The organism is Pseudomonas sp. BNK-45 (assembly GCF_047456255.1).
Taxonomy (GTDB): Bacteria; Pseudomonadota; Gammaproteobacteria; order Pseudomonadales; family Pseudomonadaceae; genus Aquipseudomonas.
In genome coordinates this window covers 3,072,844-3,127,689 of the sequence record NZ_CP179909.1, presented here as the reverse complement: position 1 = coordinate 3,127,689, position 54,846 = coordinate 3,072,844, and the positions used below count along the sequence as shown (strand labels likewise).

The following is a 54,846-nucleotide window of genomic DNA, read 5'->3' as shown; positions in this document are numbered from 1 at the left end:
GGCCTTCTGGAACTGCTCCTCGCTCGGGCGCACCCCGGTATACAGCACGAACTGCTCCAGGGCCTGGATGGCAATCACCTCCAGCCCGGTGATCACCTGCTTGCCCTCGGCCCGGGCCCGCAGGATCAGCGGCGTCTCCGGCGGCACCGCCACCACGTCGAACACCGTGTCCGCCGCCGCTATCGCCTCGGCGTCGAACGCCAGTTGCTGGGCTTCCTCGCCACCGCTCATGCCGATCGGGGTCACGTTGATCAGCATCTGCGGCCGCAGGCTGCCCAACTCGGCCTGCCACTCATAGCCCAGGGAATGGGCCAGCGCGCGCCCGGCCACTTCATTGCGAGCGACGATCACCCCCCGGGCGTAACCGCCATCGCGCAAGGCACTGGCCACGGCCTTGGCCATGCCGCCGCTGCCGCGCAGGGCGAAGGTCGACTCCCGGGACACGGCGTGTTCGGCCAGCAGGCGGGCCACGGCAATGTAATCGGTGTTGTAAGCCTTCAGATGGCCATTGGTATTGACGATGGTGTTGATCGAGGCGATGGCCCGGGCCGAGGCATCCAGTTCATCCACCAGGGCGATGCAATCTTCCTTGAACGGCATGGACACACCGCAGCCGCGAATCCCCAGCGCGCGAATCCCCCGGACCGCGCCGGGCAGGTCCTGGCTGCTGAAGGCCTTGTAATAGAAGTTGAGCCCCAACTGCTCATACAGGTGATTGTGAAAGCGCAGGCCGAAATTCCCCGGACGCCCGGACAGCGACATGCACAACTGGGTGTCTTTGTTGGGGTTCATTTGCATGTTCATCTCCTTGCTGGGCACTTTCGGATAGACGGGATTGGTCAGCCAAGCCCTTGTGCCCGATCATATCGCCGCGGGTTCACAGGCCTCTTCAGCGCCCAGGGATGACGGTAAAGAGGCCGGTACAGACCTTACACAATATTTACTCAGCGGCTGTGCAGATTTTGCAAAAACCGCTGTCTTAGAAGTATCCCCGCGTCAGTTCTTGAGTCTGGTGCAGACCATGAACGCGGAGGTTGAACCGAGGAACAACCATGATTTCCAAAATCCCCAAGATAGCCTTGCTCATTGGCGCACTCGCTGTCGCAGGCCAGGCGTCCGCCCACGGCGGTGGCTGGGCCGGACCCGCCGCATTGGGTGCTGTTGTCGGCGCAGCCGTAGTGGGTTCGGTGATCGCCAACCAGGATCGTCCGGTCTATGTGCAGCAGGCGCCGGTGTATGTCCAACCGCAGCCGGTGTACGCCGCGCCACCACCGCCGGTCTACTACCAGCCGGCACCGGTCTATGTGCAGCAGCCGGTCTACTACCGCCCGGCGCCGGTGTACTACGGTCCGCCCCGCGGCTACTACGGCCACCCTCATTACTACTACGGCCCGGGTCCCGGCCGCTGGTAACGCGCCACTGAAACAGCCACAGGCCCCGCCCATCCAGCGGGGCTTGTTGCATTTTGCCATCACCCAAATGTCTGAATAGTTCAGCATCATGTCGCGACTGGAACAGTATTTGCCTGAAAATCCGGCAATAGTGTGCCAATCCCGACGACGCCTCGAGCGACATGGGACTGTCACGCGTGTGTCATTCAGGGACTGCAAGATCGACCGGGTCCGCTCGCCCCACGCCTGTCATAGCAGCCCTGTCACAACAGGCCCATAACAACAAGGACGAAACCCATGCCCACGCAAAACCCGCACCGCGTCGAAGGCCTCTGCACCTCCAGCCGGGTGTACGACGCCCTGACCGAACTCAAGCATCTGGAAGGCCATCGCAGCGCCAAGTTCCTTTCGCTGCTGACCCAGAACCTGGTGCGCAAGGGCCTGCTCAACGAGCAGGAAGTGCTGCACATGCTCGATCAAGTGGTGGACTGAACCGCCCACGCCGGTAGCACCGGTAGCAATGCCCAGCAGCGCAATAGGTGATGTTTCGTAGCACCGGGCCGTCCAGCGCTAGGGCAACTGCACCCGCGGCCGGGTTTCGACGAACAGCGCCCAGCTGGACATGAACAATGCGGCGATCAACGGCCCGATGACAAAACCGTTGAGGCCGAAGATCGCCAGCCCGCCCAGGGTCGAGATCAGGATCAGATAATCCGGCATCCGCGTATCCTTGCCCACCAGGATCGGGCGCAGCAGGTTGTCCACCAGACCGATCACCAGCACCCCGAACAGCACCAGCACCACCCCTTGCCAGATCGCGCCGCTGATCAGGAAATACGCCGCCACCGGCCCCCAGACAATCCCCGCCCCCACCGCCGGCAACAGCGACAGAAAGGCCATCAGCACCGCCCAGAGCAAGGCGCTGGGAATGTCGAGAAACCAGAAGATCAGCCCGCCCAGGGCGCCCTGAGTCACCGCCACCAGCACATTGCCCTTGACCGTGGCCCGCACCACCCGATTGAACTTCAATTGCAGTCGGCGCTTCTGGTGCTCGGCCAGGGGCACGGCGCTGCGGATCTTGCGCACCAGCTCGGCGCCATCGCGCAGAAAGAAAAACAGCAGGTAGAGCATGATGAAAAAACTCACCACGAACTCGAAGGTGCCCTGGCCGAAGCTGAAGGCCTGGGTCGCCAGGTACTGACTGCCCTGCATCGCGCCCTTGACCGCCTTGTCCTGCAAGCCCTTGAGCTCGCCCAGGCCCACGCGGTCCAGCACGTGCTGCAGGTACGGCGGCAGGCCGTGCTTGAACTGGGCCAGGTAGCCGGCGATATCCAGCTGGCCGCTTTCGATCTTCTGGTACAGCTCGGCACCTTCCTGAACCAGCAGCACGCCAGTGACGATCACCGGCAGGATGGCGATCAGCAGGCAGATCAACAGCGTGCACAGGGCCGTGAGATTGCGCGGCCAGCCGAACTTCAGTTGCAGGCGGCGCTGCAGGGGAGCGAAGACGATGCCGAGAATCACCGCCCAGAACAGCGCCCCGTAGAACGGCAGCAGAATCCAGATGAACGCCACCGTCACCAGGGCCAGCAACAGCAGCAGGCTTTTGTTTTGCAGGTTGTTTTGATTCATGTCCGGTCCCGGTCGGTCAACGCTCGATTGCGGCGTCCTGAGGGTTAGTCCGCAAGCGCGTTGCCGAGTGCGTTTTTTTCTGCGCCAGACATAGACCCAGATCAATAAATGCCCCGGCGCGCTGGCTTACCCTCGCGACCTTTTGCGACCGACAAGCCCCATGACGCTCCTCGCCAAACCCGAACTCCTGGCCCCCGCCGGCACCCTGAAGAACATGCGCTACGCCTTCGCCTACGGCGCCGATGCGGTGTACGCCGGCCAGCCGCGCTACAGCCTGCGGGTGCGCAACAACGAATTCGACCACGCCAACCTGGCCCTCGGCATTCGCGAGGCCCAGGCCCAGGGCAAGCGTTTCTACGTGGTGGTCAACATCGCCCCGCACAATGCCAAGCTCAAGACCTTCCTCAAGGACCTGCAACCGGTCATCGACATGGCGCCGGATGCGCTGATCATGTCCGACCCGGGCCTGATCATGCTGGTGCGCCGGCACTTCCCGCACATGCCGATCCACCTCTCGGTGCAGGCCAACACGGTGAACTGGGCCAGCGTCGAGTTCTGGCAACAGCAGGGGCTGACCCGGATCATCCTGTCCCGGGAGCTGTCCCTGGAAGAGATCGAGGAGATCCGCCAGCAAGTGCCGGCCATGGAGCTGGAAGTCTTCGTCCACGGCGCCCTGTGCATGGCCTACTCCGGGCGCTGCCTGCTGTCGGGCTACATGAACAAGCGCGACGCCAACCAGGGCACCTGCACCAACGCCTGCCGCTGGAAATACAAGGCCGAGCAAGCCACCGAGAACGACCTGGGGGAAATCGTCCAGACCTTCCAGCCGGAACCGACCCTGGGCCTGGGTGCACCCACCGAGCAGGTGTTCCTGCTGCAGGAAGCCAACCGCCCGGACGAGCTGATGCCGGCCTTCGAGGACGAGCACGGCACCTACATCATGAACGCCAAGGACCTGCGGGCGGTGCAGCACGTCGAGCGCCTGACCCGCATGGGCGTGCACTCCCTGAAGATCGAAGGCCGGACCAAGTCGCACTTCTACTGCGCGCGCACCACCCAGGTATACCGCCGGGCCATCGACGACGCCGTGGCCGGGCGCGAGTTCGACCGCAGCCTGATGAACGACCTGGAATCCCTGGCCCAGCGCGGCTACACCGAAGGCTTCCTGCGCCGCCATGTGCACGACGAGTACCAGAACTACCAGAACGGCAGCTCGGTGTCGGAGCGCCAGCAGTTCGTCGGCGAACTCACAGGCGAGCGCCGCGACCGCCTGGCCGAAGTCAAGGTCAAGAACCGATTCACGGTGGGCGATCACATGGAACTGATGACCCCCAAGGGCAACTTCCACTTCGACCTGCACGAATTGCAGAACGCCAAGGGCGAAGCCATCGAAGTCGCCCCGGGCGATGGCCACACGGTGTACCTGCCGATCCCGGATCAAGTGGACCTGCAGTTCGCCCTGCTGATGCGCGACATCAGCGCCTGACACGGCGCAATGACCACCTGTCGTAGCCACGACTGCGCCTGAGTGCGCAGCGGTCGCGCTGCTTGGCCCGCCAGGCCAGGCCCTTGGGGCCTTTTCCGGGCCTTGCGGGCTCGCTAGCGGCTACGGCAGGGCCCCTCAGATCCGGAACTGCCCCACCAACCGACCCAGGCGCTGGCCCAGGTCCGCCAGGCTGCGGGAGGTCTGGGCCCCGCGCTGGGTTTCATCGGCTACGCTGTCCACCGCCACGGCGATCTGGTGCACGCTGCGGTTGATCTCCTCGGCCACCGCGGTCTGCTCCTCGGCGGCGCTGGCAATCTGCGCGTTCATCGAATTGATGGTGCCAATCAGCTGGGCCATGGTGTCCAGCGAAGCCCCGGCCTCGTTGGCCTTGACCGAGGTGCCGTCACCGGCGTCGCTGGAGCGGCGCATGGCGTCCACCGCCACCCGGGTGCCCTGCTGCAGACGGTCGATCATGCCCTGGATTTCCTGGGTGCTCTGCTGGGTACGGCTGGCCAGGGCCCGGACTTCGTCGGCGACCACGGCAAAACCGCGCCCGGCCTCCCCGGCCCGGGCCGCTTCGATGGCGGCGTTGAGCGCCAGCAGGTTGGTCTGTTCGGCAATCGAGCGGATCACGTCCAGCACGCTGACAATCGACGACACGTCCTGCTGCAGGCTGTCCAGGGAGGTGCCGCTGTTGCGGATATCGCTGACCAGGGAATGGATCTGCTGGATGCTGCCGTCCACCACGCGCTTGGCCGCCTGGCCTTCTTCATCGGTCTGCTGCGCCGCCACCGCCGCGCCCTGGGCACTGCGCGCCACTTCCTGGGCCGCAGAAGACATTTCATTGATCGCCGTGGCCACCTGATCGGTCTCGTGGCGCTGGCGCTCCATGGCCTGCTCGGAGCGGTGCGCCTGGTCCGACACCTGGGTCACCAGCTCGGTGAGCTGTCCGGTCATTTCGGTGATCTGCCGCACCAGGCCGTGGATCTTGTCAACAAAGCGGTTGAACGAACCGGCCAGCTCGCCCAACTCGTCCTGACTGGTGATCGCCAGGCGGCGGGTCAGGTCGCCTTCGCCGGCGGCGATGTCATCCAGGTTGGCCTTCATCAGGTTCAGCGGCCGCAGCATGGTGTTGGCCACCAGCAGCCCCAGGGCCGCGATCACCAGCAGCACCACCGCGGCAATCCCGAGAATGCTCAGGACCATGCCTTCCATGCGCTGGTTGACGCTGCTCTCCACCGCTGCCACCTGGGCGTCGATGCCATCGAGGTTGACCGAGGTGCCCAGCACCATGTCCCACTTGGGCAGGTACTCGGTGTAGCCCAGCTTGGGCACCAGCACATCGCTGCCCGGCTGGGTCGAGCTGTATTGCACGTAGTGACTGCCGTCCTTGCCCACGCGTACCAATTCGCGGTTGACGTAGACCCCATTGGGGTCGCGGTTGTCCTTGAAGCTCTTGCCCACGCCGTCCGCGCTATTGCCCTTGAACAGGCGCACGGTCTCGGAGTCGTAGCCGAAGAAGTAGCCGTCCTTGCCGTAACTGATGTTCGACAGCAGCTTGACCACCTCGGCCCGAGCCGCCTGATCCCCGGGGGCTGCCGCGTCGTACAGCGGCTTGACCGTGTTCAGGGCCACTTCGACATAGCTCTGCAGCGTGGCCTTGGCCTCGCCCAGCAGGCGCTGACGGGTTTCCTCAACTTCTTTCTGGGCCTGCTGACGCAGCATGAATACCGTGCTCAGGCTGATCACCAGCGCAAACAACAGTACCGGGAGGACTGCCAGGGACAGGACTTTGGCCTTCAGGCTCAAGCGCATAGGGGGGCTCACTCTGGTTTTTTATTGGCGTGATAACCGCGTTAGCGGCACGCCCGTCCAAAAGTTGAGCCTGAACCCGCAGGCGCCGGCCTGTCGGCGAAGAGGCCCTTGAGCCCTGCACCGACCTTGCCGACGCCCACACCGCCCCGTTCCCGGGAGAGGCAGGTGGTCAGAGAACCATGGCGGCCACCCAGCCGAAGGCCAGCAACGGCAGGTTGTAGTGCAGGAAGGTCGGGACCACGGTGTCCCAGATATGGTGGTGCTGGCCATCGATGTTCAGGCCCGAGGTCGGCCCCAGGGTCGAGTCCGAGGCCGGCGAGCCCGCATCCCCCAGCGCCCCGGCGGTGCCCACGATGCAGACGATCGCCAGCGGGCTGAAGCCCAGCTGCACGCACAGCGGCACGAAGATCGCCGCGAGGATCGGCACCGTGGAAAACGACGAGCCGATGCCCATGGTCACCAGCAGCCCCACCAGCAGCATCAGCAAGGCGCCCACGCCCTTGCTGTGGCCGATCCACGCCGCCGAGGCCTGGACCAGGGAATTGACCTCGCCGGTGGCCTTCATCACTTCGGCAAAGCCCGAGGCGGCGATCATGATGAAGCCGATCATGGCCATCATCTTCATGCCTTCGGTGAACAGCTCGTCAGTCTCGCGCCAGCGCACGATGCCCGACGCCGAGAAAATCAGAAACCCGCACAAAGCACCGATAATCATCGAGTCCAGCAGCAACTGGATCACGAAGGCAGCGACAATCGCCAGGCCCGCCACCAGCAGGGTTCGCGGGTTGTACTGCACCGCCACCTGCTCGACCTTCTCGATCCGGTCCAGGTCATACACGCGCTTCTTGCGGTAGCTGACAAAGGCCAGCAGCAAGCCACAGAGCATGCCCAGGGCCGGAATGCCCATGGCGTGAGTGACATTCACCTGACTGATGTCCACCCCGCTGCGGGCCACGTTGGCCAGGAGGATCTCGTTGAGGAAGATGTTGCCGAAGCCCACCGGCAGGAACATGTAGGGGGTGATCAGGCCGAAGGTGATGACGCAGGCGATCAGCCGCCGGTCCAGTTGCAGCTTGGTCAGCACATACAGCAGCGGCGGCACCAGCAGCGGAATGAAGGCAATGTGGATCGGCAGGATGTTCTGCGAGGCAATCGCCACCACCCACAGCAGGCCGATCAGCAGCCATTTGACCTGGCCGCCGCCCTGGGCATCCTGGCGATCCACCAGCACCAGGATCTTGTCCGCCAGGGCGTGGGCCAGGCCGGACTTGGCAATGGCCACGGCGAACGCGCCGAGCAAGGCGTAGGACAAGGCCACGGTGGCACCGCCGCCCAGTCCGCTGTTGAACGCCTTGAGCGTGGCCTCGATACCCAGGCCGCCGGTCAGGCCGCCCACCAGCGCGCCAACGATCAGGGCGATCACTACGTGCACGCGGGACAGGCTGAGCACCAACATCACGCCAACCGCGGCAATTACTGCGTTAATCATCGTTACCTCATTACTGCACCAGCAAAAATGGCGCAAAAGCCTGTGACCGACCGGAAGGCAGCGGGCTGCCGACATCGAAATGAAAGAGGTTCAAGGGTCTGTTGCCATTTGGTGACGAGCCGCGTTGCTGGGCCAAACGGAGCGAGGCAAGGCGCGGGATGCCGCTAATGGTGCTCCCTTGGCAAATCCCGCAACGCAGCCTCGCGCCGTTTGGCACGCAACCCGAAGGGACGGGGCCCACTTGGCACAGGGCTGTGTTGCTCGGAGCTTATTTGGAACAACCAAACCGCGCTCCTCGCGCCTTGCCCTGTGCCAAGTGGGCTGCCGTCGCGGCCTGTCACCCAATGGCAACAGACCCTAAGGGGCGCGCACTTTGCAGCAGCAGGCCCGGCTTGTCAAAACCCGGCTCCTGTCGAGCCCCATGCCAGCGAAGCCCCCAAGCCCGACCCCCTCCCCGTGGCGAGGGAGCTTGCTCGCGCTGGGCGGCGCAGCAGCCCCAGAGCTTCGCGGCTAATTTCGAACAAGCGTTTAAAGAACGCCGTTCGTCGGCCGTTACAGTGCGATGTCTCAGATATTTATCGAATAAAGGACGTCTCCATGTCGCTCAGACAACTTTCCATCCAATGGAAGATCACCCTGCTGGCCGGACTCTGCCTGTTGGGCATCGTCTCGCTGTTGGTGGGGCTTTCGCTGTATCGCATGGAGCACAGCTCCGAGCTGGTAAAGACCTCGAGCATGGAGATGCTCAACGAAGCCGCCCAGGCGCGGATCGAGGCTCAGGGTGAAGTCCAGGCGCTGGGCATTCGCCAGCAATTCATGGACGCCTACCAGTACGGCCACGGCTTCTCGCGCCAGGTGCTGTTCCTGCGCGAACAGGCCGAGAAGCGCTTTCTCGACGCCTTCGACCTGCGCGAGGACCTGACCCGCCAGGTCAAGTCGGCGCTGCAGGCCAACCCCGACCTGCTGGGCCTGTCCCTGGTGTTCGAAGCCAACGCCCTGGATGGCAAGGACGAATTGTTCAGCGGCCAGAGCGAACTGGGCAGCAACGAAAAGGGCCGCTTCGCCCTGTACTGGTCCCAGCCCACCCCGGGCAAGCTGACCGCCATGTCGCTGCCGGAAAGCGACATGAGCGACACCCGCACCGGCCCCAGCGGCCAGCCGGCCAATGCCTGGTTCACCTGCCCGCGCAGCACCCTCAAGCCCTGCGTGATCGAACCCTACTTCTATGACATCGACGGCCAGAAGGTGCTGATGACCAGCATCGTCTTCCCGCTGCTGGTCAACGGCAAAGTCATCGCCTCGCTGTCGGTGGACATCAACCTCAACAGCCTGCAGGCCATCAGCCGCAACGCCAGCCAGAAGCTCTACGCCGGCCAGACCAGCGTCAGCATCCTCAGCCCGGTGGGCCTGCTGGCCGGCTACAGCCCGGACGCCAGCAAACTCAGCCAGCGCCTGGACAGCGTCGACAGCCTCAACGGCGCCGAGCTGATCCGCCAGCTGGCCGGCAGCACCCAGACCCACAGCCTGCACAGCAACCATGAACTCAAGGTGCTCGCCCCCTTCACCCCGATCCCCGGCGGCAAGCCCTGGGGCGTGCTGCTGGACGTACCGGAAAAAGTCCTGGTGGGCCCGGCCGAAACCCTGAAAAGCCAGCTCGATGCCGACAACCGCAGCGGCACCCTGATGGAGCTGGGCCTGGGCCTGCTGGCCGCCGTGGTCGGCCTGCTGCTGGTGTGGCTGATGGCCCGCAGCGTGACCCGGCCGATCCTCGGCGTGGCCCACATGCTCGAAGACATCGCCAGCGGTGAAGGCGACCTGACCCGGCGCCTGGCCTACGACAAGCAGGACGAGCTGGGCCAGCTGGCCGGCTGGTTCAACCGTTTCCTCGACAAGCTGCAGCCGATCATTGCCGAAGTGAAACGCTCGGTGCAGGACGCCCGCGGCACCGCCGACCAGTCATCGGCCATCGCCACCCAGACCAGCGCCGGCATGGAGCAGCAGTATCGCCAGGTGGACCAGGTGGCCACCGCGTCCCACGAAATGAGCGCCACCGCCCAGGACGTCGCCCGCAGCGCGGCCCAGGCGGCCCAGGCGGCGCGGGATGCCGACCAGGCCACGCAACAGGGCCTGACCGTGATCGACCGCACCACCCGCAGCATCGACCAACTGGCCGCCGACATGAGCGCCGCCATGACCCAGGTCGAAGGCCTGGCCGCCAACAGCGAACAGATCGGCACGGTACTGGAAGTGATCCGCTCGATTGCCGAGCAGACCAACCTGCTGGCCCTCAACGCCGCCATCGAAGCGGCCCGGGCCGGGGAAGCCGGGCGCGGCTTCGCGGTGGTGGCCGACGAAGTGCGCAACCTGGCCCAGCGCACCCAGGAGTCGGTGGAGGAAACCCGTCAAGTGATCGAGCAACTGCAAACCGGCACCCGGGACGTGGTGGGGTCGATGAACAACAGCCATCGCCAGGCCCAGGGCAGCGTCGAGCAAGTCGGTCAGGCGGTCACCGCCCTGCGCCAGATCGGCGATGCGGTGACGGTGATCAGCGACATGAACCTGCAGATCGCCAGCGCCGCCGAACAGCAGAGCGCAGTGGCCGAAGAGATCAACAGCAACGTGGCGACCATTCGCGATGTCACCGAGTCGCTGTCGGAACAGGCCAATGAGTCGGCGCGGGTCAGCCAGTCGCTCAACAGCCTGGCCAACCAGCAACAGAGCCTGATGGACCAGTTCCGCGTCTGACCCTGTCCAAAGGCCCTTCGGGCCTTGTCGCAGCCTCGCCATGGCTCGGCAGCGGCTACACCGGCACCAAACCGAATGCTGTAGCCGCTGCCGCAGGCTGCGAACGGCACGCAGGGCCGCCAAGATCCAGAGGCCGCCAGGGTTCGACAGTCGAGCGCCAGGCAAGACCCTTCGGGCCTTGTCGCAGCCTCGCCATGGCTCGGCAGCGGCTACACCGGCACCAAACCGAATGCTGTAGCCGCTGCCGCAGGCTGCGAACGGCACGCAGGGCCGCCAAGATCCAGAGGCCGCCAGGGTTCGACAGTCGAGCGCCAGGCAAGGCCCTTCGGGCCTTGTCGCAGCCTCGCCATGGCTCGGCAGCGGCTACACCGACACCAAACCGGAATGCTGTAGCCGCTGCCGCAGGCTGCGAACGGCACGCAGGGCCGCCAAGATCCAGAGGCCGCCAGGGTTCGAAGGTCGAGCGCCAGGCAAGTTCAGCGCTTGGGCAGCTCGACCTCCACCCGCAAGCCGCCCCACTCGCTGTCCCCCAGGCTCAGGCGGCCGCCGCAGGCGTCGACGATGTCGCGCACAATGCCCAGGCCCAGCCCATGGCCATCGGTCTGTTCATCCAGCCGGGCACCACGACTGAACACCTGCGCCCGCCGTGCTTCGGGAATGCCCGGGCCGTCGTCCTCCACCCGCAGGCAAAAGTCCTGCGACCGCTCCTCGACGCTCAGGCGCACCTGGGCATCGGCCCATTTGCAGGCGTTGTCCAGCAGATTGCCCAACAGCTCCAGCAGGTCTTCCCGGTCCCAGGGCAGGCGCAGCCCCGGTGGCGCCCGATAGCTCAGGTCCAGGTGCTCGCCATGGATCATGTTCAAGGTCGCCAGCAAGCCCGGCAGTTCGGCATCGCATTCGAACAGCACCCCGGGCAAGGCATCCCCCGCCAACCGCGCGCGGTTGAGTTCACGATTGAGGCGCTGCTGCACTTGCTGCAATTGCTCCAGCAGCACCTTGCGCAGCTCAGGGTGGCCATCGAGCTTGGGCCCCGACGCCAGGCTCAGGAGCACTGCCAGCGGTGTTTTCAGGGCGTGGCCAAGGTTGCCCAGGGCATTGCGCGAGCGGTTCAGGCTGTCTTCGGTGTGGGCCAGCAAATGGTTGATCTGCGCCACCAAAGGCTCCAGTTCCAGCGGCACCCGGGCATCGAGCTGCGAACGCTGGCCCTGCTGCAACTGGGCGATCTGCTCGCGGGCGGTTTCCAGGGGACGCAGGGCCCGGCGCACGGTCATGCGCTGCAGCAGCAGGATCAGCAGCAACCCCGCCAGCCCCAGGCCAAGACCGACCTGACGCATGCGCTGGAAGCTCTCGCGCACCGGGGTGTAGTCCTGGGCCACGCTGATGGAAATGGACTGGCCCAGACGCTTGTAGTCGCTGCGCAACACCAGCAGTTGCTGGCCCTCGGGCCCCAGTTGCAGGTCGCTTTGCAGGCCGGCGCGCGCAAGCTGCGGCAGTTCCTGGTCCCACAGGGAGCGGGAACGCCAGTGCACGTCGGCAAAATCGATACGAAAGTAATGCCCGGAAAAGGGCCGCTGATAAGCCGGCGACAGGCGCCGCTCGTCCAGCTGCAAGCCTTGCGGACCGCGCACCAGGGCCAGCAGCAGGCTCTCGCTGTCTTCCCGCAGCCCGGCCTCCAGGTAACGCTGCAGGCCCACTTCAAACAGCCAGAGGCTGGTCTGGGCCAGTACCAGGCCGACCACCAGCATCACCGTGATCAGCCCCAGGCTCAGGCGCCGCTGGATCGACCTCACGAAGCCGTCCCGCCGAACAGGTAGCCCTGGCCGCGACGGGTTTCGATCACCTCGCGGCCGAGCTTGCGCCGCAGGTGGTTGACGTGGACTTCAAGCACATTGGAGTCGCGCTCGGTTTCACCGTCATACAGGTGTTCGGCCAGGTGGCTTTTGGACAGGATCTGCTGCGGGTGCAGCATGAAATAGCGCAGCAGGCGGAACTCGGCGGCGGTCAGCAGCACGTCCTGGCCATCGCGGACCACGCACTGGCGGCCTTCATCCAGTTGCAGCCCGGCGGCCTGCAGGGTCTGCTGATTGGCCTGGCCGTGGGAACGGCGCAGCAAGGCCTGGACCCGCAGGTGCAGCTCCTCGGGATGAAAGGGCTTGCTCAGGTAATCGTCGGCACCGGCCTTGAGCCCCTCGATGCGCTCGGCCCAGGAGCCACGGGCGGTGAGCACCAGCACCGGGGTCGCCAGCCCGTCCGCGCGCCACTGGCGCAATACCTCCAGGCCCGGCACCCCGGGCAGGCCGAGGTCGAGAATGATCAGGTCGTAGGGTTCGCTGGCACCCTGATACAGCGCGTCGCGGCCATCGGCCAGCCAGTCCACGGCGTAGCCCTGCAGCTTCAGGCCTTCGAGCAGTTCATCGGCCAGGGATACATGATCTTCCACCACAAGCAGGCGCATCAGTCGTCTTCCTCATCTTTCAACAGGCGCCCGGTGGCGGCGTCCAGGTCCAGCTCGCGGACCACGCCGTCCACGGTCAAGAGCTCGACTTCATAAATGTACACATCGTGTTTTTCTTCAAGTTCAGCTTCCAGCAGCTTGGCCCCGGGGTAGCGGTCCAGGGCCTGCTTGAGCAACTGCTCCAGGGGCAGGATCACCCCCTGCTGGCGCAGGCGCAGGGCTTCGTCCTGGTCCAGGTCGCGGGCCATGGCCAGGGAGCAGAACAGCAGCGCCAGGGCGGCACAGCTGCCGGCGATGCGCAGAGTCCGGTTCATTAAGTGTCCTGATGATCCTTGAGTACCTGGCCGCTCACCGCGTCCAGTTCCAGGTCCCATTCCAGTCCCTGCGGGTCGCGCAGCTCAACCTGGTAGATGTACTTGCCGTACTCTTCCTCAAGCTCGGTTTCGCTGATGCTCGCCCCAGGATGCCGGGACAGGGCCGTGGCATTGAGTTTTTCAAAGGACACAATGGTACCAGCGTCGCGCAGCCGCAGGGCTTCGTCGGGGCCCAGGTCGCGGGCGTGAGCCAGGCTGGCGGTCAGGGCGATCAGGCTGGCGCTGAACAGCGCGGTCAGGGTTTTCATGGCAGTTCTCCAAGGTCGCAGGCCACAAGGCCGATGCCGCAAACGATACCCAAGGCAACTTAATTGAAACTGAATCGCCATCATGGGCCTGACAGAACTTTCACTCGGCCCCCGGCGCCCGAGTTCTCTATACTCGGCGGCTGATTCAAGAGTGAGCCCGGTATGACCGCCATCCATATCAAGTTTCCCGCCCTGACCCTCAAGGCCGGCCCCCGCGCCCTGGCCCGCATTAGCCGCCAAGGCCTGCACGCCGGTGAAGTCGGCACCTTGCCGGGCGCCGCTGGCGGCCCCAAGGCCCTGGGCATTCAGGGCCTGGACCTGGCGCTGTTCGGCGAATGGCTGCCCGCCGCGCCCCGCGAACGCTCGCTGATCGGTGCCTCGGTGGGTTCCTGGCGCTTCGCCAGCGCCTGCCTGCCGGATGCCGCCGAAGGCATCCGCCGCCTGGGCCAGCTGTACAACGCCCAGAGCTTCGCCAAGGGCGTGACCATGGCGCAGATCAGCCAGAGCTCGCAGCGCATGCTCGACGACCTGCTCGATGGCCGCGACGCCTCGATCCTCGACAACCCCCACTACCGGCTCAACATCATGGTGGTCAAAAGCCACGGCCTGCTCGCCGACGACCATCGCGGGCGCCTGGGCCTGGGCCTGTCCTCGGTGATCGCCGACAACCTGCGGGGCCGCGCACGGTTGTCGCGGCACTTCGAACGCCTGGTGCTGCACGACCCGCGCCTGGCCCCGCCGCTGCAGGCACTGGAGGACTTTCCCTCGCGCTTCGTGCCCCTGGATCGCGGCAACCTGCGCCAGGCACTGCTGGCCTCCGGCTCGATCCCCATGGTCATGCAGGGCGTGCGCGAACTGCCCGGGGCCGGCACCGGCACCTTCCGCGACGGCGGCCTGCTGGACTACCACCTGGACCTGCCCTACAGCGGCAGCGACATCGTGCTCTACCCGCACTTCACCGATCGGGTGATCCCCGGCTGGTTCGACAAGACCCTGCCCTGGCGCCGGGCCAGCCCAGAACGCCTGCGCGACGTCCTGCTGCTGGCGCCGTCGAAGGAGTACCTGGCGCGCCTGCCCTACGGCAAGCTGCCGGACCGCAACGACTTCAAGCGCTTCATGGGCGACGACGCCGGCCGGCAAAAATACTGGCGCAGCGCCATGGACGAAAGCCGGCGCCTGGGCGACGAATTCCTCGAACTGGCGGCGCAGAACCGCCTGGGCGAACGCCTGCAAAGCCTCTAGAAACCCGTCGGCGTGGCGGACTGACCCTTTAGTCAGGGTTTTTCCGCAGCCCGGGAGCCAAGCTGATAAACTCGCCGCCTGCCTCAACTCGCCCGCGGGCGACGCCACCTGACAGAGCTGACCGACACTGTGGAAATCTTCAAAGAATTTACCTTCGAATCCGCCCATCGCCTGCCCTTCGTGCCCGAAGGCCACAAGTGCGGCCGCCTGCATGGCCACTCGTTCAAGGTGGCGATCCACCTCAGTGGCGAGGTCGACGCGCACACCGGCTGGATTCGCGACTTCTCGGAAATCAAGGCCATCTTCAAGCCGCTCTACGAGCGCCTGGACCACAACTACCTGAACGACATCCCCGGCCTAGAAAACCCCACCAGCGAAGTCCTGGCCAAGTGGATCTGGAACGAACTCAAGCCGCTGCTGCCGGAGCTTTCGGCGATTCGCATCCACGAAACCTGCACCAGCGGCTGCATCTACCGCGGCGAGTAAGCCGAGCCATCTACAGGTCGCAAGGAAGCTGCCCATGAGCCCACGTATCTACCTCGCCGGTTTCGATGTGTTTCGCAGCGATGCCGTGGCCCATGGCCAATACCTCAAGCAACTGTGCAGCGCCCAGGGCCTGCACGGTCTGTTCCCCCTGGATAACCAGGCCCCGCAGAACCTCTCGCCAGAAGCCACCGCGCAGTGGATCTGCCAGCAGAACCTGGCCATGCTCCGCGCCTGCGACGCCCTGCTGGCCAACCTCAACGACTTTCGCGGCCTGGAGCCGGATTCCGGCACCGCCTTCGAAGTGGGCGCGGCCATCGCCCTGGGCAAGCCGGTGTGGGCCTACTTCAGCGGCCCCGCGACCCTGCGCCAGCAGGTGCCCCACGACGCCCAGGGCCGCGATGCCCAGGGCTTTGCGGTGGAAGACTTCAATCTGCCGCGCAACCTGATGCTGGCCTGCACCTGGAGCGGTCGTAGCACCTGTGTGGAAACAGCCATCCGTGACCTCGGGCACTGGTTGAACGCAGCCCCTGCGGCCCACTGAAGATAACCAGCAGCGTCACTTTCTGCCGAAAACGACCTCGTCGGACAAAAGCCTTGTTTTGCCGCGAAAGCCGATGTTATGTTTCTAACACGAATTACAAAAATGAAACTTCAATAACATTTTCCGCGAACGCCTGGCGAGATGGTCATGGACAAGAACAGTTTCCAAGTCACCCTGGAACAGCAGTTTGCAAGCCTGACGCCCACCGGCAAGCGCATCGCCACCTACCTGCTGGCCAACCTCCAGCAACTGCCCTTCGAGACCGCCGACAGCATCGCCCAGCAAGCCGGCACCACGGGCATATCCGTGGGGCGCTTCCTGCGCTCGCTGGGCTACCGCAACCTGGATGACGTCAAGCAAGGCCTGCGCGGCGATACCCCGGCCTCCTGGCTGATCACCGACCGGCTTGGCGCGTTTCGCAGCGAAGCCCATCAGGACGACGCCCTGGAGCGCTCGATGCATCGCGAGATCGAGGCCATCCAGCATGTCTACGGCCTGGCCCGCAGCCCAGCGTTCGGCGCGATCGTGCGGCAGATCGTCGAGGCCGACGCGGTGTTCATCATCGGTATCCAGTCGACCCGGGGCATCCTCAACGCCTTCCACAGCCACCTGGAATACATCCGGCCCAAGGTCTATTACGTCGACGGCCTGTCGGGCATCTACGCGGAAACCCTGAACTCGGGCTTCGCCAAGCCCTACGCGATCATTTCCGACTTTCGCGCCTACTCCGCCATCACCCAGACCTTCTGCGAAGTGGCCAACGCCAACGCCCTGCCCCTGGCCCTGGTCACCGACCTGCAATGCCCCTGGGCCCGGGACTACCCGCTGGACCTGCTGCAACTGAAAACCGATGTCGGCCAGTTCTGGGATTCCCTGGCGCCGCTGACCTGCCTGTTCAACCTGATGGTGTCCGCGGTGGCCGAGGGCTATGGCGAGCGCCTGGATGAGCGCCTGGCGAAGAACCGAGCGTTGCAGGAAGCCTTCGGCCAGTTCGAGTCCTGACCTTCAAGCCTGTCCCAAGATGGAGTGAGTGAGTGAACAACAGCCCCCTTGTCGAAATCGACGCCCAGCGCCACCAACTGGAAATCGACCTGGTCTACGCCAGCGCCGACAACCTGGCCGGCCAGGTGATCTACCGCAACGCCCGCTGCCTGCTGCACAAGGACGCCGCGGCCTGCCTGTACAAGGCCAGCCAGCTGGCGCGCATGGCCGGCCTGGGCCTGCGCATCTACGACGCCTACCGCCCGGCCTACGCCCAGCAGTTGCTGTGGCAGGCCCTGCCCGACCCGGACTACGTGCGCGACCCGCGCCTGGGCTCACACCACACCCGCGGCGTGGCCGTGGACCTGACCCTGGTGGATGAAAGCGGCCAGGCGCTGGACATGGGCACCGCCTTCGATGCCATGGAGCCCAAGTCGCACCAGTTCTACAGCGACCTGCCGCCCCAGGTGCAGCGCAATCGCCTGCTGCTGCTGGGGATCATGCTCAGCGCCGGCTTCGAAGCGATCCCCACCGAGTGGTGGCACTACGAGCTGCCCAACGCCGAGGACTTCCCCCTGATCCAGGAGCACGACCAGCCCTTCGAACACTGATGTCCCGTTCCCCAACCGGCCACAACAACAGGCAGCTAACTGCCCCAAGCCGGTCGCCCTGCAACACCGCTTCAGCTCCAACTGCCCGGTTATAGCTTTTATAAAAAACCTGACGAACTTCCCAACATCGAATGATCAAGGAAACCGGCATGACCCCCAATCTGCGCAATAACCCTGATGTGCGTCTGTCCACCCGTGTCGCCCTGTCGCTGCTGTGCGCCGCCCTGAGCCTGGGCGCCTGGCAGGCGGCCAGCGCCGCCGCGCCCAAGGACACCCTGATGATCGGCAAGGCCGCCGACCCGCAGACCCTCGACCCGGCCGTGACCATCGACAACAACGACTGGGCCGTGACCTACCCGGCCTACCAGAAGCTGGTGACCTACAAGGTCGAGAACGGCAAGGGCAGCACCGAAGTCCAGGGCGACCTGGCCGAGAGCTGGAGCACCTCCGCCGACAACCTGACCTGGGACTTCAAGCTCAAGCCCGGCAACAAGTTCGACGACGGCAAGCCGGTGGACGCGGCCGCGGTGAAGTTCTCCTTCGAGCGCCTGATGCAGCTCAAGCAAGGCCCGTCCGGGGCCTTCCCGGATGACATGAGCGTGGCCGTGGTCGACCCGCTGACCGTGCGCTTCACCCTGAAGAAGCCTTACGCACCCTTCCTCTACACCCTGGCCCACAACGGCGGCGGCATCATCAACCCGGATGTGGCCAACAAGGGCGAGGACGTCAACGCCTACCTGTCGACCCACACCGCCGGCTCCGGGGCCTTCCGCCTGAGCAACTGGCAGAAGGGCCAGTCGCTGACGCTGGAGCCCAACAGCTATTACGCCGGGCCCAAGCCGAGCCTGAACAAGGTGGTGATCAAGATCATCAGCGAGGCCTCGGTGCGCCGCCTGCAACTGGAACGCGGCGACCTGGACATCATCGAGGACATGCCCGAAGACCAGCTCGGCACCCTGGCCGGCAAGTCCGGGGTGGTGATCCAGACCTTCCCCTCGCTGCGGGTCAACTACCTGTACCTGAACAACCAGCGCGCGCCCCTGAACAACGTCGAGGCGCGCCAGGCATTGGTCCAGGCCATCGACTACAAGGGCATCGTCGACGGCATCCTCAAGGGCCAGGCCAAGCTGATGAACGGGCCGATCCCCGACGGCATGTGGGCCCACGACCCGAGCCTGCCGCTGATGCAGCAGAACCTCGACGGCGCCAAGGCCAGCCTGGCCAAGGTCCCGCAGAAGATCAGCAACCTGACCTACCTGTACTCGGACAAGGACGCCAACTGGGAGTCCATCGGCCTGACCCTGCAAGCAGGCCTGGCGCCCCTGGGCATCAACCTGAAGATGGAGAAGCTGGCCAACGCCACCATGCGTGAACGGGTCGGCAAGGGTGACTACGACGTGGCCATCGGCTCCTGGAGCCCGGACTTCGCCGACCCCTACATGTTCATGAACTTCTGGTTCGACTCCAGCCTGCAGGGCTTGCCGGGCAACCGCTCGTTCTACAGCAACCCGGAAGTCGACGGCCTGATCCGCGAAGCGGCGGCCACCAACGACACCGCCAAACGCATCGAGCTGTACCAGAAGGCGCAGAAGATCGTCCTCAAGGACAACGTCTACGCCTACCTGTATCAGAAGAACTACAGCCTGCCGATGCGTGATTCGGTGAAGGGCTACGTGTTCCATCCGATGCTGGAACAGGTGTTCAACATCGCTGAAATCAGCAAGTAGGACCGCGCCTGCAGTCCCCGTCGCCGGCCCCTGAACCGGGTCGGCGCCGGGTTGCCGTGTCCCCGGCGGGGCGCCGCTGCTGCCCCCGCCGTTCGTCAAGCGTTAACGAGGTTGCCTCATGGCCTTCCTGAATATGTTGCGCAAACGCCTGCTCGGCCTGTTGCTGGTCGTGGTCGGGGTTTCGCTGATTACCTTCACCATCTCGCACCTGATTCCCGGTGACCCGGCGCGGCTGATCGCCGGCGACCGGGCCAGCGATGCCATCGTGCAGAACATCCGCCACCAGTTGGGCCTGGACCTGCCGCTGTACCAGCAGTACGGGCGCTACATGCTCGACCTGCTGCACGGCGACCTGGGCACCTCGATCCGCACCAGCCGCCCGGTGCTGGAAGACCTGCAGAACTTCTTCCCGGCGACCCTGGAGCTGGCCCTGGCCGCCCTGCTGCTGTCGGTGCTGGTGGGCGTGCCGCTGGGGGTGTTGTCGGCGGTCTATCACAACCGCTTTATCGACCAGATAGCCCGCACCCTGGCGGTCACCGGGATTTCCACCCCGGCCTTCTGGCTGGGGCTGGGGCTGATCCTGCTGTTCTACGGCAACCTGGGCTGGCTGCCCGGCAGCGGGCGCCTGGACGAAGGCCTGGAGCCGCCACCGACGATCAGCGGCTTCTACCTGATCGACTCGCTGCTGGCCGGGGACCTCCCGCTGTTTTTCAATGCCCTGCAGCACCTGATCCTGCCGGCGGTGACCCTGGGCTTCGTCAACCTCGGGGTGGTGGCGCGGCAGATCCGCTCGGCGATGCTCGACCAGCTCGGCGAGGACTACATCCGCACCGCTCGGGCCTACGGCCTGTCGCGCTGGGCGGTGATTTTGCGCCACGCCCTGCCCAATGCGCTGATCCCCTCGGTGACGGTGCTCGGCCTGACCCTGGGCGACCTGCTGTACGGCGCGGTGCTGACCGAGACGGTGTTCGCCTGGCCGGGCATGGGCGCCTATGTGGTGAAGTCGATCCAGGCCCTGGATTTTCCGGCGGTGATGGGCTTCGCCATCCTGGTGTCGTTCATTTATGTGCTGCTGAACATGGCGATCGACCTGTTGTACCGGGTGATCGACCCGCGCATTGGCGAGGTAAATTGAGATGTCCGCTCCCTTGAACATTCCCCTGCCGCTGCCCGTGGCCCAGGCCAACGGCTGGCGCGCGCGCCTGGCCTACCTGGGCTACCGCGTGCGGCAAAGCCCGCTGACCATCGCCGGGCTATGCATGACCCTGCTGGTGCTGCTGTGCATGGCCTTCGCTCCCTGGCTGTCGAGCCATGACCCCAACGCCCTGAACCTGGCCGAGCGCCTGGCCGCCCCCAGCGCCAGCCACTGGTTCGGCACCGACGAAGTCGGCCGCGACCTGTTCAGCCGGGTGCTCCACGGCAGCCGCCAGTCGGTGGGCGTAGGCCTGTTCGTGGCCTTCGCCTCGTGCCTGGCCGGGGGCCTGTTGGGCTGCCTGTCGGGGATCATCGGCGGGCGCTTCGACAGCCTGATCATGCGCCTGATGGACATCATGCTCTCGGTGCCGTCGCTGGTGCTGATCATGGCCCTGGCCGCCGCCCTGGGCCCGAGCCTGTTCAACGCCATGCTGGCGATCACCCTGGTGCGCATTCCGTTCTACGTGCGCCTGGCCCGGGGCCAGGCCCTGAGCATCCGCCAGATGGGCTACGTCAAGGCGGCGCAGACCTACGGCGCCGGGCGCTGGCACATCGTCAGCTGGCACGTGGGGCGCAACGCCATGCCGCCGCTGCTGGTGCAACTGAGCCTGGACATCGGCAGCGCCATCCTCATGGCCTCGGCCCTGGGCTTCATTGGCCTGGGGGCGCAGCAGCCCACCGCCGAATGGGGGGCGATGGTGGCCACCGGGCGCAACTTCATCCTCGACAACTGGTGGTACTCGACCTTTCCCGGGCTGGCGATCCTGTTCACCGCCACCGGTTTCAACCTGCTGGGTGACGGCATCCGTGACCTGCTCGACCCACGGCAACAGGGGAAATGACCATGAGCTCATCCGCCGTTCTCAACATCGATAACCTGAGCCTGGAATTCCCCGCCTACCGCAGCAATGTGCAGGCCCTCAACGGCGTGTCGCTGCACGTCAACCCGGGGGAGATCGTCGGCGTGGTCGGCGAGTCCGGCTCGGGCAAGTCGGTGACCGCCATGCTCAGCCTGCGCCTGCTGCCCGAGCGCAGCTACCGCATCACCTCCGGCAGCCTGTCGCTGCTGGGCCGCGACATGCTCGCCACCCCGGAAAAACAGCTGCTGCAGATCCGTGGCCGCGACGCGGCGATGATCTTCCAGGAGCCGATGACCGCCCTCAACCCGACCCGGCGCATCGGCCGGCAGATGCTCGACGTGATCATCCATCACCAGCGCCTGAGCCAGGACCAGGCCCGGGCCAAGGCCATCGCCCTGCTGCGCGACATGCACATCGCCGACCCCGAGCAGGTGCTGCAGGCCTACCCGTTCGAGCTGTCCGGCGGCATGCGCCAGCGGGTGATGATCGCCCTGGCGTTCTCCTGCGACCCGCAACTGCTGATCGCCGACGAACCGACCACCGCCCTGGACGTCACCGTGCAGCGCCAGGTGCTGCTGTTGCTGCGCGAGAAGGCGCGGCAACGGGGCACCGCGATCCTGTTGATCACCCACGACATGGCGGTGGTCTCGCAGTTCTGCGACCGGGTCTACGTGATGTACACCGGCGCCGTGGTCGAGCAAGGCAGCACCGCCCAGGTCATGCTCGATCCGCAGCACCCCTACACCCGCGGCCTGCTCAGCGGCCTGCCGGAGCAAGTGGCCCCCGGCGCGCCACTGCTGACCATTCCCGGGCAGGTGCCGAACCTCGCCCACCTGCCCGCTGGCTGCACCTTCCGCGAGCGCTGCCCGCAGGCCATGGCGATATGTGCCCAACGGCCACCGCTGCATTCGATCAACGCCGGCGAGCAGCGCAAGAGCGCCTGCTGGCTGGCCGCCCCGGAGTCCGCCCAATGACTACCACCGCCTCGCAAACCGGCAACCCGCCGCTGCTGCGCCTCAACGACGTGCAGGTACGCTTCCCCCTGAGCAATGACTGGCTGGGCCGGCCCCGGGCCTTCGCCCACGCGCTGAACGGCATCGACCTGGAACTGCGCCCCGGGGAAACCCTGGGCATCGTCGGCGAATCCGGCTGCGGCAAGAGCACCCTGGCGCAACTGCTGATGGGCCTGGTCAAGCCCAGCAGCGGCGACCTGCGCTGGGCCTACGCCAGCGACCGCGAACGCCACAGCCATGTGCAGATCGTGTTCCAGGACCCGCAATCGTCCCTCGACCCGCGCCTGCCGATCTGGAAGATCATCACCGAGCCGCTGTTCGCCCTGGGCAACACCCCGGCCGCACAGATGCGCGAGATCGCCGCCACGGTGGCGCAGCAGGTGGGCATCCGCAGCGAATACCTGGAGCGCTACCCGCACCAGTTCTCCGGCGGCCAGCGCCAGCGCATCGCCATTGCCCGGGCCCTGGCGTCGAACCCGGACATCATCGTCCTCGACGAACCGACCTCGGCCCTGGACATCTCGGTGCAGGCGCAGATCCTCAACCTGCTGGCGGACCTGCAGCGCAGTCGCGGCCTGACCTTCGTGCTGATCTCGCACAACGTCTCGGTGGTGCGGCACATGGCCGACCGGGTGGCGGTGATGTACCTGGGACAGATCGTCGAACTGGGCAGCGCCGAACAAGTGCTGGAGCGACCGCGCCATCCCTACACCCAACTGCTGCTGGATGCGGTGCCACGCCTCGGCGCGCCCCTGGCGGACAGCCAGGTCTCGGCGCCCACCGAACTGCCGGGCAACCGCAAGCTGCCCAGCGGCTGCTTCTTTCTCGACCGCTGCAGCCGCCGCGGCCCGGGTTGCGAAAAGCCGCAACCGTTGCAGGGCAGCGCGACCCAGCAAGTGCGTTGCCATCGGCAAGACCTCCCGGGGTGATCCACCGGCACCACGCCGCCGGCCACGGCGTGGTGCTTGCTCCCTGCGTGCCAAGGGCTTAAAACAGGCGCCTTCTCTCTGACGCCGCAGGAACCCCACCCATGGAAAGCCACTGGCTGACCCACGCCAAACGCTTGCAAGCCATCGCCTCCACCGGCCTGCACTTCTGCAAGGACGTGCACGACCGCGAGCGCTACCAGGAAGTCGCCGACATCGCCCACGACATGCTCGCGCAACTGGGCAACGTGCCCGTGGAGCGCATCACCGATCTGGTCTCGGACTTTGCCCAGCGCTATTCGACGCCGATGGTCGAAGTGCGCGGCGCGCTGATCGAGGACGGCAAGATCCTCCTGGTGCGCGAGCAGCACGATGGCCTCTGGGCCCTGCCCGGGGGCTATGCCGATGTGGGCCTGTCGGCGGCGCAGAACATCATCAAGGAAATCCACGAGGAGGCCGGGCTCCAGGTCTCGGTGCGCCAGCTGTACGGCCTGCGGCACAAGGCCAAGGGCCCTTACAAGCCGGATCACCGGGACTTCTACAAGCTGTACTTTCTCTGTGAACGGCAAGACGCCGAGGCCCCGGTGGCCGGTAGCGAAACCAGCGACGCGGCGTTCTTCGCCCCGGACCAGTTGCCGCCGCTGTCCCAGGGTCGCACCGTGGAACGGGATATCCAGGAGGCTTTCGACTTCCACGAAGGCCGGCGCAGCGTGGCCCTGTTCGACTGAGCATGACGCGGTCAATGTAAAGCACCCTTGACATGAAAAATCGCCCCACCTAATGTAAAGGACACTTTACTCAAGGAGATCGCCCATGGGCACCAAACGCTATTTCGGGGAATTCAGCCTGGCCTTGCTGGCCTATATCGCCTGTGTGATTTTGAGCAGCCACTGGCTGGCTGACATGAGCCCGGGTCCGGGCAAGATTGCCCTGGCCCTGGTGCCGGTGATCCCCATGGTGGCCATGGCCCTGGCGGTGGTGCGCCAGTTGCGGCGCATGGACGAACTGGCCCGGCGCATCCAGCTCGAAGCCCTGGGACTGTCCTTTGTCTGCACCGCGCTGATCACCTTCAGCTACGGCTTCCTGGAAACCGCCGGCCTGCCCCGGCTCTCGATGTTCTACGTGTGGCCAGTGATGGGCCTGGTCTGGGCCCTGGCCACGGTGGTCGGCTGGCGGCGCTACCGATGAACAACCAACTGCGCGAATTGCGCACCCTCAAAGGCTGGTCCCAGGCCGAGCTGGCCACCCGGCTTGAGGTGTCCCGGCAGACGGTGAATGCCATCGAGACCGGGCGCTACGACCCCAGCCTGCCCCTGGCGTTCAAGATCGCCCGGGCCTTCCAGATGCCTATCGAAAGCATCTTCAACCCCGACCAGGACTGACCCCGGCCACGAGGCAGTGCGCCCGTGCACCATTTTCGCCCCGGCGCGGCCTGCAGCCGGGGCAGGCCCGCAGGCATCGGCTATAACTGCTGGGGCACCCGCTCCGGCGACCCGTTTGGCACGGCGCCTGCAACAGCGAGGCACCACTGCGACCAGGGACAGGCCCATGACCCAGCACGAACCCGGCAATGACTACCCCTTGAGCGAAGTTCCGCAGCACGCCCGCAAGGGCCTGGCCTCCATGGCCATGGTGCTGCTGGGCTTCACCTTCTTCACCGCCACCATGTTCGCCGGCGGCAAGCTGGGGGTGGCGTTCGACTTCACCACCCTGCTGATGGTGATTGTCCTCGGCAACCTGCTGCTGGGGATCTACGCCGCGAGCCTGGGCTACATCGCCTTCAAGAGCGGGCTGAACACGGTGCTGATGGGGCGCTTGTGCTTCGGTGAACGGGGCAGCAAGCTCAGCGATCTGATCCTCGGCCTGACCCAGGTCGGCTGGTACGCCTGGGGCACCGCCACCGCCGCGGTGGTACTGGGCAAGTACTTCCAGCTGGATTCGGGCGCGGTGCTGGGGTTGATGCTGCTGTTCGGCATGGCCTTCTGCGCCACCGCCTACATCGGCTACCGCGGCCTGGAGATCCTGTCGTGGATCGCGGTGCCGGCCATGGGTCTGCTGCTGGTGCTGTCGATGACGGTGGCGACCACCCAGGTCGGCGGCCTCGACGGCCTGCTGGCCCTCACCCCCAGCGCCAGCCTGGACCTGTCCACCGCCCTGACCCTGGTGTTCGGCACCTTTGTCAGCGGCGCCACCCAGGCCACCAACTGGACCCGTTTCTCCCGCTCGGCGCGGGTGGCGGTGAGCGCCAGCCTGATCGGTTTCTGCCTCGGCAATGGCCTGATGGTGCTGATCGGTGCCTACGGCGCCATCGTCTACCAGCAGCCGGACGTGGTCGAAGTCTTGCTGCTGCAGGGCTTTGCCACGGCCGCCATGGCCATGCTGCTGTTGAACATCTGGAGCACCCAGGACAACACCATCTACAACTTCGCCGTGGCCGGCTGCAACCTGCTGCGCACCAACCGGCGCAAGACCGTGACCCTGGTGGGCGCGCTGATCGGCACCCTGCTGGCGATGCTCGGCATGTACGACTTGCTGGTGCCTTATCTGGTGCTGCTGGGCACGGTGATTCCGCCGATTGGCGGGGTGATCATGGCCGACTTCTTCTATCGCTGGCGCGGCCGCTACCCGCGTCTGGCCGACAGCCAGTTGCCGGACTGGAACTGGCCGGGGCTGGCCGCCTACGGCCTGGGCACCCTGGCGGCATTCTGCTCGCCCTGGGTCGCCCCGCTGGTGGGCATCGCCGTCGCCAGCCTGAGCCATGTGCTGTTCAGCGCCTGGCTCGGCGCCCGCTCCAGTGCCGGCGCCGAGGCTCGCAGCTGAACCCGCGCCTTGCTCACTCCAGGCGATCCGGGTCTATCATGGCCCGGTCATGCAACACCCTGTCCCCACCCACCGGCCCTGTCGCGGCCGGTGCAAGGACAGTCCAATGACCGTGGGACAAGGGCCAGTGCCCGGATCTCACGGCGCAACCACTGATTGCCCGACTCGAGGAATTGCCCCGATGCTGATCACCAACGCCCGCCTGCGCCACCGTGAAGGTCTGCACCAACTGCACCTGGAAAACGGCCGCATCGCCCGCATTGTCCTGCAAGGCCCCGACGCCCCCACCACCACCGCGCCCTTCGGCCCCGAGCACCTGGATGCCGGCGGCAACCTGGTGGTGCCGCCCTTCGTCGAACCGCACATCCACCTGGACGCCACCCTCACCGCCGGCGAGCCGCGCTGGAACATGAGCGGCACCCTGTTCGAAGGCATCGAATGCTGGGGCGAACGCAAGGCCAGCATCACCGCCGAAGACACCCGCACCCGCGCCCACAAGACCATCCGCGCCCTGGCCGCCCACGGCATCCAGCACGTGCGCACCCACGTCGACGTCACCGACCCGGACCTCACCGCCCTCAAGGCCATGCTCGAAGTGCGCGAGCAAAGCGCGCACCTGATCGACCTGCAGATCGTTGCCTTCCCCCAGGAGGGCATCGAATCGTTCCGCAACGGCCGCGAACTGATGGAAGAAGCCATCCGCCTGGGCGCCGACGTGGTGGGCGGCATTCCCCACTTCGAATACACCCGCGACCAGGGCGTGAGCTCGGTGAAGTTCCTCATGGACCTGGCCGAACGCACGGGTTGCCTGGTGGACGTGCACTGCGACGAAACCGACGACCCGCACTCGCGCTTTCTCGAAGTGCTGGCCGAAGAGGCCCGCAGCCGCGGCATGGGCTCGCGGGTCAGCGCCAGCCACACCACCGCCATGGGCTCCTACGACAACGCCTACTGCGCCAAGCTGTTCCGCCTGCTGGGGCACTCGGGCATCAGCTTCGTCTCCTGCCCCACCGAAAGCATCCACCTGCAGGGGCGCTTCGACAGCTTCCCGAAACGCCGCGGCGTGACCCGGGTCAACGAGCTGCTGGAAGCCGGAATGAACGTGTGCTTCGGCCAGGATTCGATTGTCGACCCCTGGTACCCCCTGGGTAACGGCAACATCCTGCGGGTGCTGGAAGCCGGCCTGCACATCTGCCACATGCTCGGCTACCGCAACCTGCAGAGCGCCCTGGACCTGGTCACCGACAACAGCGCCAAGGCCCTGGCCCTGGGCGAAGGCTACGGCCTTGAGGAAGGTCGGCCGGCGAACCTGCTGATCCTCTCGGCTGACAGCGATTACGAAATGATCCGCAGCCAAGGCCTGCCGCTGTATTCGATCCGCCACGGCAAGGTGCTGATGCAACGGCAGATGGCCCAGGTGCAATTGGCCGGCGACTGACGGTAGCGATGCTTACTTGACCCGAAACGGCTGGGCCGCCATGAACGCCACCGGCAACAGCGGCAGGGCGAGGATCACCAACACGCCGTCCGCGGTGAGGGTCACCGGCGTCAACAGCACCTGGCCGACCTTGCTCTTCTCGCGGTACGCCGAGAACTGCAAGGTGTAGGTGCTGTTCAACGGGTTGGCCTGATAGGCGCTGATATCCCGCTTGGACTTGAAGCGGCTGCCGCGAATGGCATAGCGGTGCAACAGGGCGTTCTGCGACCTCTCCACCACGAAACCCAAGGCCTCGGCTGCCTCGATCTGCTGGGCGTCGAGCTGATCCAGCCCGGGAATCCTCAGGACCAGCTCACCCTCCAGGTTCTGCCACGCACTGACGTGGATCTGCGAAAACTCGGCCTGCATTTTCCCATGCAGGTCCGACTGGATAGCCTGCAGCAACTTCGGATCGACCATCACGAAGTAGTGGTACTTCTTGCCAAGGATGACAAAGCTCTTCGCGTCCGCCGTGACATAGAACTGGCTGACGGTTTCCGTATAGACCTCATTGCTGGCTTGGCTTTCGTAAAGCTGGCTGGTCAGGCAACCGCCAAGGCTGCCAGCGACTAAAGCCCCCAGAGCCATAACCGAGCCTTTGAGCAAGGCTCGGCGGGGCATTCCTTTTTGCATGTCGAATCCTTTCCATAGAGGTGGGCTGTAGCGGGAGATGAGCCGCGACTGCCGCCACGCTATAGAAACTCCAACCGTTTTGCACTCCGCCACCGCGACTCCGGCGTCCTCACTCAGCCAGTGCCAGCGCCGTGCCGAACAGGCTCACCCGGGTCAACACCCCCTCGGTCTCTTGCAACAGCAAGGGCGCGGTGCCGCCGGGCATCACCACCTGCACCTCGCCAGCCTTGACCCAGCCCACCCGCCACGCCGCGCAAGCCACGGCGCTGGCGCTGGTGCCCGACGACGCGGTCGGCCCTTCGCCACGCTCGAACACCCGGGCGACGATGCGCTGCGCCGACTCGCGCATCGCCCATTGCAGGTTGACCCCCGCCGGGCACGGCTCGCCGCTGCCCAGGGGCAAGGCAAAAGCCGTCGCGGTCAGCCCTTCGGCCAGCGGCGCCGCGAGCATCTGCGGGTTGCTCGGCAAGGCGTCGGCTTCTTCCACCAGGGTCACGCAATGGGGGTTGCCGATGCGCACGAACTGGCTGTGCTCCCACAGCGGGTTCAGCGCCTGCAACGGCGCCACCCGGCTCAGCTCGCGACCGTTGAAAGTCACGGCTTCGACACCGATCGCCGCGACGGCCTCGGGCCCGAAGGACGGCTGGCCCAGATCCAGCCAGAAGCCCTGCTGCCCCGCCACTTGCGCCGGCTCTACCTGCGTGGCCACCGGCGAGGCGCCCGTGGCTTGATCGTGATGCACCTGCAACAGCGTCGGCCCCTGGGTTGCCAGCAGCCCCTGTTCGGCCAGGGCCTGGGAAAAGATCGTCAGGCCATTGCCGCTGCGCTCGGCCAGGGTGCCGTCGGTGTTGACGATCAACAGGTCGAAGGGCGCCTGAGCCTGGAACGGCCCCACCAGCAAACCATCGCTGCGGTGGGCCTTGGCCCCGGCTGGCCGGGTGCCCGGGGCCCAGTCGCAGAGCGCGGCGATCGCCTGTTCGGCCCACAGGCGCCGGTCCCGGGCCGCCTGGGCCGCGCTGCCGGGCAAGGCAATGCCCAGGCCGCGCAGCGCTGCGGGCGTCACCACCCCATAGATATTGCCCCGTGCATCGTAGAACGCCGCCATGACACCGCCTCCAGAAAAAACCGAGCCGCTGACATTACGGAGAATGCAGCGGCTCCACCAGAGGGGAACTCAGGCTCAGGACGGCAACACGGCAATCGCCTCGATCTCGAACAGCATGCCGTCCAGGGCCAGGCGCGGCACCGGGATCAGGGTGCAGGCCGGGGTCGCCGCCGGTCCCCACAACGCCCGCAACTGGCGGCCAAAGATCGCCAACCGCTCGTGGCTGTGATCGACGATCAGCACCGTGAGCTTGGCCACCTGGCTGACCTCGGCACCGGCGCTGGCCAAGGCAGTCTGCAGGTTGGCCAGGGCCTGGCGCACCTGGGCGGCGAAGTCCGCGGCCAACTGACCGTCAGGCGTTTCGCCGCCCTGCCCGGCGATGAACACCAGGCGCGCACCGGCGGCCACTTGTGCCACATGGGAATAGCCGTTGGCGCTGGGGTCATAGAGCCCGGGCGGGTTGGACAGGCGCAGCACCGGGTTTGAAAAAAGCGCGGTAGACATGTTCATCTCCTGAGCAAAAGCCATTCGCCCCTTCAACGAATGGGCAAGGCCATGGGCCGGATCGGCGCGGCATCGGCGCCGCGCAGCTTGAGTGAAGCACCGATAAAGGCGAACTGGTACACCTTGTCCCGGGACAGGCCTTCCAGGTTGACCAGCTCCATGATCGGCGCGCCCTGCATGGCCAGCAGGTAGGTGTGCAGCGGCAGGTAATTGCCCTCGACCTCGGAGGGGAAGGTTTCAAAACTCAGGTTGTCGGCCCCCACCACCATGGCGCCGCCCTCTTCCACCAGGAACTTCGCCGCATCCAGGCTCAGCCCCGGCGGGTTGGCCATGTAGCGCTGGGCATTGTCGAAGTCGCGCATGCGCCCGGTGCGGATCAGCACCACATCGCCTTTTTCCAGGGCCACGTTCTGCCGGGCCAGGGCCTGCTGCAGATCGGCGCGGGTGACCCGGTAGCTGTCCGCCAATTGCTCCAGGCCCTTGGCCGCGGCGACGTCGATCAGCACCCCGCGGGCAATGATCGGCGGCAGTTTTTCCGCGCCGGTGACGTTCCAGCCGCGGTCCCCCAGGTGCTGGTCGGCGCGGTAGCCGTTCCAGATCTTGCCGTTGAGGCCGAAGTGGTTGAGGGCATCGATATGGGTGCCCATGTGGGCGTACATCGACACCGCCGAACCGCTGTAGCTGACGTGCTGGTTCATCGGTTCACCGACCTGCATCGGGTCGGCGATCACGTTGCCGTGGGGGGTGTGGGTCATCCACATCTGGTACGGCGGGTCGCCGGCGGCCTGCCAGCTGGGCATGCCGACGAAGTAGTCCACCGCCAGGTCATAGGCCTGCGCGCCACTGACCCGGGCCATGATCGCCGCCCGGGACTCGGGGGTGATCAGGTTCAGGCGACCGATCTCGTCCCTGGGCCCCCAGGGGCTGATGCCCACCTCGGGCCGGGGCGCCGTGGCGGCGTTGCACAGGCCACTGAGCAGGGACAGGGCCAACACCCCGGAAACCATCTTCGACATTGCGCGATAAGCCATGACAACACTCCTGTGAAATGAAGTGGCCATGGTATTGAGTGCTCGATCAGAGATAATCAGCGGTTTCGTGGATAAATATTCAACCCAGGAGAAACAATATGGACGTGCTGATGGCCATGCGCACCTTTCGCCGGGTGGCGGAACGCTCCAGCTTCAGCCAGGCCGCCGCCGATCTCGGGCAGTCCACGGCGGCGGTGAGCAAACAGGTGCGCCAGCTGGAAGAACGCCTGGGCAGCCTGTTGATCCTGCGCACCACCCGGCGCATGAGCCTGTCGGAGGCCGGGCAGCGCTACTTCAGCGAATGCTGCCACCTGCTGGACGAGCTGGACGCCCTGGAGCGGGCCACCCAGGCCGGCCTGCACGAACCCGGCGGGCGCCTGCGGGTCAACGCGCCGCTGTCCTTCGGGCTCAAGGTGCTGTCGCCGATCCTGGTGGCCTTCATGCAGCGCTACCCGCAGTTGCAGGTGGACCTGACCCTCAACGACCAGGTGCTGGACGTGGTGGGCGAAGGCTTCGACGTCTCGTTGCGGATTCGCCGGCAACTGGAGGATTCGTCACTGATCGCCCGCCACCTGGGGCAAGTGGAACAGCTCATCTGCGCCGCGCCGGGCTATCTGCAAGAAGCCGGCACGCCGACGAGCATTGCCGACCTGCATCAGCATCGCTGCCTGGCCTACCGGCTGGCGGAACACCCGGGGCGCTGGCAACTGCAAGGCCCCGAAGGCCAGACCCGGCTGGAGCTGCCGGTGCATTTCTCCGCAGACAACAGCCTGCTGCTGGCCGACATGCTGGTGGCCGGCCTGGGCATAGGCGCGCTGCCCGGGTTCGTCGCCCAACCGTTGCTGGACAGCGGCCAACTGCTGCGGGTGCTGCCGGAGCAGCACCTGGCCGAGCGTCATATCTATGCGCTGTACCCCAGCCAGCGCCACCTGTCGCAGAAGGTCCGGGTGTTCGTGGATTTTCTCGTGCAAGCGCTGCAGGAGCCCTGAACCTCAGCCGGACGTGGGCACGTCCAGGCCGACCTTGACCCGGTTCATCGCCACCAGGGTCTTGAAGCGCTTGACGTTGGGGTTGTCGAAGAACAGCTCGCGGGTCAGCTGGGTGTACTGGGCCATGTTGCGCACGCAGAAAATCAGCACGAAGTCGCACTCGCCGGCCACGTAGTAGCACTGCTGGACCTGGGGGCAGGCCTGGAAACTGCGCTTGAGCGCGTCGATCTGGTCGATGCGCTCACTCTCCACTTCCACCTCGACGATGATGCTCAGCTCGTGCCCCAGGGCATCGGGGGCGACGATGGCGCTGTAGCGCTCGATCACACCCTCGTCGCTGAGGCGCTTGAGCCGCCGGTTGACCGCGGCGGTGGACAGGTTGACCCGCAGCCCGAGCTCGCTTTGCGCGGTGCTGGCGTCACGCTGCAGCTCGGCGAGCAACTTCAGGTCATAGGCGTCGAGACTGGCATTCATGGGCAGGAAAACTCCGGAGGCGGACGGCACGCGCTGCAATGTTTTTGTGCAAAGCGGCCGATTATGCGAAACAACGCGCCGGCTTGCGCACTATTATTTCCGGCCCTGGCGCAGCGCCGTGGCGATTACTGCAACCTTCACTGGCTGGATTTGTCACAATCCCCGACCCGGCCGCCATCACGCCATGGGGGCATCAGGTGGCCGGCAGCGAGTTTTATCGCCAAGGATTTTTATGACTGCCAGCAACACCCACATGCAGGCCACCCCCGGCCGCCTCGAACAGATGTCCACCCGCATCGCCTTTTTCATCGCCGGTTTCGGCATCGCCGCCTGGGCTCCGCTGGTGCCCTACGCCAAGGCCCGGGCCGGGCTCGACGAAGCCACCCTGGGCCTGCTGCTGTTGTGCCTGGGGGTGGGTTCGATCCTGGCGATGCCGATTGCCGGGGCCCTGGCCGGGCGCTTCGGCTGCCGGCGGGTGATGGCCGGTGGCACCTTGCTGATCTGCCTGGCCTTGCCGCTGCTGGCGACCCTGAGCTCGATCCCGCTGCTGATGGCGGCGCTGTTCATGTTCGGCGCGGGCCTGGGCGGCGTGGACTCCACGGTCAACCTGCAAGCGGTGATCGTCGAACGGGCCAGCGGCAAGACCATGATGTCGGGCTTTCACGGGCTGTTCAGCCTGGGCGGGATCGTCGGTGCCGCGGGGGTCAGCGCCTTGCTCGGCCTCGGCCTGTCGCCGCTGGGCGCGACCCTGGTGGTGATCGTCCTGACGCTGCTGGCGCTGCTCAAGGCCGCGCCGCACATGCTGCCCTACGGCAGCCAGAGCTCGGGCCCGGCCTTTGCCGTGCCCCATGGCGTGGTGCTGTTCATCGGCTGCCTGTGCTTCGTGGTGTTCCTCGCCGAGGGCGCGGTGCTGGACTGGAGCGCCGTGTTTCTCACCGCCGAGCGCGACCTGGATGCAGCCTACGCCGGCCTGGGTTACGCCGCCTTTGCCCTGACCATGACCCTGGGCCGCCTGACCGGCGATGCCATCGTCCATCGACTGGGCGCGCGCCGGGTGATCGTCATCGGCGGCAGCACCGCCGCCGCCGGCCTGCTGCTGGCGACCCTGGCCCCGGCCTGGGAAGCGGCGCTGCTGGGCTATGCCCTGGTGGGCGCGGGTTGCTCGAACATCGTGCCGGTGCTCTACAGCGCCGTGGGCAAACAGCAGGTCATGCCGGAGAGCATCGCCGTACCGGCCATCACCACCCTGGGCTATGCCGGCATCCTTGCCGGCCCCGCGGTGATCGGCTTCATTGCCCACGGCAGCAGCCTGAGCGCGGCCTTCGGCCTGATCGCCGTGCTGCTGTTGGCAGTGGCCGCCAGCGGCAGAATACTCAAGCTGTAAGCTCCAAGCTCCAAGCTCCAAGCTGCAAGCTGCAAGCTCCAAGCTTGCGGCTTGCGGCTTGCGGCTTGCGGCTTGCGGCTTGCAGCTAAGTCTTTGGCTTTTGATCTTGCTGCCCCTTCAGGAGGCCGAGTGCAGGCATTGCGCAGGGGGCAGCTCGGCAAGGATGCCGAGCTAGCCGCCCCAGGCCATGGATGGCCTGTGGCGGCGTGCCCCCGGAGCAATGCCGGAACGAGGGAACGCCGAGCCTTAGCGAGGCGCCGGATGCAGGGGCAGAGACGTTTTGCTTACTTTTGCGTCCGTCAAAAGTGAGTCGCTGTAAAAGCGAAACCGCCAGTGGCCACAGCCGCAGCAACGGATATGTACCCCATCAACAACCGCCCTCTACTCCAAGGCCAACAGCATCCCTCGGAGCGCCATCGAGCAACGCCTCCACCACCGCCCGCGCCATCTCCACCGAATGCACCATGGACCAGATCAACCCAGTTTCCAGGCCACTGCCCTGCCGGGTGATTTCATCACTGACCTCCTCGGCGCATTTGAGCAGCAACGCCACATGCACCAGCGCCTCCTCGACGCCCACGCCCGGGCGCACGCTGAACAGCGAGTCGGGAGCAACGGCCTGGGCCGTGGTCTTGAACTGGAACATCGCCAGGTCCAATGGATGCCGGGCCAGCGCTTCACGCACGGAAGCATTGGCGGCCTTGAGCTGGGGATCGCGATAGGAAGAAGTCGGTGGATCGGGAACGATCTTTTTCATGGTCAAACTCCTAGCTAAGAATAGGAGCCGACACCGTTCGCTTGCACACGAATAAGGGTGGCAGCCGTACGCAGGTGTGCAAGACCGAGTTTGCTAGGACACCCGGCAGATCCGAAGATCTCCCGCGCACGGCCGCCATGACACAGCGGACATGAAAAACGCCCAAGCATGGCTGAGCGTTTCTACGCCTTAGCAAAATTCGGACTTGCACATCCGAGCCATCGATTTGGCGATGGCCCAGGCACCCTAGCCCGCCCACCAGGCGCATTCAAGCGGCCCGCAGTTTCTCGGATTTGCCTTACAAAAGAAAGCGACCAAACCCCGTTCCAACGACCTTCAAGCCCGCCTCCACTCCAAGCTCCAAGCTCCAAGCTCCAAGCTCCAAGCTCCAAGCTCCAAGCTCCAAGCTTGCAGCTTGCGGCTAAGCCCTCCAAAGCTGAGTTGCCAGACACCGTGGAACACCGGGTGATCGAACATCGCTAGCCGCCCGGGCATTTATCTGCAACGCCAAGTCTGGAATCATGGCCCCCCCGCCTCAACAGGAGTGAGCACCGATGCCGCATTTCTCCCGCGCGCCCCTTCTCGGCCTGCTGCTGGCCAGCCTTACGGCCCAGGCCGCGCCGAAGCAGGACCAGGAGCCGCACATCTACTACAGCATGGTGCCCGGCCAGTTCATGCTGATCGGCAAGGAGCCGGACGGCGGCCCGACCTACTCCGGCACCGCGGTGATCCGCTATGAAAACCAGGCCCTGACCCTGGTCAAGACCATCAACGGAAAGACCACCACCGCCATCGGCAAGGTGGAGCGGGCCACCATGGCCGAGGCCGATGTGTTGCGCTTCAGCGAGCCCGGGCACAGCGCCACCTGCCTGGTGCGCGGCGACCTGGACAACTACTCGCGCTTGAGCTGCTACTGGACCCGGGACGGGGTGGACCACCAGGAGCCGGGGCTGGAAGCCTACTTCCCCACCGAAACCTGGCCCGGCCACCAGGACTGAAACCTGCCACCGGCCATACCCGCGCCCCGGTGCTCAACCCTTTATCGAGCCCACGCCATGATCCAACTCGTCGAGTACCGCAACACCCAGCACCGCCAGCCGGTGATCGAACTGTGGGAGCGTGTCTTCGGTTACGACACCGCCCACAACGCCCCGGAGCTGGCCATCGACCGCAAGCTCGCCGTGGATGACGGGCTGTTCTTCGTCGCCCTGGCCGAAGCTCAGGTCATCGGCACTTTAATGGCCGGCTACGACGGCCACCGTGGCTGGCTGTACTCCCTGGCGGTGGACCCGCAACAGCGCCGGCTCGGCACCGGCCGGGCCCTGGTGCGCCATGGCGAGCAGGCCCTGGGCGCCCGCGGCTGCCTGAAGATCAACCTACAGATCCTCAGCAGCAACGCCGCGGTGCAGGGCTTCTACCAGGCCCTGGGGTATCAGGTTGAACCCCGGGTCAGCATGGGCAAGGTGATCACCGCCAACGTCCCCGAGCACCGGCGCGGCTGACGGCAGCCGCGCCGCCCTCACCAGTTGTTCAGGTTGCTGCGCGGTGGCGCCAGCAGTTGCTGGGCCAGGCTGATGGCCGCCAGCGGCGAGGCGCTGTGCAGCAGTGGGTAGCCCCAGAACTTTTCATAGTTCCTGGCAAAAGCCTCGACGCCGGCCTGGGCTTCCGGCTGCGGGGCGATGACGATCATCGCCTTGATCCAGCGGCGGATCGCCGCCTTGTTGCGCTTCATCCACAACGAACCCTGCTTGAGCAACGCCTTGTTCTGCTGGCTGTTGCGCTGCTCGGGCTCAGGAAGCACATCGCTCATCAGGACAAAGGCCTGAGCACGCTGCATCAATGCCTCCAACTGCTGGAAAGGGTCGACTCCGGGCTGCCCTGCGTCCTCGGCGCGACGCATCCAGACCAGGGGAAAATGCTGATGATCGAAGTACATGGGAACACCTCAAGAAGTTGACAAACAAGAATGCTTATCATCTTCCCCGGAACCACTGTCCGCATCAGCCGAGATCGACAAGTTATTGATCAATCCGGCCAGATATCGCCACTGCCACAGGCGGCAAACGGGTTGGGCGGCACGCCGACCGGCCACAGCGATCGTGAGTTTGACCGGACAGCGCCCGGCAAGGCCCTGCGGGTCTTTTCGCAGCCTCGCGGGCTCGGCAGCGGCTACAGGGCGTCGCTTTCCAGCGCCTGGCGGCGCTCGGCAAAGAAACGCCCCGGTGGCTGGCCCACGGCTTTCTTGAACATGCGGATAAAGGCGCTGGCGCTGTCATAGCCCAGGGTCAGCGCCACACGCTCCACCGAGTCGCCCCGGCCCAATTGCCTGAGCCCCAGGAGGATGTGCAACTGACGCTGCCAGCGACCGAAACTCAGGCCGGTCTCGGCCACGATCAAGCGGCTCAGGCTGCGTTCGCTGAGGCCGATCTGCTCGCCCCATTGCCCAAGGCTCAGGCGCCGCTGCGGCTGTTCAAGGATCTGCTGGGCCAGGCGCCGCAGTTGTGCGTGCCGGGGCATGGGCAGGTGAATCTGCTCCCGGGGCGCGACCGCCAGTTCATCCAGGGTCACGGCGACCAAGCGCCCGGCGGCGCCGTCCTGGTCATACAGGAACGGCAGCTGCGCACAGCGCCTGAGCAGCTCCTGCAACAACGGCGACATTACCAGGGTGCAGCAGGCCTGAGGCAGCGCACGGGCGTGCTCGGGCTCGACCAGCAGGCAGTAGCCCTGGGCGTTCTGCAGCCCCTGGACTCGATGCTCGATCGCGCTGGGAATCCATACCGCGCACTGCGGCGGCGCCAGCCACAGGCCCTCGGCGCTCTCGCAGCTGAGCACGCCGCCCGCGGGAAACAGCAACTGGGCCTTGCGATGGCTGTGCCACGGCCGCTCCCAGCGCTCTTCTTGCATCGAGATGCGCAGGGCGCACACCGGACGCGCAATCGCATCCGGGTCCTGGTCCTGGTGTTTCAAGACGGGCATCCACCTTCCTCCGCGCTCCCGGGGCATTTCCGCCATCGGCGCGACGCCGGTGCCTGCCCTGCAAGGTCGAGGATTGTGCCGGGCCCATGGGGCTTAGCCAAGCACCCCGGATCACGCCGACGTGCGGCCCGGGGCTCTAGCGGTAGTAGCCATAGCGGTAGCAGCAGCCGTGGTAGTGCCCGGGGTAAACCACGCAGCCCCCCAAAGACAGCATCGTGGCCATGACAATCAGCAGTGCAATACGACGGGACATGGTGCATTCCTCAAGGGTTCAGTGGTGCAACCGCTGTGCGGCGCCGGCGAACCTTGCCGGCGCCGCACAGGGTTACCGATTGAACGGCGCGCCCTGGCAACTTCCGTCGCCGCCACCGCCGAAATATTTGCATGCGCCGCAGCCCGCCCCGTGCCAGCCCCCAGGCCCGCTCGCTGAACCGCGGTTGAACCGGGCCCGGATAAACGTTCACTTCCCTGCGACGGATTCCTCGGCCATCTATCGTTGAACCCATCAACTGCGTTCAACAGCGAACGCAGGCCTGAAGGAGCCATCATGAAGCTTGCCCGTTGTCTGCCACGTCTTCGCACTCTGCTGCTGATCCCCCTGGCCTTCACGGCCCTGGCCGGCAGCCCGGTCTTCGCCCAGACCGTGATCGTTCAGCAGGCCCCGCCGCCCATGCGCTACGAAGCGCCGCCCATGGCCCGCCCCGGTTATGCCTGGGATCGCGGCCACTGGCGCTGGCACGCAGGCGGCTATGTCTGGGTGCCGGGACACTGGCAGCCAGTGATGCGCCGCGGCCAGTGGGTGCCCGGGCACTGGCAGGCCCGCGGGCCGAACTGGTACTGGATCGAAGGCCATTGGCTGCGCTGAGCACGCGCTCTTCCGGATCGCCCCACCACCGCACCGAGAACCGCCGATTTGAACGACACCGACCCGGATCTGGAGTTGCTGGCCCGCATCGGCAACAACGAAGCCCAGGCCGTGAAAGAAATGGTCACCCGCAAGCTGCCGCGCCTGCTGGCCCTGGCCAGCCGCTTGCTGGGTGACGCCGACGAAGCCCGGGACATTGCCCAGGAGAGTTTCCTGCGGATATGGAAACAGGCGGCGCACTGGCGCAGCGAACAGGCACGCTTCGATACCTGGTTGCACCGGGTCGCCCTGAACCTGTGCTACGACCGCCTGCGCCGGCGCAAGGATCACCTGCAGAGCGACAGCGACGAGGCCATCGAGGCAGCGGACAGCGGCCCCACGCCGGAGCAGCAGCTGGAAGCCGAAAGCCAGCGGCGCCGCATGGCCCAGGCCCTGGACCGGCTGCCGGAACGCCAGCGCGAAGCGATCGTCCTGCAGTACTACCAGGAGCTGTCCAACACCGAGGCCGCAGCGCTGATGAACATCAGCGTCGAGGCTCTGGAAAGCCTGCTGTCGCGGGCCCGACGCACTCTGCGCAGCCACCTCGCCGAGGCCCCCGGCGCGGACCTCTCAGGAAGGAGAACACCATGACCCCCGAACGCTTTGCCTACCTGGCCGACGCCTATGGCGCGGACCTGCAACGCTGGCCCAGTGCCGAGCGCGCCGCGGCCCAGGCCCTGCTCGACGCCGGCCATGGCGCGGCCCGGCAAGCGCTGCAAGAGGCGCGCTGGCTCGACACCCGGCTGGACAGCTACCAGGTGCCGGAACCAAGCCCGGCACTGGTGCAGCGGATCATCGCCACGGCAAGCATGCGCCAGCCGGCACCGACGCTCTGGCAGCGCTATGCCGGCTGGCTGACCTCCCTGGGCTGGATCGGGGTCGGCCTCAGCGGTGCCGCCGCCGGCATGCTGGCGGTGACCCTGAGCCTGCCGCTGCCGCCCTCCGCCGAGGCCTTGCCCAGTGTCCTGGACCAGAGCGACGCGGAATTCGTCCTGAGTATCAACGCCGAGGAGGCTGAACAGTGAACCTGTCCCCCCGCCCACTGAAAACCTTGCTGCTGCTGTCGCTGCTGCTCAATGTGTTCCTGATCGGCGGCGTTGCCGGTGGCCTCTACCAATGGTTCGGCCAGCCCAAACCGACCCAGGCCCTGGCGATGCCGCAACAGGGCCTGCGCCAGGCCATGACGCAGATGCCGGACGAGCGCCGCCGCCAGTTGCGCCAGCTGTTGCGCCAGACCCGCATCGACAGCCAGCCGCTGATCATCGCCGCGCGCGAGGCCCGCCAGGGGGTGGTTCGCGAGCTCGGCGCCGACTCGCTGGACCGCCGCGCCCTGGACGCCGAACTGGGCAAGTCCCGCGAGGCCGACATCGCCCTGCGGGCCCGGGTGGATGAAGCCCTGGCCAATTTTGCCGGCGGCCTGTCGCTCAAGGAACGCCAGCAACTGGTGGAGTCCATGTACCTGCGGGGCCCGGGGAAAAACCGCGCGGCCAATCGCGATTGAAACGTCGGCGACGGATTTCGCCCCGGGCCGCGTTCAACCCTTGAGCGCCCGCGATGACCGCGGGCCCACGGCCTCTTCCCAAGGACAGCGCCCATGCCTCGTGTTCTCCAAAGCCTCCTCCTTGCCAGCTTGCTTGGCACCACCCTGGCCGGTTGCGTGGTCGAGCCGGTCCATCCACGCCGGCCGCCGCCACCGCCCCTCGTTGAAGTGATACCGATGGCGCCGGCACCGAGCTACCACTGGGTGGCCGGACATTACCGCTGGCACGCCGGCCAGTGGGTCTGGACGCCGGGGCACTGGCGCTATTGAGCGGGGCCTAGGCGGCCACCGCCTCCAGCAGCCAGGCCTTGAAGGCGCTCATGGCGGAGGTTTCCGCCCGTGACTGCAAGCGCGTCAGCCAATAGCTGCCGGTGACGATGCCGATGTCGAACGGCTGCACCACCGCGCCACTGGCCAGTTGCCGCGCGAACATCAAGGGCGGCGCCAGGGCCACGCCCAGGCCCTGCAGGGCGGCTTCGAGCATGCCCAGGGACGAGTCGAAGACCACGCTCTGGGGCAACAGGCTGTTGCTGCCCAGCCCCGCCGCCTGGAACCACTGCGGCCACTCGTCGGTGCGGTAGGAACGCAACAGGGTCTGGCCCAGAAGGTCCGCCGGGCTGTGCAACTGGCGGGCAATCTCCGGCACGCACAGCACCGACAGCGGCGCCTGCAGCAGTGGCAGGGCATCGATGCCGTGCCAGGCCCCGGTGCCGAAGCGGATGGCGTAGTCCAGGCCCTCGGCGGCCACGTCCACCCGGTTGTTGTTGGTGCTCAGGCGCAAGTCGATGAACGGATGGCGGGCCTGGAAGTCCCCCAGGCGCGGCAGCAACCAGCCGACCGCGAAGGTGCCCACGGCGCCCACCGTCAGCACCTCGCGGTAGTGCCCGCCGTCGAACCGCCCGAGGGTCTGGGCGATGCGGTCGAAGCACTCGCGCAGCACCGGCAGCAGCGTCTCGCCTTCGCTGGTGAGCATCAACCCACGGGGCAGGCGCTTGAACAGGGTGACCTTGAGTTGGGCCTCCAGGCTCTTGACCTGATGGCTGACCGCCGCCTGGGTCACGCACAGCTCGATGGCCGCGCGGGTGAAGCTCAAATGACGTGCCGAGGCTTCAAAGGCGCGCAGTGCGTTCAAGGGCAGATGAGGACGGAGCATGACTATTCCCTAATTTTTCTAATGGCTGCCGCGAAATATCGTCGTTTGCCGGTCCACCGCAGACTGCCTACAGTGGCCTCGCTCGCCAGCCGCCGACCCGGCGCCCCCTGCCCGGAAGACCTGGCGAGCTGTGTACCCCTTGAATTCGCGCGACGAAGATCAAGGCCGGAAGGCCGCTTGGAACCCTGCGGTCAAAATAAGCAAAAAATATGGAAAACCACCCATCATGCGGCAAATAACCTTAACCGGACGGGGCCTGTTCGGCGCCTGTGCCTTGCTTCTTGGTGCCTCCCAGGCACTGGCCGAAACCACCCCGGACAGCGCCCTGAAAGCCACGGTGGACGCCACCATCCGTCCGTTGATGCAGCAGCAGGGCATCCCCGGGATGGCGGTAGCGATCATCGTCGATGGCAAGCGACATTACTTTAACTACGGTGTCGCCTCCAAGGACAATCAGCGTCCGGTGGACCACGACACCCTGTTCGAGGTCGGCTCGGTGAGCAAGACCTTCACCGCGACCCTGGCTGCCTACGCCCAGGCCAGCGGCAAGCTGGCCCTCAACGACCACGCCAGCCAGTACCTGCCGGCCCTGCGCGGCAGCGCCTTCGACGGTATCAGCCTGTTGCAGCTGGGCACCTACACCGCCGGCGGCCTGCCCCTGCAGTTCCCCAACGATGTCAAGGGCGAAGACAAGACCCTGGACTACTACAACACCTGGAAACCGACCTTCAGCCCCGGCACCCAGCGCCTGTATTCCAACCCCAGCCTCGGGCTGTTTGGCTACCTGGCGGCGCGCAGCCTGGGCCAGCCGTTCGATCAGTTGATGGAACAAACGCTGTTTCCCAAGCTGGGCCTCAAGCACAGCTACGTCCGCGTCCCGCAGGATCAGCGCAGCCACTACGCCCAGGGCTACGACAAGCAGAACAAGCCGAGTCGGGTCGGCCCCGGTGCCATGGACAGCGAGGCCTACGGTGTCAAGACCAGCGCCGCCGACCTGCTGCAGTTCGTTGCCGGCAACCTGCAACCGGGGCAGCTCGACGCCACCGTGCAGCGCGCCATTGCCAGTACCCAGAGCGGTTACTACCGGGTGGGCGACATGACCCAGGGCCTGGGCTGGGAACGCTATGCCTACCCGGTGCCCCTGGCGCGGCTGCTGGCCGGCAACTCATCGGCCATGGCCCTTGAGCCGCACCCGGTGCAGTGGCTGACGCCGGCCCAGGCGCCACAAGCCGACGCCCTGTACAACAAGACCGGCTCCACCAACGGCTTCGGCGCCTATGTGCTGTTTGTCCCCGGCAAGCAGATCGGCATCGTCCTGCTGGCCAACAAGAACTACCCCAACGAAGAGCGGGTCAAGGCCGCCCATGGGATTCTCAGCGCGCTTGAGGCGGCCCGCTAAGCGCTCCAGCACCGCCCCGGCCCGCGCCGGAACAACCAAACGCCACGTGCCGGCTGCGCTCACGTGGCGTTTTTCTTGTCGCTTCGGCCATCGCGCCTAGACTCTGGAAATCCCCTCGACCGCTCACCCCGGCCAGGCCGGGCAATCGGCTGCCAAGGGTTGCGACAAGGGCCTGTTTCCAGGATCACGCTGAACCTTCTGCCAGGCTTTTCGGTCGATAACTGCAACCTGGACCCGCGTCGCCGCTTGAGCGACGCGGGGACTCCAGGCCCCCCAGCCGCCGGAGACACGCCCTGTGATATCGACCCTGCAAATCGCCAGAATCAAAGCCTGGGGCGCCCATGGCTTTACCGCCACCGGTGTGGTCAGTGCCTTGCTCGCCACCCTGGCGCTGTTCGACAACCAGCCCAAGGCCTGCCTGCTGTGGCTGGGGGTGGCGCTGCTGGTGGATGGGGTCGACGGCTCCCTGGCGCGCAAGGTCAACACCCGCTCGGTGCTGCCCAACATCGACGGCTCGGTGCTGGACCTGGTGATCGACTACCTGACCTACGTGTTCATTCCGGCGTTGTTCATCTACCGCTACATTCCCCTGCCGGAGTACAGCGCGCTGCTGGCCACCTCGCTGATCCTGCTTTCATCGCTGCTGTGCTTCTGCAACGTCAACATGAAGAGCCACGACAACTACTTCCAGGGTTTTCCCGCCGCCTGGAACGTGGTCGCCCTGTGCTTCTACCTGATCGAGCCCGGTCCCTGGCCGACCCTGCTGAGCATCTTCGCCCTGGCCTTGCTGACCGCCACTCGGCTGCAGTTCCTGCATCCGTTCCGGGTGCGCAAGTGGATGGGGCTGAACATCATCGTGACCTTCGTCTGGCTGCTCAGTGGCGCGCTGCTGATCCTCAGCCACCCATTGCACAGCCCGTCGATCATGGGCCTGTGGCTGGCGGCTTCCGCCTATTTTCTGGGGATCTGCCTGTGGCGTTCGGCGCAGGAATGGCTGAGGAACAGCGGCAAGCTGTAAGCGGCCAGCGCCAAGCTTGCTGTCGCCTGGAGCTTGCCGCCTAGCACCTGCAGCTATCGATGGCTTGGGCCAGTTCGGCGATCGAGTAGGGTTTCTGCAGAAACACGAACTCCCGGGTGCGGCCTTCGGCCAGGGCCGGGCTGTAGCCGCTGGTGAGGATCACCGGTAACCCGGGGTAGTCGCTGCGGATCCGCCCTGCCAGCTCGATGCCGCTCATGCCGGGCATCACCACATCGGAAAACACTGCCTGGAACCTGTCCTGCTCCTGACTCAGGCGACGCAGCGCCTCGGCGGCGCTGGTGGCCCACTCGACCTGATAGCCCAGTTCATTGAGGGACTGGGCCAATAGCCGTCCCACTTGCGGATTGTCCTCCACCACCAGCAGGGTCGCGCCCTGCCCATCCGCCGGCAACGCCACCGGGCTGGCCGGCAGCGGCACGCTGACCAAGGCCTCAGTACGCGGCAGGTAAAGGGTAAAGCGCGTGCCCTGCCCCGGCCGGCTGTGGACCTCCAGGCCGCCGCCGGACTGCTTGGCGAAACCGAACACCTGGGACAGCCCCAGGCCGGTGCCCTTGCCCACCTCCTTGGTGGTGAAGAACGGCTCGAAGATCCGCTCGATCTGCTGCGGCTCGATGCCGGCACCGGTATCGGTCAGCGACACCGCGACAAAATCCCCGACCTGGGCGCCCTGCCCGGCGGTGGCGGGAATCTGCGTCACCCGCTCCACGGCAATCACCAGCAAGCCCTCGCCCTGCATCGCGTCCCGGGCATTGACCGCCATGTTGATCAGGGCGGTGTCGAACTGACCGACATCGGCATGGGTGTGGCAGGGCTGTTGCGGCAACTCCAGACGCAGTTCGATGCAGGCGCCGATCAACGGATTGATCATCTGCGCCACCAATTGCACGCTGGCGCCGACGTCGAAGGTTTCCGGACGCAGGTTCTGCTGGCGGGCATAGGCCAGCAGCTGGCCGGTGAGTTTGCTGGCGCGGTCGACGGTGTCGGAAATGGCCTCGATATACAGCTGTCGGCGCTCCTCGCTGAGGTTGCGACGCAACAGGTCGGTGGACGAGCGGATCACCGTCAGCAGGTTGTTGAAGTCATGGGCCACGCCACCGGTGAGTTGCCCCACCGCCTCCATCTTCTGCGCCTGCCGCAGGATGTCCTCGGTCTTGCGCAGGGCTTGCGCCGCCTCACGCTCGGCCTGCATGTCGCGGCCCACGGCATGGATATGCTGGGGGTCGGGCACGGCGCTCCAGGACACCCAGCGATAACTGCCGTCCTGGTGCCGGAAACGGTTTTCCACCCGGGAATAGCTCTGTCCCCGGGCCAGTTCGGCACTGGCACTGGCGGCCGCCACGCGGTCCTGAGGATGAATGAAATCGTAGAAGCTGCGGCCCTCCAGCTGGTCGCGCTGCCAGCCCAGCAGCGAGGTCCAGGCCGGATTGACCGCCACGATGCGGCCGTCGAAGTCCGCCACCAGCATCAGGTCGGTGGACAGCTGCCAGATCCGGTCCCGCTCCTGGGTGCGCTCCTGGACCCGCTGCTCCAGGGACTCATTCAAGCGGCGCAGCTCTTCCTCCGCCGCGCGGGTGGCACTGATGTCCCGCGAGATGCAGAGGATCTTCTCCGGCCGGCCGCTTGCATCGAACATGGGCGTGACCTGCACATCCCACCATCTGGCGGTGCCGGCCAGGGTATTGGCCGCGCCCTGGAACCGCGCCGATTCGCCGGCCTGGGCCGCGGCAATCGCCGCCCGGGCCTCCAGGTTGCCCTGGCCCTGCCAGAAATCCGGCCAGGGGCAGCCGACAATCGCATTGAAGTCGCTGACTTCCATGACCCGCCGCCCGCCCTCGCTCATGAACGACAACCGACCATCGAGGTCCAGCACCTTGATGCAGTCATTGCTGCTGGCCAGCACCCGGGTGTTGAGCTCGCGGGTTTCTCGCAGGCGGGCCTCGGTGAGCCGGGCATGCTGGCCCAGAAGGACCCGTTCGGTGGTTTCCACGGTATGGCAGAGCACCCCCAGCACCTGCTCCTGGCGCTCGTCGAACACCGGGCTCATGGAGAACGACCACCAGGTCAGCTCCTCGCCGGGGTAGCGCTGCATGTTCACCGGCAGGTCTTCGTGCCGGCACGACTGCCCGAGGAAGGCCTGTTCCACCATGGGCTGCACGTCCGGCCAGGCGTCGGCCCAGAGCGTCTCGATGGTCTGTCCCAGGGCATTGGCCAGGCGCGGCCCGAGCACCGGACGATAGGCGTCGTTGAAAAAGAACTGCTTCTGCGGCCCCCACAGCAGGTACAGGCTCTCGGGGGATTCCAGCACCAGGCTCAAGGTGCTGTGCAACAGGCTCGGCCACTGTTCCCGGGGCCCCACGGCCGTGTGCGACCAGTCGTACTGGCGGATCGCGGCACCGGTCTGGCCACCGCGCAAGGTCTGGGGAGCGGCACCACAAGGAGGAGAACGGGTCATGGACAGATCACAGAAGAGGAAAGGGGCAAGATTGCACGCCAACGGCCGGCTCAGGATAACTGACCCTGGGTATCCACAGAAGTTGGCAAACCGGGAGGCCGATTCAACAACGGCCGCCCAGGCCTCGACCAACACCTTTTAAACCCGCATCGAGCTGGTGCATGCTGCGTCGACTGCGCCACCTGCCCGACGAGAACACCGCGATGAACACCACCACCCTGCTGCTCTATACCTCAAGCTGCTTTATCGGCGCGCTGATCCCCGGCCCGACCTCGCTCCTGGCCATGGCCAACGGCACCTCGCGCAATCGCCAGCTGGTGGCGGTGGGCATGGCCGGGGCGGCGCTCTCGGATGTGCTGATCATCGCCGCCGTGGGCCTCGGCCTGGGGGCGATGCTGATGGCTTCGCAGCAGCTGTTCATGGTCTTGAAATGGGTCGGCGTGTGCTACCTGGCCTGGCTGGGCATCCAGCTCTGGCGCAGTGCGCCCCAGGCCCTCGGCGCCCAGCAGGTGCGGGCCGGTTCGCGGCGTGGCGAGGTGTTCCGACGCAGCTTCTCGGTGGCCATGACCAACCCCAAGGTGCTGCTGTTTTTCACCGCCTTCCTGCCGCAGTTCATCGACCCCGGCCAACCGGTCTTCATCCAGTACGCCACCCTGGCGCTGGTGACGGCGCTGGTCGAGGTGCTGGTGATGGGCCTGTATGCCGCGGGCGGCGTGCAGGCGGCGAAATTCCTCACCGCCAGCGGCATGCGCCGGCTCAATCGATGCTGCGGCGCGACCATGCTGTCGCTGGCGGCATTTTTGGCACTCTACCGCCGCAACTGACAGGTGCTTTTTGCTTGCCGCTTGAAGCTGGCGGCTTGCCGCTGCTTTTAAAACGCCAGCTTGTAGCCGATGGAGAACAGCATGAGCGCCAGGCACGGCCGGAGGATCTCGTCGGACACCCGCCCGGTCATGTGACTGCCGATCCAGATCCCCGGCAGCGACCCCATGAGCAGGAAGCCCAGCAGGTTCCAGTCCATGTTGCCCATGCTGGCGTGGCCCAGGCCGGCCACCAGGGTCAGCGGCACGGCGTGGGCGATCTCGGTGCCCACCAGGCGCTTGGTGGCCAGGAACGGATAGAGAATGAACAGCGCCACGGTACCCAGGGCGCCGGCGCCGATGGAGGTCAGGGCGACCATGGTGCCGAGGATCAGCCCGGTGACCACGGTCAGGCCGTTGAGGCCGCCGGGGCTGGGTTGGTATTCGCTGCCGTGGCGCTGGGCAAAGGCCATGAGCTTTTTCTTGAAGACGATGGCCAGGGCCGTGAGCAGCAACACGAAGCCCAACCCTTGCTTGATCACCGAGTTCAGGGCCTGGGGATCGGTGTCGAGGTTCTTCAGGAACCACAAGGTCACCGCCACCGCCGGCACGCTGCCGAGGGTCAGCCAGCCGGTGATGCGCCAGTCGATGTTGCGGTTTTTCTGGTGAACCAGCACCCCACCGGATTTGGTGATGGCGGCGTACAGCAGGTCGGTGCCCACTGCGGTGGCCGGGTTGATGCCGAACCAGAGCAGGATCGGGGTCATCAGCGAACCGCCTCCGACACCGGTCATGCCCACGATGAAACCCACTACCAGGCCTGCGACTACAAAACCGAAATTACCCACATCCATCGATAAAAAACCCTACAGATCACGCGGCCAGGTCAAAAACTGGCGGCAGCATAGCGGCTAAAGCTTATGTCCATTTATATAAATAAAATCTAACGTTATAACCAAGAGCGTTTTTTCCATGCAGCCGGCGCATCAAGCGCCCTGTCCGCTTGCGACCTGCACAAGCCCCATGCCCCTGGTGCCCCGAAGCCGCGCCCTCCGCTGTCGCGCCCGCCGCCAAGGCACCCGGAGCTTGCACGACGGCCCCCGGCATCCGCTATCCTGCCGTGCGCTTGCCGGGGCGCGGCCCGGACCGCAGCCCCTCCGTCCCCCCAAGGAAGGTCCATGACACCTGACGAGAACCCGTACCAGATCGAGCACCAACGCATCCGCTTTCGACGCCTGAGCCTGGGCCAGGAAGCCCCCGGGCACACCCCGGCCGCCCGTGGCAACTGGGGCCTGGCCCTGTCCGGCGGCGGCATCCGCAGCGCAACCTTCTGCCTGGGCGTCCTGCAAGCCCTGGCCCGGGCCCCGGCGCCCAGCGCGAGCACCCGGCCAGCGCCACCGGCAACCGACGCCGACGCCGACGCCGACGCCGACGCCGAGCCCAGCCTGCTGTCGCGCATCGACTACCTGTCCACGGTCAGTGGCGGCGGCTACATCGGCAGTTTCTTTTCCAGCCTGTTTCTCCCAGGGCGCTTGCGCCCCGCGGCGCCCCAGGACCCGGTGGGCCAGGCCGCCCGCGATGCCTACCAGGCCCTGCGCTTCGAACCGCCGGGGCGGATCAGCACCGGCGTCGACTACGCCCGGCAGCCGCCGGGCCAGGGGCCCACGGCCTGGCTGCGGGAGAACGGCCGCTACCTGACCCCCACCGGCTCCGGCGACATGCTCTACGCCCTGGCCATGACCTGGCGCAACTGGCTGTCGCTGCAGGCCATGATCGGCCTGCCGATCCTGCTGGTGCTCAGTCTGCTGACCCTGTTCCAGGTGCTCAGTCACGCCAGCCTGCTGCTCTGGCCGCTGATGGCCGGCGTACTCTTCGCCCTGCCCTGCGCCGTGGCCTACTGGCTGATCATTCCCCAGGGCGACCTGGACCGGCCACCGAGCATGGGCAACGCGGCGTACCGGAGCATGCTCGGCGTGGTCGGCGGCCTGTGGCTCTGTGGCGCCCTGGCCTACTGGCTGGCCCAGTGGCATGCGGTGGGTGCCCTGACCCTGGCCGGCGCCCTGGTGGGCAGCGGCGCCTTGCTGATCACCCGACAACTGGTGAGGCACCTGGCCGACAACCGCGACCCGACCAAGGACAACGCCTGCGCCAACAGCGTGCGCAACTATCGGATACAGATCACCCGGGCCCTGGGTCGGGCCATGGCCGCGGTGGCCGTGCTGGGCTTCCTCGCCCTGCTGGTGACCGCGGCTCAGGCCTTGTACCGCTACCTGCATGACCTGCGGGCCCTGGGCAGCCTGCTGTTGCTGATCGCAGGGGTGTGGCTGGTGCGGCGCCTGGCCTTGCTCAAGGATGAAAAGAACCTGCCGGGCTGGATGCACAAGCTACCGCTGGAGGTCCTCGCGCTGCTTGCCGGTGGCCTGCTGCTGAGCCTGCTGTGCCTGTGCTGGGGCTTGCTGGTGCAATGGATCGCCTACGACGGCGGGGTGATTGCCGGCGATCACGCCGTGACCTGGCGCCTCGCGGCACTGAGCCTGCTGGCGGCCTTGCTGACCCACCTCAGCGGGCGCTTCATCGGCTTTCTCAATACCTCGTCGCTGCAGGCCTTCTACTCGGCGCGCCTGACCCGCGCCTACCTCGGCGCCTCCAATGGCCGGCGCTTCAACGGCCCGGCGCAACAGCGCCGCACCTACATGAGCGTGGCCGAGCCGATGGCCAGCGACGACCTGTCGCTGCAGCAGTACTACGCCAGTCCCAGCGCCGGCCCGGTGCACCTGATCAACGTCACCATGAACCTCACCGTCGACCCGGCCGAACAGCTGGTGCAACGCGACCGCAAGGGCAAGCCGCTGTGCATCGCCCCGAACTGGGCCCCCGACAGCCCGGCGCCAACCAGCGCTTGCCCGGCAGAACGCTACCTCCTCGACGGCCAGGCCTATCGCCGCGACCTCGACCATGGCCCGGCCTCGGAAATCATGCGCCCGCTGACCCTGGGCCAATGGATCGGCGTTTCCGGCGCCGCCTTCAGCACCGGCCTGGGCCGCGCCACCAGCCTTGGCATGTCGCTGGTCCTGGGGCTGGCCAACGTGCGCCTGGGCATCTGGTGGCCCAGCCACTTTCTCGACCCCGGGCAATCGCACTGGGTGCCCCGGGACCTCAAGCCCTGGATCCGCTACAGCACCCAGGCCTACCTGTTCTATGAACTGACCGCGCGCTTTCACGGCTACCGCCGCGACTACCAGTACCTGTCCGACGGCGGGCACTTCGAAAACACCGGCACCTACGAACTGCTGCGCCAGGGGCGCAAGGTGGAGCTGATCATCACCTGCGACAGCGGCTGCGATCCCGACTACCAGTTCGACGACCTGGCCAACCTGGTGCGCCTGGCGCGCATCGATCAGGCCCTGGAGATCCGCGAAGACCCGGGCGTGCTGAGCCATCCGCAACTGAAGACGGTATTTGCCAGCCTGGAAGAGTTTCGCCAGCCGCCGAGCGCCGATAACCAGAAATGCGCCCTGCTGCTGAATGTCCATGCCCACTCCCCGGGCCGTGACGATGACCTGTGCCAGACGCCCCATTGCCGGATCCTGGTGCTCAAGCCGCGACTGATCGCCGGACTGACGCCGGACGTCGTCAACTACGCCCGGGCCAACCCGAGCTTTCCCAACCAGAGCACCGTGGACCAGTTTTTCGACGAGGCGCAGTTCGAGAGTTACCGGCAACTGGGCCTGGGCATTGGCCAGCAACTGTTCGGCACCCAGTGCCGGCCCAGCGCGATTGCCCAGGCGTTGTGGCGGTATCTGCAATAGCGCCGAAAGGGGCTGCTACGCAGCCCAGCGCGAGCACGCTCGTTCGCCACAGGTGACCTGTCAGCGGCATGAGATTGCCAAATGGCACTCAAGGGGTCTTGTGCCGCTTCACCGCTTCCAGCCATGACGCCTCAAGGCGCTCCTGCTGCGGGTCGATGCCCTGCTCGGCCAGCAGCGCCAGATGCCGCTCCACCTCGCCCAGCATCTGCCCGTGGGCGCTGGAGTTGGCGTCCAGCTGATGCATCTGCAGCAGCCCCAGGTGATAGAAACGCAGCAGCTTGAGCGCCGCCGGATCGCCCGCTGCGACCCCGGCGGTGACCTGATGCATGACATTGGTCACCCGCATCAGGCTGCGCTTGAGACGCCAGCCATAGACCGCCGCGGCCATCCACGGCTTGCTCCAGAACACACTGCGCAGCAGCGCCGCACTGATCAGCAGACCGGTGAACACCCCCGCCGCGTTCCACACCAGGTTGTCGCCACCGGGCTGACCGAACAGCGCCACCGCCGCGCTGGAAAACAGCATGGCCAGGGCGATGAACACCAGCGCGATGATCAAGGTGCTGCGACGGGTTTGCCGCCGGTAAGTCTCAGGGTCCTGCGGGGTGATGACGAACATGGGCGCGACGGGCTCCGTTGCTGAAGAGGATGGGCTGGCGCGCATTATCACCGCTGGGGGCGGTGCCGGTGGCTTAAATTGCTCCGGGAGAAACAAAAGCATGATCCGGGTCATGGCTCCGGGGAAGAACAACACCCGTTCAAGGCGTATACGACTATGTGCTGCCCCAAAAAATTTCGTTTGCGCGTTTTTTCCTCTTGCTCCCCAAGAGTGCACACTCAAGAACACTAAAAGTTCAAGAAGCGGAATTTAATCAACTCTCAAAATGAGGCTTCCCCTCCTAAATCAATAACGCCGCTTTCTTCTGAATCTTATTAGTTACTGAATTTTGATAACGAGCAAACTCAGCTTCAAAGCCAGCCAGGAAAAATTCGCCCAACATAAAAATCACATACAGCGCGCCTTTGATTTTGATGACTCGGAAACTTTATCTTCACGACCAAGAGCACGCATTTTATCCAAGTACTCCTTATACAGAGAACAAGCTTCCTCCTGCATACCCATACGCGAATAAGCATCTGCCAAACTGACGGTCGCCTCTACTCTTTCAGGGTATTTCCTATGTATTTCCCTGAGGAGAAATGCAGACATCACGAAATTTTCGTTTTGATACAAAAAGTCGGCATAGTCACTCATCGATGAAACATTATCCTCTCCAAGAACCAGAGTCATCTCGTATAAAAAATCCCTGGGCGTAACTTTCGGTCTTTTCTCACCTTTATCATCCACTGTATAAAGCAGCGAGCCGCCCTCACCTAAGCGATAGTTTTCAAGCACAAACTGAAGGTCCTTGCTGACTTCACGCGCAGCATCCTCGGAAGATAAACCCTGCAGAGCAGGACCACTACCTAAAAACTCAGAAAACAATGCACAGCACTTTATACGCCGCACATGAAACTGCTGTGGAAACCTCGCCTCATCTGGAAGCACTTCGTTATCAAGAGAGTATCTTTCATCCCTGCTTGGCTCCACCCAAGTCGAGGTTTTGTAAAGTATCCAGTCCTTCAGCGCCGGCACCCATCTAAAGTCGTACTTGGTCAAATCAGTATTTCGCGTATAGAAATCCAACAGCAATGAAAAATCACCAGGAATATACCCAGGAAGCAGACCACCATTACCCAAACTAAAAACCCCTTTCCTCTCCTGCCCGGAACCACCAACCTTAATAGTCACCTCTGAAAGTTCGCTATCAGGCTCCGAGCTAACAACAGAATACGAATCACACTGCCCATCTCCATTGAGGTCCACATCACACTCAAGATTTGCGCAAGAAATGCTGTTCCACAGCAAGACACAAACGAATAACAAAGTCCTCACAGCGCACCTCCAAGTGCAAGCAGTCTTGCTTCGGCATACTGTTTAGCGACTGTAGCCGTACGCCCCGGGGCAGGACTGCTGGATCTGGAACTGGTAGGAGTCGCCCTGGGCGATGCGCTGGATCAGCCCATGGATGCCATGGCCCTGGGGGTCTGGTCGGCCGGGCTGAACATGGGTCGCTCCTTGACGTGTTGCGGCTGATTCCATTAGCCAAAGCGCTCCCAGGCGAAGGGAACATCGTCGACTGTGGAGCCATTACGCAAAAACGGCCCTGCAACTTAACAAGCCGCGACGCTGGAGGGGCATGGGAGCTATCTGAAATTGGCAGCTATCTGAAATTGGCAGCCATCTGGAATGCTGCCCAGGCACGGGAGCCCGCCAGGACCCAGCCCCTGCACCTACCCCCTGCCCCGCTTCAACGAACGTCCCAGGCGTCGCCAGCCCAGCACCACGCCGCTGACACTGATCAGCAAACCTCCGGCGCTGAACAGGATCATCCATGCATCCCACAACGGCCGGTTGCCCAGCAGGGGCAGCCAGTCCCAGCTGTGCAACAGGGCGAACAGCCAGCGCGAGGCGCGACGCGGCTGGTCCAGTTGGCTGACCACCGCGCCGGTGTGCAGGTCCAGGTGCAGCCAGGTCTGGGCCGGGTCGTCGAAGCGCACCCGCAGCACCGGCAGGCGCTGCTGCAGATGCCCCATCATGCTGTGGGGCTCGCGGGCGTAGTAATAGAAGTCGTAGGCCGCCAGTTGCTGGACGATCATCGGCCGTTCGGGGCGGATGGCCCAGGCCGCCTGCTGCAAGGTGCCCGGGCTGAACTGGCGCAGGACCTGCCCATCGGCCATGGCCAGAATCCGTGTGCGCCCGGCGCCGTCGTAGCCGATGACGTACCCCTTGCCGCCGATCATCCGCCACTCCAGCTCCCGGGCCCGCAGGCCGTCGTCGGCAAAGCGTTGCAGGGCCTGGCTCGCGCTCAGGGGAAAAGCCGCCGGGTGCAGCGGTGCGCCCTGATAGGCGGCCAGCGACAAGGGCTGGGCGCTGCTGAAGATCTGCCACGGGTTCATCGACATCAGGCCGCTGAAAATCCAGGTGATGGCCAGCACCCCGAACAGCAGCCCGCCCAGGTGATGCCAGCGGGCAAAGCCCTGGTACGGCGAGCGCGAGCCGTTGCGATAGGTGCGGGTGAAGCGCCAGCGCAGCAGGCCCACGGCCAGGCCGAGCACGGTCATCAGGGTCGCGGCCAGGGACAGGTAGGTCACGATCGGCCCCCAGGCGCCATCGATGCCGATGCCCCGCAGCGGGTACAGCCAGTGCAACCAGGCCCCGATCCAGTTCCAGCCGCGCTCGGTGGCGGTGGCGTCGCGCACCACCTCGCCGGTGCTGCCCGAGACATACAACAGGCGGCGCTCGGCGTCGGCAGTGGCCACCCGGTGCAAGGGCCGGTCGGCGTCCAGGGCCCGGGACTGGCTCCACATGTCGCCCTGTACCGCGCCGCGATCGCGCACCGCTACGCCCGGTGCGAACTGCCGGGCTGCCGCCAGGGCCTCGACCCGGTCGGTGGGCAGCGCCTGCAGGCCGCTGTCGACCTCGATCGCCACCTTGCGCGGCCCCGGGTATTCGAGGATGTAACGGGGTGCACCGGCCACCGTGGTCAGGCGGATGCTCGACGGCGCCTGTTCGGGATCGGCGGCGTGCAGCACCTGCTCCAGGTCGACCCCCTCCCGCTCCAGGACCAGCACCGGCAAATGCGCCAGACGCTCGGCGGGGGTCAGTTTGGGGTAGCCGACATACAGCATCACCACCCCGGAGATAAACCACAGGGCCATGAACAGGCAGGCGACAATGCCCAGCCAACGGTGCCAGAGGTACAGATAACGCTTCATCGCAGGCATCTCACAGATCAGCCATCTCACAGAGGCGCGGGGCGTTGTCGGGCGCCCCGCTGGCTCAGGTTAAAAGCGCGTTTGCAGCGCCAGCTCGAAGGTTCGTGGTGCCCCCAGGTACAACTGGGTCGGCCCCGTGGTGCGGGCGTAGACCTGATCGGTGAGGTTGCGCACCCGGCCGGTGATCCGCGTATCGGCATTGAGCTGGTAGCCGACAAAGGCGCCGAAGATCGTGTAGGCCGGCGCATAGCGGGTGTTGGCCGCGTTGGCGTACACCGACGACACGTAGCGCGCATCCGTGCCCACCTGCCAGGACGGGGCCAGGTCGTAGGTCAGCCACAGGTTGGCCACCTTGTCCGGGGTATTGGTGGGGCTGTTGCCCTTGCGCGACACCGGCCGGCCGCCGACGTTTTCATAGAACTCGTCGTACCGAGCATCGACATAGGCCAGGTTGCCTTCGGCCAACAGCTTGGGGGTCACCCGCAACGAAGTCGCCAGCTCGACGCCGCGGGACGATTGCTGGCCCACCGGCTGGCTGCTGCCAGGGTTGCCCGGGTCGGCGGTG

55 protein-coding genes and 3 pseudogenes (2 of these 58 cut by a window edge) are annotated in these 54,846 nt (G+C 65.6%); 33 read left to right on the top strand and 25 right to left on the bottom strand.

What is annotated here, in order from left to right; all coding sequences use genetic code 11:
* A protein-coding gene (locus ACMGG8_RS14525; RefSeq protein WP_414159789.1) for a shikimate 5-dehydrogenase crosses the window boundary here: on the bottom strand, positions 1 to 798 show its 5' portion. It extends 21 nt beyond the left edge of the window; 798 of the gene's 819 nt are visible here — the first part of the coding sequence; its start codon is at positions 796 to 798; the stop codon falls past the left edge of the window.
* 254 nt (positions 799 to 1,052) lie between these two features.
* Between ACMGG8_RS14525 and ACMGG8_RS14520 the strand changes: the two genes are divergently transcribed.
* Both ACMGG8_RS14520 and ACMGG8_RS14515 read left to right on the top strand, forming a co-directional pair.
* Positions 1,053 to 1,412 (top strand): hypothetical protein, encoded by a 360-nt coding sequence (locus tag ACMGG8_RS14520; protein WP_060840205.1) that lies wholly within the window; start codon positions 1,053 to 1,055, stop codon positions 1,410 to 1,412.
* A 276-nt stretch (positions 1,413 to 1,688) separates the two neighbouring features.
* Positions 1,689 to 1,883: a hypothetical protein gene (locus tag ACMGG8_RS14515; RefSeq protein ID WP_016965586.1), complete on the top strand. Its 195-nt coding sequence runs from the start codon at positions 1,689 to 1,691 to the stop codon at positions 1,881 to 1,883.
* A 78-nt stretch (positions 1,884 to 1,961) separates the two neighbouring features.
* Here ACMGG8_RS14515 and ACMGG8_RS14510 read toward each other — a convergent pair whose 3' ends face one another.
* Positions 1,962 to 3,023, bottom strand: a complete 1,062-nt coding sequence (locus ACMGG8_RS14510) for an AI-2E family transporter (RefSeq protein ID WP_414159788.1) — start codon at positions 3,021 to 3,023, stop codon at positions 1,962 to 1,964.
* Between the two features lie 160 nt (positions 3,024 to 3,183).
* Here ACMGG8_RS14510 and yegQ point away from each other — a divergent pair, with 160 nt between their 5' ends.
* Positions 3,184 to 4,509, top strand: coding sequence for a tRNA 5-hydroxyuridine modification protein YegQ (yegQ, locus tag ACMGG8_RS14505; RefSeq protein WP_414159787.1), 1,326 nt, complete (start codon positions 3,184 to 3,186; stop codon positions 4,507 to 4,509).
* Between the two features lie 135 nt (positions 4,510 to 4,644).
* On the opposite strand, the gene ACMGG8_RS14500 is transcribed toward yegQ, so the two are convergent.
* The 3 genes and pseudogenes from ACMGG8_RS14500 to ACMGG8_RS14490 all read right to left on the bottom strand — a co-directional run bounded on the left by ACMGG8_RS14500 (position 4,645) and on the right by ACMGG8_RS14490 (position 7,810).
* Complete coding sequence (locus tag ACMGG8_RS14500; protein ID WP_375136282.1) at positions 4,645 to 5,400, bottom strand: methyl-accepting chemotaxis protein; 756 nt, start codon at positions 5,398 to 5,400, stop codon at positions 4,645 to 4,647.
* 102 nt (positions 5,401 to 5,502) lie between these two features.
* A pseudogene (locus ACMGG8_RS14495) lies at positions 5,503 to 6,234 on the bottom strand (cache domain-containing protein); the annotation flags it as partial.
* Between the two features lie 259 nt (positions 6,235 to 6,493).
* The gene (locus ACMGG8_RS14490) at positions 6,494 to 7,810 is read right to left on the bottom strand and encodes a Na+/H+ antiporter family protein (protein ID WP_162492857.1); all 1,317 of its coding nucleotides are present in this window, start codon (positions 7,808 to 7,810) and stop codon (positions 6,494 to 6,496) included.
* A gap of 600 nt (positions 7,811 to 8,410) precedes the next feature.
* Here ACMGG8_RS14490 and ACMGG8_RS14485 point away from each other — a divergent pair.
* Positions 8,411 to 9,700 (top strand): annotated as a pseudogene (locus ACMGG8_RS14485) (HAMP domain-containing protein); the annotation flags it as partial.
* Between the two features lie 102 nt (positions 9,701 to 9,802).
* Complete coding sequence (locus tag ACMGG8_RS14480; RefSeq protein ID WP_371826206.1) at positions 9,803 to 10,558, top strand: methyl-accepting chemotaxis protein; 756 nt, start codon at positions 9,803 to 9,805, stop codon at positions 10,556 to 10,558.
* Positions 10,559 to 11,034: 476 nt separating this feature from the next.
* On the opposite strand, the gene ACMGG8_RS14475 is transcribed toward ACMGG8_RS14480, so the two are convergent.
* Genes ACMGG8_RS14475 through ACMGG8_RS14460 form a run of 4 tightly spaced genes read right to left on the bottom strand, consistent with a single transcriptional unit; the run spans position 11,035 to position 13,635 of the window.
* The gene (locus ACMGG8_RS14475; protein WP_414159786.1) at positions 11,035 to 12,348 is read right to left on the bottom strand and encodes a sensor histidine kinase; all 1,314 of its coding nucleotides are present in this window, start codon (positions 12,346 to 12,348) and stop codon (positions 11,035 to 11,037) included.
* The gene (locus ACMGG8_RS14470; protein ID WP_060840212.1) at positions 12,345 to 13,013 is read right to left on the bottom strand and encodes a response regulator transcription factor; all 669 of its coding nucleotides are present in this window, start codon (positions 13,011 to 13,013) and stop codon (positions 12,345 to 12,347) included. Before ACMGG8_RS14470 ends, ACMGG8_RS14475 begins: the two co-directional genes overlap by 4 nt.
* Positions 13,013 to 13,327, bottom strand: a complete 315-nt coding sequence (locus tag ACMGG8_RS14465) for a PepSY domain-containing protein (RefSeq protein ID WP_060844145.1) — start codon at positions 13,325 to 13,327, stop codon at positions 13,013 to 13,015. The genes ACMGG8_RS14470 and ACMGG8_RS14465 overlap by 1 nt, the downstream gene beginning before the upstream one ends.
* Positions 13,327 to 13,635: a PepSY domain-containing protein gene (locus ACMGG8_RS14460; protein ID WP_060840214.1), complete on the bottom strand. Its 309-nt coding sequence runs from the start codon at positions 13,633 to 13,635 to the stop codon at positions 13,327 to 13,329. The genes ACMGG8_RS14465 and ACMGG8_RS14460 overlap by 1 nt, the downstream gene beginning before the upstream one ends.
* Positions 13,636 to 13,797: 162 nt before the next feature.
* Here ACMGG8_RS14460 and ACMGG8_RS14455 point away from each other — a divergent pair, with 162 nt between their 5' ends.
* From ACMGG8_RS14455 to codA, 15 genes are all read left to right on the top strand, one after another.
* Positions 13,798 to 14,877: a patatin-like phospholipase family protein gene (locus tag ACMGG8_RS14455; RefSeq protein ID WP_414159785.1), complete on the top strand. Its 1,080-nt coding sequence runs from the start codon at positions 13,798 to 13,800 to the stop codon at positions 14,875 to 14,877.
* A 129-nt stretch (positions 14,878 to 15,006) separates the two neighbouring features.
* Complete coding sequence (queD, locus tag ACMGG8_RS14450; protein WP_011062303.1) at positions 15,007 to 15,363, top strand: 6-carboxytetrahydropterin synthase QueD; 357 nt, start codon at positions 15,007 to 15,009, stop codon at positions 15,361 to 15,363.
* Between the two features lie 34 nt (positions 15,364 to 15,397).
* On the top strand, positions 15,398 to 15,904 hold the full coding sequence (locus tag ACMGG8_RS14445) for a nucleoside 2-deoxyribosyltransferase (protein ID WP_060844147.1): 507 nt from the start codon (positions 15,398 to 15,400) through the stop codon (positions 15,902 to 15,904).
* A gap of 141 nt (positions 15,905 to 16,045) precedes the next feature.
* Complete coding sequence (locus tag ACMGG8_RS14440) at positions 16,046 to 16,906, top strand: MurR/RpiR family transcriptional regulator (RefSeq protein WP_060844148.1); 861 nt, start codon at positions 16,046 to 16,048, stop codon at positions 16,904 to 16,906.
* 32 nt (positions 16,907 to 16,938) lie between these two features.
* Positions 16,939 to 17,496: a D-alanyl-D-alanine dipeptidase gene (ddpX, locus tag ACMGG8_RS14435; RefSeq protein ID WP_060840218.1), complete on the top strand. Its 558-nt coding sequence runs from the start codon at positions 16,939 to 16,941 to the stop codon at positions 17,494 to 17,496.
* A gap of 149 nt (positions 17,497 to 17,645) precedes the next feature.
* Positions 17,646 to 19,223 (top strand): ABC transporter substrate-binding protein, encoded by a 1,578-nt coding sequence (locus tag ACMGG8_RS14430; protein ID WP_060844149.1) that lies wholly within the window; start codon positions 17,646 to 17,648, stop codon positions 19,221 to 19,223.
* Between the two features lie 118 nt (positions 19,224 to 19,341).
* Positions 19,342 to 20,358 (top strand): ABC transporter permease, encoded by a 1,017-nt coding sequence (locus ACMGG8_RS14425; RefSeq protein WP_060844150.1) that lies wholly within the window; start codon positions 19,342 to 19,344, stop codon positions 20,356 to 20,358.
* Between the two features lies 1 nt (position 20,359).
* Positions 20,360 to 21,259, top strand: a complete 900-nt coding sequence (gene ddpC, locus ACMGG8_RS14420; protein ID WP_060844151.1) for a D,D-dipeptide ABC transporter permease — start codon at positions 20,360 to 20,362, stop codon at positions 21,257 to 21,259.
* Positions 21,256 to 22,251 (top strand): ABC transporter ATP-binding protein, encoded by a 996-nt coding sequence (locus ACMGG8_RS14415; protein ID WP_060840222.1) that lies wholly within the window; start codon positions 21,256 to 21,258, stop codon positions 22,249 to 22,251. Before ddpC ends, ACMGG8_RS14415 begins: the two co-directional genes overlap by 4 nt.
* Positions 22,248 to 23,219: an oligopeptide/dipeptide ABC transporter ATP-binding protein gene (locus tag ACMGG8_RS14410; protein ID WP_060840223.1), complete on the top strand. Its 972-nt coding sequence runs from the start codon at positions 22,248 to 22,250 to the stop codon at positions 23,217 to 23,219. The genes ACMGG8_RS14415 and ACMGG8_RS14410 overlap by 4 nt, the downstream gene beginning before the upstream one ends.
* Positions 23,220 to 23,320: 101 nt before the next feature.
* Positions 23,321 to 23,944: an NUDIX hydrolase gene (locus tag ACMGG8_RS14405; protein WP_060844153.1), complete on the top strand. Its 624-nt coding sequence runs from the start codon at positions 23,321 to 23,323 to the stop codon at positions 23,942 to 23,944.
* 85 nt (positions 23,945 to 24,029) lie between these two features.
* Positions 24,030 to 24,404, top strand: a complete 375-nt coding sequence (locus tag ACMGG8_RS14400; protein ID WP_102864620.1) for a hypothetical protein — start codon at positions 24,030 to 24,032, stop codon at positions 24,402 to 24,404.
* A complete protein-coding gene (locus tag ACMGG8_RS14395) occupies positions 24,401 to 24,598 on the top strand; it encodes a helix-turn-helix transcriptional regulator (RefSeq protein WP_060840226.1) in 198 nt (65 codons plus the stop codon). The genes ACMGG8_RS14400 and ACMGG8_RS14395 overlap by 4 nt, the downstream gene beginning before the upstream one ends.
* A 166-nt stretch (positions 24,599 to 24,764) precedes the next feature.
* Positions 24,765 to 26,036, top strand: a complete 1,272-nt coding sequence (gene codB / locus ACMGG8_RS14390; RefSeq protein WP_414159784.1) for a cytosine permease — start codon at positions 24,765 to 24,767, stop codon at positions 26,034 to 26,036.
* A gap of 181 nt (positions 26,037 to 26,217) precedes the next feature.
* Entirely contained in the window at positions 26,218 to 27,474 is a 1,257-nt protein-coding gene (gene codA, locus ACMGG8_RS14385; protein WP_414159783.1) for a cytosine deaminase, read from the top strand.
* Positions 27,475 to 27,486: 12 nt separating this feature from the next.
* Here codA and ACMGG8_RS14380 read toward each other — a convergent pair whose 3' ends face one another.
* The 4 genes from ACMGG8_RS14380 to ACMGG8_RS14365 form a co-directional block, all read right to left on the bottom strand.
* Positions 27,487 to 28,146, bottom strand: a complete 660-nt coding sequence (locus tag ACMGG8_RS14380) for a hypothetical protein (RefSeq protein ID WP_060844157.1) — start codon at positions 28,144 to 28,146, stop codon at positions 27,487 to 27,489.
* Between the two features lie 109 nt (positions 28,147 to 28,255).
* The gene (locus ACMGG8_RS14375; RefSeq protein ID WP_414159782.1) at positions 28,256 to 29,251 is read right to left on the bottom strand and encodes a diaminopimelate epimerase; all 996 of its coding nucleotides are present in this window, start codon (positions 29,249 to 29,251) and stop codon (positions 28,256 to 28,258) included.
* A 75-nt stretch (positions 29,252 to 29,326) separates the two neighbouring features.
* Positions 29,327 to 29,755 carry a RidA family protein gene (locus tag ACMGG8_RS14370; protein ID WP_060840231.1) on the bottom strand — a complete coding sequence of 143 codons (429 nt, stop codon included), beginning with the start codon at positions 29,753 to 29,755 and terminating at the stop codon, positions 29,327 to 29,329.
* Positions 29,756 to 29,787: 32 nt separating this feature from the next.
* Positions 29,788 to 30,786 (bottom strand): cyclase family protein, encoded by a 999-nt coding sequence (locus ACMGG8_RS14365; RefSeq protein ID WP_108546340.1) that lies wholly within the window; start codon positions 30,784 to 30,786, stop codon positions 29,788 to 29,790.
* A gap of 98 nt (positions 30,787 to 30,884) precedes the next feature.
* On the opposite strand from ACMGG8_RS14365, the gene ACMGG8_RS14360 reads away from it, so the two are divergent.
* Positions 30,885 to 31,775 (top strand): LysR family transcriptional regulator, encoded by an 891-nt coding sequence (locus ACMGG8_RS14360; RefSeq protein WP_414159781.1) that lies wholly within the window; start codon positions 30,885 to 30,887, stop codon positions 31,773 to 31,775.
* A gap of 3 nt (positions 31,776 to 31,778) precedes the next feature.
* Here ACMGG8_RS14360 and ACMGG8_RS14355 read toward each other — a convergent pair whose 3' ends face one another.
* Positions 31,779 to 32,249 (bottom strand): Lrp/AsnC family transcriptional regulator, encoded by a 471-nt coding sequence (locus tag ACMGG8_RS14355; RefSeq protein WP_414159780.1) that lies wholly within the window; start codon positions 32,247 to 32,249, stop codon positions 31,779 to 31,781.
* Between the two features lie 232 nt (positions 32,250 to 32,481).
* On the opposite strand from ACMGG8_RS14355, the gene ACMGG8_RS14350 reads away from it, so the two are divergent.
* Complete coding sequence (locus ACMGG8_RS14350) at positions 32,482 to 33,633, top strand: MFS transporter (protein ID WP_235759833.1); 1,152 nt, start codon at positions 32,482 to 32,484, stop codon at positions 33,631 to 33,633.
* Positions 33,634 to 34,000: 367 nt separating this feature from the next.
* On the opposite strand, the gene ACMGG8_RS14345 is transcribed toward ACMGG8_RS14350, so the two are convergent.
* Positions 34,001 to 34,390: a hypothetical protein gene (locus ACMGG8_RS14345; RefSeq protein ID WP_060840236.1), complete on the bottom strand. Its 390-nt coding sequence runs from the start codon at positions 34,388 to 34,390 to the stop codon at positions 34,001 to 34,003.
* Between the two features lie 554 nt (positions 34,391 to 34,944).
* Here ACMGG8_RS14345 and ACMGG8_RS14340 point away from each other — a divergent pair.
* Positions 34,945 to 35,388 carry a hypothetical protein gene (locus tag ACMGG8_RS14340; RefSeq protein WP_414159779.1) on the top strand — a complete coding sequence of 148 codons (444 nt, stop codon included), beginning with the start codon at positions 34,945 to 34,947 and terminating at the stop codon, positions 35,386 to 35,388.
* Positions 35,389 to 35,445: 57 nt separating this feature from the next.
* Positions 35,446 to 35,892 carry a GNAT family acetyltransferase gene (locus ACMGG8_RS14335; protein ID WP_235759832.1) on the top strand — a complete coding sequence of 149 codons (447 nt, stop codon included), beginning with the start codon at positions 35,446 to 35,448 and terminating at the stop codon, positions 35,890 to 35,892.
* 17 nt (positions 35,893 to 35,909) lie between these two features.
* On the opposite strand, the gene ACMGG8_RS14330 is transcribed toward ACMGG8_RS14335, so the two are convergent.
* Positions 35,910 to 36,326, bottom strand: a complete 417-nt coding sequence (locus ACMGG8_RS14330) for a hypothetical protein (protein ID WP_060840239.1) — start codon at positions 36,324 to 36,326, stop codon at positions 35,910 to 35,912.
* 233 nt (positions 36,327 to 36,559) lie between these two features.
* Positions 36,560 to 37,366, bottom strand: coding sequence for an AraC family transcriptional regulator (locus ACMGG8_RS14325; protein ID WP_108546336.1), 807 nt, complete (start codon positions 37,364 to 37,366; stop codon positions 36,560 to 36,562).
* A gap of 547 nt (positions 37,367 to 37,913) precedes the next feature.
* On the opposite strand from ACMGG8_RS14325, the gene ACMGG8_RS14320 reads away from it, so the two are divergent.
* The 5 genes and pseudogenes from ACMGG8_RS14320 to ACMGG8_RS14300 all read left to right on the top strand — a co-directional run bounded on the left by ACMGG8_RS14320 (position 37,914) and on the right by ACMGG8_RS14300 (position 40,080).
* Positions 37,914 to 38,231, top strand: coding sequence for a YXWGXW repeat-containing protein (locus ACMGG8_RS14320; protein ID WP_129405814.1), 318 nt, complete (start codon positions 37,914 to 37,916; stop codon positions 38,229 to 38,231).
* Positions 38,232 to 38,270: 39 nt separating this feature from the next.
* Positions 38,271 to 38,861: pseudogene (locus ACMGG8_RS14315) on the top strand (RNA polymerase sigma factor); the annotation flags it as partial.
* Positions 38,858 to 39,295, top strand: coding sequence for a hypothetical protein (locus ACMGG8_RS14310; RefSeq protein WP_060840243.1), 438 nt, complete (start codon positions 38,858 to 38,860; stop codon positions 39,293 to 39,295). The pseudogene ACMGG8_RS14315 and the gene ACMGG8_RS14310, both read left to right, overlap by 4 nt.
* Entirely contained in the window at positions 39,292 to 39,771 is a 480-nt protein-coding gene (locus tag ACMGG8_RS14305) for a periplasmic heavy metal sensor (protein WP_060844166.1), read from the top strand. Before ACMGG8_RS14310 ends, ACMGG8_RS14305 begins: the two co-directional genes overlap by 4 nt.
* A gap of 93 nt (positions 39,772 to 39,864) precedes the next feature.
* Entirely contained in the window at positions 39,865 to 40,080 is a 216-nt protein-coding gene (locus tag ACMGG8_RS14300) for a YXWGXW repeat-containing protein (RefSeq protein ID WP_082729279.1), read from the top strand.
* A gap of 7 nt (positions 40,081 to 40,087) precedes the next feature.
* Here ACMGG8_RS14300 and ACMGG8_RS14295 read toward each other — a convergent pair whose 3' ends face one another.
* Complete coding sequence (locus ACMGG8_RS14295) at positions 40,088 to 40,963, bottom strand: LysR substrate-binding domain-containing protein (protein WP_060844167.1); 876 nt, start codon at positions 40,961 to 40,963, stop codon at positions 40,088 to 40,090.
* Between the two features lie 226 nt (positions 40,964 to 41,189).
* Here ACMGG8_RS14295 and ampC point away from each other — a divergent pair, with 226 nt between their 5' ends.
* Positions 41,190 to 42,362 (top strand): class C beta-lactamase, encoded by a 1,173-nt coding sequence (gene ampC, locus ACMGG8_RS14290; RefSeq protein WP_414159778.1) that lies wholly within the window; start codon positions 41,190 to 41,192, stop codon positions 42,360 to 42,362.
* 295 nt (positions 42,363 to 42,657) lie between these two features.
* Positions 42,658 to 43,380, top strand: coding sequence for a phosphatidylcholine synthase (pcsA, locus tag ACMGG8_RS14285; protein ID WP_060840247.1), 723 nt, complete (start codon positions 42,658 to 42,660; stop codon positions 43,378 to 43,380).
* Positions 43,381 to 43,420: 40 nt separating this feature from the next.
* Here pcsA and ACMGG8_RS14280 read toward each other — a convergent pair whose 3' ends face one another.
* Positions 43,421 to 45,853, bottom strand: coding sequence for a PAS domain-containing protein (locus ACMGG8_RS14280; RefSeq protein WP_414159777.1), 2,433 nt, complete (start codon positions 45,851 to 45,853; stop codon positions 43,421 to 43,423).
* Between the two features lie 161 nt (positions 45,854 to 46,014).
* On the opposite strand from ACMGG8_RS14280, the gene ACMGG8_RS14275 reads away from it, so the two are divergent.
* The gene (locus ACMGG8_RS14275; RefSeq protein ID WP_231978975.1) at positions 46,015 to 46,677 is read left to right on the top strand and encodes a LysE family translocator; all 663 of its coding nucleotides are present in this window, start codon (positions 46,015 to 46,017) and stop codon (positions 46,675 to 46,677) included.
* Between the two features lie 47 nt (positions 46,678 to 46,724).
* Here the strand turns inward: ACMGG8_RS14275 and ACMGG8_RS14270 are convergent, their stop codons facing one another.
* The gene (locus ACMGG8_RS14270) at positions 46,725 to 47,507 is read right to left on the bottom strand and encodes a sulfite exporter TauE/SafE family protein (protein WP_414159776.1); all 783 of its coding nucleotides are present in this window, start codon (positions 47,505 to 47,507) and stop codon (positions 46,725 to 46,727) included.
* Between the two features lie 324 nt (positions 47,508 to 47,831).
* Here ACMGG8_RS14270 and ACMGG8_RS14265 point away from each other — a divergent pair, with 324 nt between their 5' ends.
* Positions 47,832 to 50,462 carry a hypothetical protein gene (locus tag ACMGG8_RS14265; RefSeq protein ID WP_414159775.1) on the top strand — a complete coding sequence of 877 codons (2,631 nt, stop codon included), beginning with the start codon at positions 47,832 to 47,834 and terminating at the stop codon, positions 50,460 to 50,462.
* Positions 50,463 to 50,550: 88 nt separating this feature from the next.
* Here the strand turns inward: ACMGG8_RS14265 and ACMGG8_RS14260 are convergent, their stop codons facing one another.
* From ACMGG8_RS14260 to ACMGG8_RS14240, 5 genes are all read right to left on the bottom strand, one after another.
* On the bottom strand, positions 50,551 to 51,081 hold the full coding sequence (locus ACMGG8_RS14260; protein WP_060840251.1) for a DUF3087 domain-containing protein: 531 nt from the start codon (positions 51,079 to 51,081) through the stop codon (positions 50,551 to 50,553).
* A 387-nt stretch (positions 51,082 to 51,468) separates the two neighbouring features.
* On the bottom strand, positions 51,469 to 52,329 hold the full coding sequence (locus ACMGG8_RS14255) for a tetratricopeptide repeat protein (protein ID WP_414159774.1): 861 nt from the start codon (positions 52,327 to 52,329) through the stop codon (positions 51,469 to 51,471).
* 111 nt (positions 52,330 to 52,440) lie between these two features.
* The gene (locus ACMGG8_RS14250) at positions 52,441 to 52,605 is read right to left on the bottom strand and encodes a hypothetical protein (RefSeq protein WP_414159773.1); all 165 of its coding nucleotides are present in this window, start codon (positions 52,603 to 52,605) and stop codon (positions 52,441 to 52,443) included.
* 191 nt (positions 52,606 to 52,796) lie between these two features.
* A complete protein-coding gene (locus ACMGG8_RS14245; protein ID WP_414159772.1) occupies positions 52,797 to 54,281 on the bottom strand; it encodes a PepSY domain-containing protein in 1,485 nt (494 codons plus the stop codon).
* A 69-nt stretch (positions 54,282 to 54,350) separates the two neighbouring features.
* Positions 54,351 to 54,846 carry the 3' portion of a TonB-dependent receptor gene (locus ACMGG8_RS14240; RefSeq protein ID WP_414159771.1) on the bottom strand. The gene runs 1,673 nt beyond the window's last position, so 496 of the gene's 2,169 nt are visible here — the last part of the coding sequence; its start codon lies off the right edge, out of view — the gene reads right to left on this strand; it ends in the stop codon at positions 54,351 to 54,353.

Bases quoted from the DNA above. Each gene is read 5' to 3' on its own strand.
- ACMGG8_RS14430 (WP_060844149.1), top strand. From the start codon at position 17,646: ATGACCCCCAATCTGCGCAATAACCCTGATGTGCGTCTGTCCACCCGT.
- ACMGG8_RS14340 (WP_414159779.1), top strand. From the start codon at position 34,945: ATGCCGCATTTCTCCCGCGCGCCCCTTCTCGGCCTGCTGCTGGCCAGC.
- ACMGG8_RS14260 (WP_060840251.1), bottom strand. From the start codon at position 51,081: ATGTTCGTCATCACCCCGCAGGACCCTGAGACTTACCGGCGGCAAACC.
- ACMGG8_RS14300 (WP_082729279.1), top strand. From the start codon at position 39,865: ATGCCTCGTGTTCTCCAAAGCCTCCTCCTTGCCAGCTTGCTTGGCACC.
- ACMGG8_RS14310 (WP_060840243.1), top strand. From the start codon at position 38,858: ATGACCCCCGAACGCTTTGCCTACCTGGCCGACGCCTATGGCGCGGAC.
- ACMGG8_RS14380 (WP_060844157.1), bottom strand. From the start codon at position 28,146: ATGCAAAAAGGAATGCCCCGCCGAGCCTTGCTCAAAGGCTCGGTTATG.
- ACMGG8_RS14280 (WP_414159777.1), bottom strand. From the start codon at position 45,853: ATGACCCGTTCTCCTCCTTGTGGTGCCGCTCCCCAGACCTTGCGCGGT.
- ACMGG8_RS14250 (WP_414159773.1), bottom strand. From the start codon at position 52,605: ATGGAATCAGCCGCAACACGTCAAGGAGCGACCCATGTTCAGCCCGGC.
- ACMGG8_RS14370 (WP_060840231.1), bottom strand. From the start codon at position 29,755: ATGTCTACCGCGCTTTTTTCAAACCCGGTGCTGCGCCTGTCCAACCCG.
- codB (WP_414159784.1), top strand. From the start codon at position 24,765: ATGACCCAGCACGAACCCGGCAATGACTACCCCTTGAGCGAAGTTCCG.
- ACMGG8_RS14460 (WP_060840214.1), bottom strand. From the start codon at position 13,635: ATGAAAACCCTGACCGCGCTGTTCAGCGCCAGCCTGATCGCCCTGACC.
- ACMGG8_RS14395 (WP_060840226.1), top strand. From the start codon at position 24,401: ATGAACAACCAACTGCGCGAATTGCGCACCCTCAAAGGCTGGTCCCAG.
- ACMGG8_RS14270 (WP_414159776.1), bottom strand. From the start codon at position 47,507: ATGGATGTGGGTAATTTCGGTTTTGTAGTCGCAGGCCTGGTAGTGGGT.
- codA (WP_414159783.1), top strand. From the start codon at position 26,218: ATGCTGATCACCAACGCCCGCCTGCGCCACCGTGAAGGTCTGCACCAA.
- ACMGG8_RS14345 (WP_060840236.1), bottom strand. From the start codon at position 34,390: ATGAAAAAGATCGTTCCCGATCCACCGACTTCTTCCTATCGCGATCCC.
- yegQ (WP_414159787.1), top strand. From the start codon at position 3,184: ATGACGCTCCTCGCCAAACCCGAACTCCTGGCCCCCGCCGGCACCCTG.
- ACMGG8_RS14510 (WP_414159788.1), bottom strand. From the start codon at position 3,023: ATGAATCAAAACAACCTGCAAAACAAAAGCCTGCTGCTGTTGCTGGCC.
- ACMGG8_RS14265 (WP_414159775.1), top strand. From the start codon at position 47,832: ATGACACCTGACGAGAACCCGTACCAGATCGAGCACCAACGCATCCGC.
- ACMGG8_RS14320 (WP_129405814.1), top strand. From the start codon at position 37,914: ATGAAGCTTGCCCGTTGTCTGCCACGTCTTCGCACTCTGCTGCTGATC.
- ACMGG8_RS14500 (WP_375136282.1), bottom strand. From the start codon at position 5,400: ATGGAGCGCCAGCGCCACGAGACCGATCAGGTGGCCACGGCGATCAAT.
- ACMGG8_RS14425 (WP_060844150.1), top strand. From the start codon at position 19,342: ATGGCCTTCCTGAATATGTTGCGCAAACGCCTGCTCGGCCTGTTGCTG.
- ACMGG8_RS14335 (WP_235759832.1), top strand. From the start codon at position 35,446: ATGATCCAACTCGTCGAGTACCGCAACACCCAGCACCGCCAGCCGGTG.
- ACMGG8_RS14295 (WP_060844167.1), bottom strand. From the start codon at position 40,963: ATGCTCCGTCCTCATCTGCCCTTGAACGCACTGCGCGCCTTTGAAGCC.
- ACMGG8_RS14245 (WP_414159772.1), bottom strand. From the start codon at position 54,281: ATGAAGCGTTATCTGTACCTCTGGCACCGTTGGCTGGGCATTGTCGCC.
- ACMGG8_RS14480 (WP_371826206.1), top strand. From the start codon at position 9,803: ATGGAGCAGCAGTATCGCCAGGTGGACCAGGTGGCCACCGCGTCCCAC.
- ACMGG8_RS14355 (WP_414159780.1), bottom strand. From the start codon at position 32,249: ATGAATGCCAGTCTCGACGCCTATGACCTGAAGTTGCTCGCCGAGCTG.
- ACMGG8_RS14440 (WP_060844148.1), top strand. From the start codon at position 16,046: ATGGTCATGGACAAGAACAGTTTCCAAGTCACCCTGGAACAGCAGTTT.
- ddpC (WP_060844151.1), top strand. From the start codon at position 20,360: ATGTCCGCTCCCTTGAACATTCCCCTGCCGCTGCCCGTGGCCCAGGCC.
- ACMGG8_RS14455 (WP_414159785.1), top strand. From the start codon at position 13,798: ATGACCGCCATCCATATCAAGTTTCCCGCCCTGACCCTCAAGGCCGGC.
- ACMGG8_RS14445 (WP_060844147.1), top strand. From the start codon at position 15,398: ATGAGCCCACGTATCTACCTCGCCGGTTTCGATGTGTTTCGCAGCGAT.
- ACMGG8_RS14415 (WP_060840222.1), top strand. From the start codon at position 21,256: ATGACCATGAGCTCATCCGCCGTTCTCAACATCGATAACCTGAGCCTG.
- ACMGG8_RS14360 (WP_414159781.1), top strand. From the start codon at position 30,885: ATGGACGTGCTGATGGCCATGCGCACCTTTCGCCGGGTGGCGGAACGC.
- ACMGG8_RS14405 (WP_060844153.1), top strand. From the start codon at position 23,321: ATGGAAAGCCACTGGCTGACCCACGCCAAACGCTTGCAAGCCATCGCC.
- ACMGG8_RS14330 (WP_060840239.1), bottom strand. From the start codon at position 36,326: ATGTACTTCGATCATCAGCATTTTCCCCTGGTCTGGATGCGTCGCGCC.
- ACMGG8_RS14325 (WP_108546336.1), bottom strand. From the start codon at position 37,366: ATGCCCGTCTTGAAACACCAGGACCAGGACCCGGATGCGATTGCGCGT.
- ACMGG8_RS14465 (WP_060844145.1), bottom strand. From the start codon at position 13,327: ATGAACCGGACTCTGCGCATCGCCGGCAGCTGTGCCGCCCTGGCGCTG.
- ACMGG8_RS14365 (WP_108546340.1), bottom strand. From the start codon at position 30,786: ATGGCTTATCGCGCAATGTCGAAGATGGTTTCCGGGGTGTTGGCCCTG.
- ACMGG8_RS14400 (WP_102864620.1), top strand. From the start codon at position 24,030: ATGGGCACCAAACGCTATTTCGGGGAATTCAGCCTGGCCTTGCTGGCC.
- ACMGG8_RS14520 (WP_060840205.1), top strand. From the start codon at position 1,053: ATGATTTCCAAAATCCCCAAGATAGCCTTGCTCATTGGCGCACTCGCT.
- ACMGG8_RS14470 (WP_060840212.1), bottom strand. From the start codon at position 13,013: ATGCGCCTGCTTGTGGTGGAAGATCATGTATCCCTGGCCGATGAACTG.
- ACMGG8_RS14515 (WP_016965586.1), top strand. From the start codon at position 1,689: ATGCCCACGCAAAACCCGCACCGCGTCGAAGGCCTCTGCACCTCCAGC.
- ACMGG8_RS14350 (WP_235759833.1), top strand. From the start codon at position 32,482: ATGACTGCCAGCAACACCCACATGCAGGCCACCCCCGGCCGCCTCGAA.
- ACMGG8_RS14275 (WP_231978975.1), top strand. From the start codon at position 46,015: ATGCTGCGTCGACTGCGCCACCTGCCCGACGAGAACACCGCGATGAAC.
- ampC (WP_414159778.1), top strand. From the start codon at position 41,190: ATGCGGCAAATAACCTTAACCGGACGGGGCCTGTTCGGCGCCTGTGCC.
- ACMGG8_RS14375 (WP_414159782.1), bottom strand. From the start codon at position 29,251: ATGGCGGCGTTCTACGATGCACGGGGCAATATCTATGGGGTGGTGACG.
- ACMGG8_RS14410 (WP_060840223.1), top strand. From the start codon at position 22,248: ATGACTACCACCGCCTCGCAAACCGGCAACCCGCCGCTGCTGCGCCTC.